Consider the following 57671-nt stretch of genomic DNA (forward strand, 5'->3'; position numbering starts at 1 on the left):
GCAGTCCCTTGCCGCCGAGCACCCTCAAGGCGGCAAGGGACTGCCGCCCTACAGTTTTTTAGCTTTATCAAATAACCATTTATATGGACTTCAAAATTCAATCCCCCTACGCCCCCATGGGCGACCAGCCGCAGGCCATTGAAGGTTTGTTGCGCCGGATCAACACCGGGGAAAAGCACAATGTACTCGTGGGGGTCACGGGGTCGGGGAAGACCTTCACCATGGCCAACGTCATCCAGCAATTGAACCGCCCGACCCTGGTCATTTCCCATAACAAAACACTCGCTGCGCAGCTCTACAGCGAATTCAAATCATTCTTCCCGGAAAATGCGGTCGAATATTTTGTCAGTTACTTCGATTACTACCAGCCCGAGGCCTACATTCCCACCAGCGACACTTACATTCAAAAGGATTCCTCCATCAATGAGATGATCGACAAGCTGCGCCATTCCGCCACCCGGTCCGTCCTCTCCAGAAGGGACGTGATCGTCGTGTCGAGCGTGTCGTGCATCTACGGCCTGGGCGCGCCCGAGGATTATCTCGACATGCGCGTGTCGCTTGAGGCGGGCATGGAGATCGATCGCGACCGGCTGCTGATGAAACTCGTCGAGATCCATTATGAGCGAAATGATCTCGATTTCCACCGGGGTGTTTTCAGGGTAAGGGGAGACCGGGTCGAGATTTTTCCGGCCTATGAAGAGGACATTGCGCTTCGGATCGAGTTTTTCGGAGACGAGATTGAACAACTTTCCGAAATCGACCCGCTCACGGGGAAGACCCTCAGGCCCTTGCACCAGACCGCCGTCTTTCCGGCCAGCCATTACGTGACCTCCAGGACCACGCTCCAGAAAGCGGTCGAAACGATCACCCTGGAACTCAAGGCCCGAGTCGACTATTTCCGGCGGGAAAACAAGCTGATCGAAGCCCAGCGCATTGAGGAGCGAACCCATTTTGATCTCGAGATGATGCTCGAACTGGGCTACTGCAACGGCATTGAAAATTATTCGAGGCACCTGACCGGAAGACAGCCGGGCGAACCGCCGCCGACCCTCCTCGATTATTTCCCAAAGGACTTCCTGGTCTTCATCGATGAAAGCCATATCGGGGTTCCCCAGGTTCGCGGCATGTACAACGGAGACCACGCCCGGAAATCCACCCTGGTGGAATACGGGTTCCGCCTGCCCTCCGCCCTCGACAACCGGCCCCTGAAATTCGAGGAGTTTTGCCTGCGGGTTCCGCAGGTGGTCTATGTTTCGGCGACGCCCGCGGACTACGAACTCGAGAAGGCGAAAGACGCCCTGGTGGAGCTTATCGTCCGGCCCACCGGCCTGATGGATCCCAGAATCCATGTCCGAAAGGCGGAGCACCAGGTGGACGATCTATTGGATGAGATTCAAAAACGGGTGCAGAAGAAAGAGCGGGTCCTCGTCACCACGCTGACCAAAAGGATGGCCGAGGATCTGACGGAATATTACGCGGACCTGGGGATCAGAATCAAGTATCTCCACTCGGATATTCACACCCTGGAACGCATGGAGATCATCCAGGACCTCAGAAAAGGGGCTTTCGATGTCCTCGTGGGCATCAACCTGCTCCGCGAGGGTCTGGACATTCCGGAGGTGTCCCTGGTGGCCATTCTCGACGCCGACAAGGAAGGATTTCTGCGCTCCGGCCGCTCCCTGATCCAGACATGCGGACGCGCGGCCCGAAATGTCGGCGGCGAGGTCATCATGTATGCCGAAAAAACCACCCAGGCCATGAAAGCGGCCATCGACGAGACCGAGAGACGCCGAAGCATCCAGGAAGAATACAACAAGGCGCATCACATCGTGCCGACCACGATCCGGAAAACCCTGTCATCGGCCTTCGACAACCTCCATGAATCCGAGGCGGTTCTCTCCCGCAAGGTATCGGAGCCGATCCACACGTTCGGGGAGGATGCCGATATTGTCAAAGTGATCCGCCGGCTTGAAAAGGAAATGAAAGATGCCGCAAAAGATCTGGCGTTTGAACGGGCCGCCGAAATCCGAGATCACATTAAAGCCCTGAAAGAACTCGCGCTGCTATAGATGAACGAGCTGATCCTGGAAAGACTGGAAGGCGTCTCCTCGGAGCCGGGCGTCTACATCATCAAGGACCGAAACGGCGCCGTTATCTATGTCGGCAAGGCCAAAAACCTGAAAAAACGGCTCGCGTCCTATTTCAGGAAACCGGTCCAGTCCGACCTGAAAACCGCGATCCTGGTCGAAAAAACGGCATCCTTCGACACGATCATCACGGGGACCGAAAATGACGCCCTGATTCTCGAATCGAACCTGATCAAACAGTATCATCCCCGCTACAACGTCATCCTCAAGGACGACAAACGATATCCATCCCTGAGACTCGACCTCGGCGAACCTTATCCCCACCTGCAGGTCGTCCGGAAGATCGCGCCGGACGGCGCCCTCTACTTCGGCCCCTATACCGCCCCCGGCGCCATGTACCAGACCCTGAAGGTGATCAACAAGCATTTCAAACTGAGAAAATGCAGAAACAGCGTGTTGACAAACCGAACCCGTCCGTGCCTCAACTATCAGATGGGCGGCTGCCTCGGCCCGTGCTGCATGGATGTCGACCCATCCGTCTATAACGAGATCGTGAGGGAGGTGGTGCTCTTTCTAAAAGGCCAGACCCATGACCTCATCCGGAAGATCCGCCAGGAGATGCTGTGCGCCGCCGAAAATCCAGACACCTATGAACTGGCCGCGGAGCTTCGGGACAAAATGGTCGCACTCCAGCGGGTCGTTGAAAAGCAGGTGGCCCTGGCAGTAGACCTCAAGGATCGCGACATCATCGGGCTTGCCGGCTCCGGGCAGTCGTCCGTCATCACGATCCTCACCGTTCGAGGAGGATATCTCACGGCGTCCCGGCATTTCCCCTTTGAGGAGACCCTCGCCGCGGACGGAGAAATGATGGAGGCGTTCATCCGGCAATACTATGAACGCGTCAGCTTTATCCCGAAGGAGATTCTGACGTCCGTCCCCATCGAAAACCAAGACCTGATCGAAACCGCGCTGAGCGCCTTGAAGGGCGCATCGGTGAAGATCCTTCACCCCCGGCGGGGTGAAAAGGTGCGCCTCATCCAGATGGCCGTTCACAACGCAGCCGATGAGATGGGGCGACTCACCTCGGCTGACGCGGCAAAGGCGAATCTGCTCCTGAGGCTGAAAAACCGGCTCAGCATGGACAGGCTGCCCGCGAGGATCGAATGCTTCGACAATTCGAACCTCCTGGGCGCCTCGCCGGTTTCAGGGATGGTCGTATTCCAGAACGGCGCGCCCAGCAGGAGGGACTATCGCAGATACATCGTCCGGACGGTCGAAAAACCCGACGATTACGCCGCCATGGCGGAAGTGCTGAAAAGAAGATACGGAAAGGGGGAGCCGTCGCGGCCTTTTCCGGACCTGCTCATGGTGGACGGCGGAAAGGGGCAGCTCAACATCGCGGCGGCGGTGATGCGGGAGCTGGGGCTTGACGGGGCGTTTCATCTGATCGGCATCGCCAAGAAGGATGAAGCGGCGGGCGAAACGCGGGACAAGATCTATCTTCCCGGCCGCGTCAACCCGGTCAACCTGGGTCAGGATGAACCGGTCTACCATCTTCTTCAGCAGATCCGGGATGAGGCGCACCGCCACGCCATCGCCTTTCACCGCAGCCGCAGGGGGAAGCGGACGCTCTCCTCCGCTCTGGACGCCGTCCCCGGAATCGGTCCCCTGCGGAGAAAAGCGCTTCTCGGCCATTTTGGCTCCATCCAAAAAGTCCGGGCAGCAACCCTGGAAGAACTCAAGGCCGTGCCCGGAATCAGTCAGCGCGTCGCCGAAGCATTGCATGAAGTGCTTCGGCGCCGATCTTGAACGCTTATTTCAGTTTGGCCAGGACCGCCTTCAGTTCCTCGACGGCGGCGGCGGATTTTTTCAGTTTGGCGGCCTCTTCAGCCGTCAGGTTGATCTCGATAATCTCCTCGATGCCGCCCTTGCCGAGTTTCACGGGCACGCCGATGAACAGGTCATGGATGCCGTATTCCCCTTGAAGATAGGCCGCACACGGCAGGATCTGCTTTTTGTCGTAGAGAATCGATTTGGTCATCTCGACCGCCGAGGATGCCGGCGCGTAGAAAGCGCTGCCGGTTTTGAGGAGCGACACGATTTCGGCGCCGCCGTTGGCGGTTCTCTTCACCAGGGCCTCGATCCTTTCCGCGGATATCAATTCGGTGATGGGAATTCCGGAGACGGTCGAGTAGCGCGGCAGGGGAACCATCGTATCACCGTGCCCGCCCAGAACGAACGCGTGGGTATTCTCGATCGACACATTCAGCTCCATGGCGATGAAGGCCCTGAAACGGGCCGAGTCGAGAACGCCGGCCATTCCGATCACGCGGTTTTTGGGGAAGCCGCTGGTCTCAAAGGCGACATGGCACATGGCGTCAAGGGGGTTGCTGACGATGATCAGGACGGCATTCGGAGAATACTTGGCCACCTGGGCCGTGACGTTCTTCAGGATGCCAGCGTTGGTGCTGATCAGATCATCCCGGCTCATCCCCGGCTTTCTCGGAATCCCCGCGGTGATAATGACCACATCCGAACCCGCGGTCGCCTCATAACCGTTGGTGCCGACAATTTTGGCATCGTGCTTTTCAATCGCCGCCGCCTGGGTCAGATCCAGCGCCTTTCCCTGGGGAACCCCTTCGACGATGTCCACCAGCACCACATCACACAGGGCTTTTTCGACCAGCCTCTGGGCTGCGGTCGCCCCGACATTGCCCGCGCCGACAACCGTGACTTTTTTTTCCATAATTTTCTCCTTGTTAATTGGTATAGTTTTTATTATAATCATCCAATATGGCAACGACCTTCGAAAATTTAAAGAATTAATTTAATAGTATTATTCAATCGTTGTCAACAAATTTATCCATTATTGACATAACATCTTAAAACAAGTTAACTATTAAATTTTCCGGGGCCGTCCCTTGGATGTTTGCAAGGGACAGGATCACCTGGCTTGATCTCGGCCCCAACGGCACTGCGGAGCATAACATGGAAATCAAAAAACAGATCAAGTCTCTCCTGAACGAAGCGTCGCTCTATGAAGTTCAGGGATTATACGACGAATCCAAGGGAAGGTACGTCGATGCAATCCACGTCATCCAACAGCATGCCGACGAGATCGATCATCACAAAGAGGTCATGAGTCATATTTCTAATAAGTTAAAGCAGGTCATCCAAAAAATAGAGCGAATGGAAAATGAATCCGTGACCTATCAGATGCCCAATATTGTCCTCGATGTCATGAAAAACAATTTCTCGTCCTCCCGGGACAAGGACCAGGCCGCCCTGGAAGGGGCACTGGCCCTCGCCGGATTCGGACAATATGAAAGCGCCCTGGAAGAATTCACCAAACTGCTCAAACCCGAGTCAACACGGCTCGAGGCATCCAAAAATATCCTTTTCTGCCACCTGGCCAAAGGCAGGGCTTCCAAAGCGGCAGACCTCTTCATCTACTGGCGGAACAGCGGGTTGATGGGTTCGGATCAGATGGTCGAACTCAGAAATTATTTCCAGAAATTGTCCGACGAGGCCGGCCTCAATCTGGAGATCCCGGGCGCAGAGGTAAAAAAATCCGCCGCGGGGCATCCGGCCGCAGCGTCATCCCTCCTGAAAAGCAGACAGATCGATGAGTTCCGATCTCTCAGCGTAAAGCTTCCAAAAGACAACCAGAAGCACCGCCTGCGGGAATTCGACATCCATTCTCAATCGGGGGACATCGTCAATCTGCTGGTTTCGAATCATGAAAAGGAACTTGCGGAGGGGTTGAAAAAAGGAACCGTTCTGGATGCGGTCCAATGCTTTTCTGCCAACGCCATGTTCAGCGGCAAGGCAACGGTGATCGACAACATCGAAATTGTATCGGGTGTGATGGCCGGCCACTTTAGTATTGATATTAAGATTCATGGCATTTAGTATAGGGCGTCGCCGTCGGTTTTTCCGGATGATGCGTTCGATATGTAAGGATGGAGGACCTTATCCCAGGCCTTCGGATACGCAGAGAGGGGTTCTGCGCCGCACCTTCCCGGACTTGCGCTTTCCGCGCCGCTGCTGCATCAGACTGGCGGACAGTGGTGGGCTTCCGCCCGGAAAGAATGCGCCGACGGCACCATCCCATCCAATAACCTATTGATGTCTCACTCGTATTTGGGGTTGCAGATGGCAAATATCAATCTGAAGGCGCGGGAGATCGAGGTCAAAATCGTATATTACGGGCCGGGCCGGGGTGGGAAAACCACCAATCTCGAATACATTTTCAAGACATTCAGGAAACAGGTGACCGGTGAGATGGTCTCCACCAAAACAGAAGGAGACCGAACCCTGTTTTTTGATTTTCTCCCCATGGGGCTGGGCAAGGTCAAAGGGTATGACATCCGCGTTCAGCTCTATACGGTGCCGGGACAGGTGAAATACGCCGCAACCCGGAAAATGGTGCTCAAGGATGCCGACGGTGTCATTTTCGTTGCGGATTCGCTTCAGGCGCGAAGAATCAAGAACATGGAGTCATTGAAGGATCTTCACCTGAACCTGAAGGATTACGGCGTCAACATCCTCAAAATCCCGCTGGTGCTGCAGTACAACAAGAGAGACCTGGCCGAGGCGGGCATCCCGCTGCTGACCACCCACCAGATGGAAATGGACATGAACCGGCAGCTCAGGGTTCCATCGTTTCCGGCCAGCGCGCTCACCGGAGACGGCGTCGGACCGACATTGAAAGCATGTCTCAAGTTGACACTCCAATCCTTGAAAACAGAGATGGGATGGTAGGGGTAGCCTCATGGAAAAAGTCGCGCTCGCGGGGAATCTTGGATTTTTGAGTCTGGGAGACATCCTTCAACTGATCGGCTCCAGCGGAGGATCGGGGGTGCTGGAAATCTCCAGCCCGTATCGTCAAGAGCCCGGGTGCATCTATTTTTCGAAGGGCAACATCATCAATGCCCACACCCCGGATGCCAAAGGCCTGGATGCCGTGTATGCATTGTTCGGCTGGCTTGACGGGGAGTATGAATTCCGCGAACAGCCCGTCTCGGTCCACAAAGTGATTACATCCAATCGGATGGAAATTATCCTGGACGGGCTCCGCCTGATCGATGACGGCAAAACTGAAATCCTGGGGCCGTCCCCGCCCGAGCGAACAGGGCCGGATCCCACAGCGCCCCCGCTGATCCGCAGGCACTTTGTCGACTACACCTATGTGGTGGATGAAGAATTCTATTCCACGGGTGAAAAGGTCACCCAGGAAAAGCGCCACGGAAACTGGATATGGGTTGTCCTGGAGGGTACGCTGGATATCATCAAGAGCACCCCCAAAGGCCCCCTGACCGTCACCCGGGTGGGGTCGGGCGCATTCATCGGCAGCGTGACATCCTTTCTGTTCCAGGAAAACACCAGAAAAGCCACGGTTGTTGCGACCACGGATGTTCAGTTGGGGGTTCTCGACGCCCAGCGCATGGCCCAGGAGTTCGCGACACTGCGCCCCGAACTCAGAAATTTTATCCTGAGCCTTGACCGGCGCCTCAATCAAGCGACAACTGCCTGCGTGGACCAATACCTGGGGATTGATAACGCCTCAAAGGTCATCCGGGACAAGCACCAGAAGCTGATCCGGGATCCCAAGGAAAGAAGACTGGCGAGAATCGAAAGGGGAAATGCCATCATCATGCGGGAAACAGCGCATGGCGGCCTGTATATCGCCAACCTTACCCCCGGAGACTATATCGGCGCCGTCCCCTTTCTGGACATCGGGCACGAACCCCATCAGGCATCGGTTTTTGCCTCCGGCAGCCTGGCCACCGTGGACATCGACCTGAAAACCCTTGGCGAGGAATATGAAGATCTCTCCCTGACCCTTAAAAATCTGATTGAAAATGTTGCCATCAACATCTCGCTCACGACAAATGTCGCTGGAAATCTTCTGAAAAGAAACCGGCAGAAATCGAGTTAGTCTGTTACCCGCGCCACAGGAACCAGCCCCGGCGGAAACCTTCGGAGGGAACCCTTTAATGACACCAAATGAAAGACGACGGCATATTCGAATCGATTCCTTCAACCTGTCCTATGTCAGCGTTGATGAAGACGGCAGCATCGTCAATCAGGGCATCGGCAGGACATTGAACGTATCGGAATCAGGGATTCTCCTCGAAACCAATTTTCAGACATCCCTGGACCAGGCCGTGTCGCTTACCATCGCATTCGAAGAAAACCTGATCGATTTAAAAGGCAGGTTCATCCATTTCAAAGAGTTCGGCGGCGGCATATTTCAGACCGGCGTCGAGTTCCAGCATATGGATAAGGATACAAAGGCAATCCTCGTTCGCTACATCCAGATGTTCGAGAGATCAGGCACCCCATCTTTTTGATACACCCTGAGCTTGTTTGATAAATCATTCAAAAGGATCTGAAATGAAAAATGCCGTCGTTGAAACCCGCTTTCCGGAAATGAATCTCCTGGCCAGAGGAAAGGTGAGGGATATATATGATCTGGAGGATTCGCTACTGATGGTGGCCACCGACCGCATCTCCGCCTACGATGTGGTGCTGCCGACCCCCGTTCCGGGAAAAGGAAAGGTGCTCACCCGGATCTCCCTGTTCTGGTTCGATATTATGAAGCCTCTTGTTGATAATCATCTGATCACCGGAGATGTCGATCAGTTTCCGAAGGTGTGCGCACCCTACAAAGACATCCTCCGGGACCGGAGCATGCTCGTCAGGAAAGCCCGGACGATTCCCATTGAATGCGTCGTTCGCGGCTATATTTCAGGATCCGGGTGGAAGAGCTATCAGGATTCCGGGACCGTCTGCGGCATTCCGCTCCCGGATGGCCTCCAGGAGTCCGATAAGCTGCCCGAGGCGATCTTCACCCCGTCCACCAAGGCGGACGTCGGCGAACATGATATCAACATTGATTTCGAGGAGACTGCAAGGCGGATCGGCCGGCCGATGGCTGAAAAAATCAAAACCCTGAGCCTTGCGATCTATCAGAAAGGGGTTGACCTGGCCGGTCAAAAAGGGATCATCATCGCCGACACCAAATTTGAATTCGGCATCGTGGACGGCAAGGTCATTCTGATCGATGAAATCCTGACCCCGGATTCCTCCCGTTTCTGGCCGAAAACGACCTATGCGCCCGGCGGCGCGCAGCAGAGTTACGACAAGCAGTACGTGAGAGACTACCTTACCGTCATCGCCTGGGACAAACGGCCGCCTGGCCCGAACCTGCCTTCCGAGGTCATCCGGAATACGCAGCAGAAGTACCTCGATGCCCTCGTCGCGCTTACGGGTAAGCCCTATGCCATTTAGTTTCCAAACGGTGCCGATTTCCGAGATCGACCGGAACGACACCACATTCCAGATTTCAACAGACCCAAATATCTCCGGGCTTGCGGCATCCATCGCCTCCGTGGGGCTCCTGACGCCCCTGATCCTGAGAAGAAGCCGCCCCCGTTATACGATCGTGAGCGGGTTCCGGCGGATCGCGGCATGCCTTTCGCTCAACCAGAGCGCCATGCCGGCGAGGGTGCTTTCCGATGACCGGTCGGACCTGGAATGCGCCGGTATGGCCGTCTCGGAAAACGCCCTCCAGCGGCCCCTCAACCTGATCGAAAGATCACGGGCCCTCCTGCTGCTGTCCCCCCGCTTCAGGAATTCCGTCGAACTCTCGGCGGCCTCGGCGACATTCGGCATGCCCGAGACCCCCGCGATGATCGATAAGCTCCTGCCCCTGTGCGGGCTGTCCGACCCCATCCAGGCCGGGATCATAGACGGGACGATATCCCTGTCGATGGCCCAGGAGCTCGGGCGGTTCGGCCCGGAAGCCCGCAGCCCCCTGGCCGATCTTCTTCTGTCGATGAAAATGAGCTTGAGCAAGCAGCGGGAGGTTCTGACCATGATCCAGGAGATCAGCCTCAAGGAGGGCACCTCCATTCAGGACCTGCTAGCGGAAACCGGCATTGCGGCGATCATCACGGATCAGGACAGTGAGCGGAATGTAAAGATCGGTCGCCTGCGCGACCTCCTCAAAAAGAGGCGCTATCCCGCCATTCATGCGGCGGAAGGAAAAACCGCCGCCCTTATCCGGTCCCTGAAGCTCAGGGAGCAGATGAAGCTTGTCCCGCCCGAAAACCTCGAGGGGACGGAATTCTCCCTCACCCTCCGATTCCATGACATCCCCGCGCTGCGATGCCTTCATCAATTCATCGGCGAGCTGCTTGACCGCCCCGAATTGGAACGATTGATCTCGAAGGATTTTTAACACCCGGGGCATCCCCCGGAAGTTCCCGAGAGGCGGCGGCAGGACGCCGCCCCGAAAAACCGACACCCTCCATATCCTTTTCCTCCCCTTTTTTAATGCCACTCCCTTGCCAAAGAGGCATCGCCACGCCCGTCGAAGGATGCGTCCGGGTTCGGCCGCTCCGCAAAGGGCCATGTTCTTCAATCGGCTTTCAACAACGCCCTTAAAAAGGGACAGGGCCTGCGACGCCTGTCCGCCCGCCCGCGGAGCGGAGCATGGCCGTGATCCGGAGGATATTGAATGCCACGGCGCACACCAACTGCAACTAATTTATAATATTTACAAAACCACCATATATAAATATTTGTTATAAAATACTAAATATACTTTTTATTGTTATAATTTATAAATTTTTCACAAAATTTTATTTTATAAATATTTTTTCTTGACTAATGTTTTTTTATAATTCATAGTCGACTCAAACAAATAAATATGATTCAGTAAATTATGGGAATACAGGAACGAAAAAAGAGGGAAAAAGAGAGACGACGGCAGCAAATCCTGGTCGCTGCAAAACGGGTCTTCTCGACAAAAGGCTTCACCAAGGCGACCATGGAAGACATCGCCAAGGAAGCGGAATTGAGCCCCGGAACGCTGTACCTCTACTTCAAAAACAAAGACGAGCTTTTCTCTTCCCTTTCCATCCGTATTCTCCAGTACCTCAACATCCGGCTTGAGCATGTCGCGAGCATCAAGAAGGAGTTGACGGTGGATCAGAAAATCGAGGCTATTAGAGAAGCGATGCACGACGTCTATAAATTTGATCCCTTGATGTTAGTCAATATGTTTCACCTGCAGTCGAGCGAAACCCTGAAGAGCCTTTCCCCCGATCTCATTGCCGAGATCAAAAACCTGTCCAAGAATTCACTGGCCATCATCGCCCACCTATTTGATGAGGAAATTCATTCCGGAGTCGTCATCGACAAACCGTCGATGGTCCTGGCGGACATCATGTGGTCAATGTTTTCAGGGATCGTGCTCTGGGAGGAAAGTAAAAAAATGATCGAAGGAGACAAAGATTTTTTAGAAAAAACCCTCGACACGGCCTTTGATATCTTTCGTCGGGGGATAAAAACAACACTGCTGAAAAAAACCTTGTGAAAGGGGGGAGAGGAGGGGCGTTACGGGAATCGAAGAAGAGAATGCCACGGACACTTCAACTGCAGGCGTCATGAAAATTTAACAGAACTCTTGGGAATTTAACAAAGGAGGCAACGAGTATGGCTGAACAACTCACCAAAGAACCCGCACAAGCGTGGATCACGACGTTTTCGGGAACAGCGATCAACCTCTGTCTCGGTATCCTGTACGCCTGGAGCATCTGGAAAACCGCTCTGGTGAATACCGACCGGGCCGGCCAAATCATGAGCGGCATGAACGAGGGATGGGTGTACCTGAACAATGCCCAGGCCTCCACCCCGTTTTCCCTCTGCGTCATCATTTTCGCGCTGCTCATGATCCCCGGCGGAAGAATTCAGGATAGAATCAGCCCGAAGTTCGGCGCGACCCTGGGCGGTCTCTGCCTGGCGGCGGGCTGCATCATCGCCGGGCTCATGAAGAGCTACACCGGGCTGATCATCGGCTTCGGCATCCTGGGAGGCATCGGCATGGGCATCGGCTATGCCGCACCGACACCCGCCGCCCTGAAATGGTTCGGCCCCCACAGACGCGGCCTGATCGCAGGACTCGTGGTCGGCGGATACGGCGGCGCGGCCCTCTACATCGGCGCCCTGGGCCAGTTGCTCATCGATAAATACGGCATCACCGGAAGCTTCGTCGGACTGGGCGTCTTTTTTGCCATCGTCGTCGTCATCGCCGGCCAGATGCTGAAAATTCCGCCCCCGGGCTACGTCCCGCCCGCAGGCCCCCAGGCCAAAGCCCTGAAAGTCGGTGAGGTTTCCAAATCGACTGCCCACAACTGGGAAGCCGGCGACATATTCAAAACCTGGCAGTTCTACGCACTGGTCGTCATGTTCATCCTGACGACCCAATCCGGCCTTCTGATCATCGCCAACGCCAACGGACTGATGCTGTCGGCCGCGAAGGAACTGCCCTTCTTCATGGCCAATGCCTGGATCCTCGTTTCTTACGGCGGCCTGGTCAACGCCTCGGGTCGTGTTGGAACAGGCTGGTACTCCGACAAGATCGGCCGCGTCAATGCCTACAGTATCAACTGCGGCATCTCGGCGCTCTGCATGTTCATGCTTCCTTACGTCATCACGTCAAAAAGCATCTTCCTGCTCTTCATCGTCGTCGGCATCGGCTACTGGCAGTACGGCGGCGGGCTTTCCCTGATGCCCGCGTTCACGGGCGATTTTTATGGTCCCAAGAACCTGGGTTTCAACTACGGCCTGGTCTTCATCGGATGGGGCCTCGGGTTCTTCATGGCACGGCTGGGCGGCACCATTGAAGACATCACCGGCAGCCTCGACTACGCCTTCTACATTTCCGGCGTGTTGTTGATCCTGGCGGTCATCCTGGCCCGCGTCACCAAGCGGCCGCAATGGTCCAAATTCCAGGGATTGGCTGGGTCGGAAGCATAGTATGGAAATCCGCGCATGCGGGCGGAACCGGTGATCTTGACAGTCTGATTTTGACAATGGGAGGTATCAAACTTTATGCACCTGGCATCTGGAGGTGATGGCTCGAATTGCAAAGTCCGATGCAATGATCACACTATTTAGGATAGGGAATGAAGTCATTTAGCATTTATAATCCCAAACACCATCAAGGAGAAAAAACATGGCCGACAAAGAAATGACCGAAGTATCAGAAGCCCAAATTGCGTCCCATTGGAAAGAAGAGGAACTGTACCCCCCGACCCCAGAATTCATCGCCCAGGCAAACATGATGGACGAGGGCATCTATGATCGGTTCGCCCTGGATAACGTGCCGGGATGCTTCAAAGAATATGCCGACCTGCTCGACTGGTACAAATACTGGGATGTCATCCTCGACACCAGCGACGCACCCTGCTACAAGTGGTTCAAGGGCGGGCTCATCAATGCAAGCTACAACTGCGTCGACCGCCACCTCGCCAAGAACCGGAACAAAACGGCGATCCACTTTGTCCCGGAACTCGAAGAGGAGCGGGTGGACCACATCACCTATCAGGAACTTTATGTGCGGGTCAACGAATTCGCGGCCCTGCTCCAGGATTACTGCGGGCTGAAAGCCGGAGACCGGGTCACGCTGCACATGCCCATGTCCGCGGAGCTGCCCATCACCATGCTGGCCCTCTGCCGCCTGGGCGTCATCCATTCCCAGGTGTTCGGCGGGTTCTCCGGCAAAGCCTGCGCCGACAGAATCGTCGACTCGGGCAGTGATTACCTGATTACCATGGACGCCTACTACCGCGGCGGCAAGATTATCGACCACAAGGAGAAAGCGGACGAAGCGGTGGCGGAAGCCACCAAACAGGGCCAGAAGGTCAAAAAGGTCCTGGTGTGGCAGAGATACCCCGGCAAATACTCCGCCGAAACCCCCATGGTCGAAGGCCGTGACGTCTTTATCAACGATCTCCTGAAAAAATATTACGGAAAGCGGATTGACCCGGTTCCGATGCCTGCGGAGGCGCCCCTGTTCCTCATGTACACCAGCGGCACCACCGGCAAGCCCAAGGGTTGCCAGCACGGCACCGGCGGATACCTGGCCTATGTCACCGCCACCTCCAAGTATGTCCAGGATATCCATCCCGAGGACGTCTACTGGTGCATGGCCGACATCGGCTGGATCACCGGCCACTCTTATATCGTCTACGGGCCGCTGGCACTGGCTGCCTCGTCCGTCATCTACGAAGGGATTCCCAACTATCCGGATGCCGGTCGGTGCTGGCGGATCGCCCAGGACCTGGGCGTCAACATCTTCCACACCGCCCCCACGGCGATCCGCGCCCTCCGAAAGATCGGTCCCGACGAGCCCGCCAAATACAACTATCAGTTCAAACACATGACCACCGTGGGCGAGCCCATCGAGCCTGAAGTCTGGAGGTGGTATTACAATGCCGTCGGCAAGGGAAAGGCCGCCATCGTCGATACCTGGTGGCAGACCGAGACCGGCGGATTCCTCTGCAGCACGCTTCCCGGACTCCGGCCCATGAAGCCCGGCAGCGCCGGCCCGGGCATGCCCGGCATCCATCCCATCATTCTGGATGAAGACGGCAACGAGGTCCCCAGCGGGGAGGGCAAGGCCGGCAACATCTGCATCCAGAATCCCTGGCCCGGCATGTTCCAGACCATCTGGGGCGACCGCGAACGGTTTGTCCGCCAGTATTTCGAAAGGTACTGCAAGGATCCCAACAGCAAAGACTGGAGAGACTGGCCCTACCTCACCGGTGATGCCGCCATCATGGCCTCGGACGGCTATGTCCGTATTCTCGGCCGCATCGACGACGTCATCAACGTTTCCGGACACCGCCTGGGCACCAAGGAGCTCGAGTCCGCCGCCCTGACCGTGGTGGAGATTGCCGAGGCCGCCGTCGTGCCGGTGAAACACGAGATCAAGGGCGTGGAGCCGGATATGTATGTGGCGCTCAAACCCGGATACACGGCCAGCGAAGAAATCGCCAAGAAGGTTCAGCAGGCCCTGGTCACCGAGATCGGCCCCATTGCCAAGTGCCGGAACGTCTGGATCGTGCCCGATATGCCCAAGACCCGGTCAGGCAAGATCATGCGCCGTATTCTCGCAGCCCTGTCCAACAACACGGATGTCGGGGACACCATGACCCTGGCAAACCCGGAAGTGGTGGATGCCATCAGGAAAATGAAATAAGCTTTTTTTATTCCGGACAAGACCTGCCGCAAATCCATGTTGCGGCAGGCATTTCCGGATGAAAAAAGGGTTGTATTTGTCCAAAACATTTGATACATATTTAATAACTTGGAGTCATACGAGGCAGGGGGGAAACCCCCTGCCTTCTTCATGCAACGGACCCATAACGCCAGCAAAACCGGTCGAATCGTGGATACGACACCCCTACCTGTCCCGTATGTGATTGGCCTCGCCCACTGGGCGATCGACGATGTGGCGGCCTTCGTCATTGCTTCGCTGATTGCCGTCATGGTCAATGCCGAAGGGCAGGCCTTCGTCGCGACGGCCATGGGGGATGTCCATTCCGACCGCAGCCGGCGCCTCCACTTCAATGCCTTTCTCCATCTCGACATCCTGGGCTCGATCGCTTTTCTGATCGCCGGATTCGGGTGGCCCAAAAAAATCGATATTGATACCACACGATTCGTCACCCCCCGCCTCTACACCATCCTGATCCGATTCGGGGGGCCGGTTGCCAACTTCCTCATGGCCGGTATTGCCGGCAGCATCGTCTGGGTGATGACCCGCTGGGGTTCCCATGACCGGGTATTCACCATGGTCGCCGTCGTCAACGTCACCATGGCCGTCTACCACCTGATCCCGATTCCGCCCCTTGCCGGATCCAGTCTGATCAGCACGTTTCTCGACGCAAACAAGGCCTCCTGGAAATTTTATACCCGCACGGGTCCTTTTTTCCTGATCGGCATTTTTCTCCTTGAGCGGTTTTCCCAATTCAAGCCCATCAGCAATTTTCTAAAACCCTGGGTCGCCCATGGGTTCAATTTCATCATCAATAACTGAAGCGGGTCTCTCATGCAGAAGATTTCTTTCTTGACCGCGAATATACTTTTGATTATTTTCACCATCAATGGTTTGACTTCGATTCGACGGCGTCATTTGGCAACGCATCAACAGCCTGAATCCATACGATATACTACTCAAGGAGGCATCTCATGGCAGTGATCACCATTTCGAGACAGTTTGGCGCGGGCGGAAAAACATTGGGTCAATTGATCGCTAACAAACTGAACTATACCCTCATCAGTGAAGAAATCGTCGAGAAGGTGGCGGAAAAAGCGAAGGTCTCCGTGGACTGGGTTCAGGACATCGAGAAAGAAGCCGGGGGAACGCTTCAAAAGTTCATGTCCGGACTCATCTCAAAATCCTATGTCGAGAGAATACTGGGAAAAGACAGGGGATACCTTGACGAAGACAAATATGTCGAAACTCTCCGTGAAGTCATCACGCAGCTTGCAAAGGACGACAACATTGTATTTGTGGGCCGGGGAGGGCAGTACATCCTTGAGAACCATCCCAGGGCCTTTCACATCCTTCTGATCGCCGAGAAGCTCGATCGCATCAACTTCATGAAGAAAAATTACAAGCTGTCCTACGGCGAGGCGACCCAGGTGGTGGAGACCATGGGAAAGCGGCGCGCCAACCTCTACAAAAAATTCGGCAAGAAAGACTTCGATCAGCCGGAACTCTACCATATCGTACTCAACATGAGCAAACTGAGCATGGAAGAGGCCTCCGATTTCGTTTACAGGATGGTCGCGGACCTGGTCTGCCACCTGGCTGAATAAAGAAGGCCGTTCTTCATTTGAACATTACCCGGCTCTATATCGACCGCGAGGTGACCGGCCTCCCGAATGTCGCCGCCATCCGGGCAAGACTCAACGTCCCCGACGTTGTCGTGGACGACGCCCGCGAGGTTTACGATGCGATCCTGGCCGATGATGATCCGATTCAAAAGGGAAAAGAGGTGCTCTACCTGAATCGGAACCGGGGTGCGTTCATCCGGAAGTGCCCCGGCACCCGCCATTATACCTGCTGCGACTATATGATCCTTCATGTGGGCACCTTCTGCACCATGGATTGTGCCTACTGCATCCTGCAGTCCTATTTTCACCCGCCGGTCCTGCAGTATTTTGTCAACCATGATGACATGAAAGGCGAGTTGGAAAGTCATTTCGAGGCAAAGGCCTTTCGACGCATCGGCACGGGCGAGTTTACGGACAGCATGATCTGGGAGCTCTGGACGGATCTTTCCGGCATGCTTGTTCCGGAATTCGCCGGCCAATCCCATTCGGTGCTGGAGCTGAAAACCAAAACCACCGCCATCGAGGCGCTGAAAGACCTCGACCATCGCCGGAAAACCATCATGGCCTGGTCCGTCAACACCGAGACGGTCATCCGCCAAAACGAACGGGGAACCGCCGCTTTGGCGGCAAGGCTGAGAGCGGCGGCGGCCTGCGAATCCTGGGGGTATCCCCTGGCCTTTCATTTTGACCCGATGGTGGTTTACGACGGCTGCGAGGCGGATTACGAGAAGGTCATCGAAGCCATCTTTCAAGCCGTATCGCCTCAAAATGTCGTCTGGATGAGCATCGGCACCTTTCGATTCATGCCGTCCCTCAAACCGATCATCCAGAAGCGCTTTCCGGAATCCCCCATCGTCTACGGAGAGTTCGTTTCCGGCATCGACGATAAAATGAGATATTTCAAGCCGCTCAGGATAGGGCTCTACCGCCGCGTCTACGAGGTCATCCGCAGCATGGCCCCAGAAGTCACGGTCTATTTCTGCATGGAGGATGACGAGGTATGGCAAAAATCCTTTGGATTCATACCGTCCGACCGGGGCGGTCTGCCTGAAATGCTGGACCGAAGCGCCGTCCGGCACTGCAACCTTGCCCCGTGATCTGACATGGCCATTGCATCCCTCTTCGCATCCCTCGGGTATTACCCCAAGGCCCACCGGGCGATCATCCGCCACCGGCTCTGGCCCTACATGATCCTGCCGGGGCTCATGAGCCTCGGATTCTTTTTCACCCTCATCGGGCTCGGAAACGCATATTTCAGCGACATCTCCGCAACCATTTACCAGAACTACTTTCCCGGTTTTCTGAAATGGGGCATTCTGCTGACGATCATGAACCTGCTCCTGTGGATCCTCCTGTTTCTCACCGGATATATCCTCTACCAGCCCGTGGTGCTGATTCTTTTTTCTCCCGTGCTGGGATTGCTGTCGGAGATGACGGAACGAAAAGTCTGCGGAAGCGCCTCCGGGGCCTTCCATTTCGGGCAGATTCTGAAAGACGTCCTGAGGGGGGTGGTGATGAGCCTGAGGAATCTGGGGCGGATGATGTTGTGGATTCTTCTGGCCTGGCTGATGATCTTCATTCCCATCGCAGGCGCCGCCGTGTCCGCCGTGCTCATCTTCCTGATCCAGGCCTACTACAACGGCTGTGCGCTTTCAGAGTACACCCTGGAGCGAAAAAACTATTCGGTCAAAGAGCGTATACGCTTCACCAGAACCCATCGGGCGCGGATCACCGGTCTCGGCATGGGGTTCATGTTCGTCCTTTTCATCCCCATCCTGGGCTGGTTTGTCGCCCCGGCCCTCGGCACCGTTGCGGCCACCCTCGCAACCCTTGCCGCCATGAATGAAAACGGAGGGCCTTCTTCCGCGGAAGAAGGCCCTCCGGCTGCATTTACAGGCTGTCCGCACGCATAGCGGGGAGGGGGATTTACTCTTTCTCCTTGTTGGCGGCCTCAATCACCTTCTCCGCAAGCTGGGCCGGGACCTCGTCGTAATGTGAAAATTCCATGGTGTACATTCCGCGCCCGCCGGTCATGGATCTCAAATCCGGCGCATAGGTCAGGAATTCGGACAGGGGAACCTGGGCCTTGATGACCTGGTTCTTTCCCTCGGTATCCATACCCATCACCCTGCCGCGCCGGCCGTTGAGGTCTCCCATGATATCCCCCATGTAGTCGTCGGGGGTCACCACGGTCACGTTCATGATCGGCTCCAGAAGCACCGGATTGGCCTGCTCGACGGCCTTCTTGAAGGCCAGGGCGCCAGCGATCTTAAAGGCCATTTCCGAGGAGTCGACCGTGTGGTAAGAGCCGTCGTCCACGGTCACCCGGAAGTCGACACACGGAAAACCCGCCAGCATCCCGCGATCGGAGGCTTCGATCACCCCTTTTTCAACAGCGGGGATATAGGTCTTGGGAATCGAACCGCCGACAATGGCATCCACGAATTCGAATCCGGAGCCGCGGGGCAGGGGCTCCATCTGAATCCAGCAGTCGCCGAACTGCCCGTGACCGCCGGTCTGCTTCTTGTGCCTGCCCTGGACCCGCACCTTCTTCTTGATGGTTTCCTTGTAGGGCACCTTTGGCAGGTTGAGGGCCACTTCCACGTTGAACTTCCGCTTCAGCTTCTCGACCACGACCTCGATGTGCACCTGGCCCCTGCCGGCCAGGAGGATCTCCTTGGTCTGGGAGTTGCGGTCCAGCTTCAGGCCCGGATCTTCCTCCATGATCTTGTTCAGGGAGCTGAAAACCTTGTCCTCGTCCCCCTTGTTTTTGGCGGAGACGGCAAAAGAGATCAGGGTGGGCAGGGCTTCGGCGCATTTGAAAAGAACCTTGTCCCCATCATCGCACAGGGTGTCGCCGGTGAAGGTTTCCTTCAGCTTGGCCACCGCCAGGATGGAGCCGGGAACAGCCTCTTTTGCCGGCTTCTGCTCTTTGCCCATGATGGTGAGGATCTGATTGAACCGCTCTTTCGTATCCTTGCTGCTGTTGTAGAAGGTCCCGTCGCTGCCCAGCTTCCCGGAAACCACCCGAAAAAGATTGAGGCGGCCGGCATAAGGATCGGCGATGGTCTTGAAGACAAACGCGGAGAACGGTGCGTCGAGGGAGGGGAGGCGCTCGACCGTCTGATCCTTGTGGGGATGCTTGCCGATTTTCGCCCCGCCATCCTCGGGGGAAGGCATGACGTTCACGATGAAATCCAGGAAGAGGTTGATGCCGATGTTGGCAAACGCGGACCCGCAAATGACGGGTGCAAACTTCCGGGAGACCGTCCCGGCGCGAAGCGCAGCCCGGATCTCCTCGTCGGAAAGGACCTCGCCTTCCAGATAGCGCTCGATGAGCTCGTCGTCCGCCTCGGCCACGTTCTCGATCATCTCTTCGCGGGCGGCCTCCGCAGCTTCCTGCATGTCGGCGGGGATATCCGCAAGGGTCATTTTCCCGTCGGCATCATATATGCACGCTTTCATGGAGATCAGGTCGACCACCCCCTTGAAATCAGCGAGTTCGCCGATGGGCAGTTGCAGGAGAATCGCTTTGGGGGTTTCAAGGTTTGAAGCGATATCCTCAATCGTCCGCTGGAAATCGGAGCGGTCCCGATCCAGCCGGTTGATAAAGATTGCGCACGGCATGTTGAAACCTTCCGCGAATGCCCATGCCTGCTCCGTCTGAACCCGGACGCCGTCAACAGCATCCACGACAAACAACGCCCCGTCGGCGGCTTCCATGCACAGCTTTGTATCGGTAAAGAAGTTCTGGTCGCCGGGCGTGTCGAGCAGGGTGATCGTGTGTTTTTTCCATGGGATCTGATGCAATCCGGTTGAGATGCTCGCGTTTCGCTTCAATTCCTCGGGCTCAAAATCCAAGGCGGTATTGCCGTCTTCCACTCGCCCGATCCGATTGGTCACGCCGGCGTCGAACAGCATTACTTCCGCCAGGGATGTCTTGCCGGCGCCGCCGTGACCCACCAGAGCGATATTTCTCAACTTTTCTACGATTTCAGCCATTTAAACTCCTCTCTGCGTTATCTTTTGAATTTATCAAAAATTCAAATTTATCCCCTAAATTATTAATTCCTATATGTTTTATATGGAAAAATCAAGATGAATTCAATGGGGAGGCCTGGTATTCCAGCAGGATGACAAACTCCTGATTGCCCTTGGGTCCGAGGACAGGGGAGGGGACCACCGTTTTCGGGATGAGGCCGATGCCGTCGAAAAAGGTGCAAAGGGTTTCAATGACCTCCCTGTGGCGCATGGCGTCCCTCACGACGCCGCCTTTTCCGACCTTCCCCTTTCCGACCTCGAACTGCGGTTTGATCAAGGCGAGAATGGCGCCATCGTCTTTGAGGAATTTGAGCACCGCGGGGACGACGATTTTCAAGGAGATGAAGGAGGTATCGATGGTGACCAGGTCGACCGGAGCGGGCAGGGCGGAGGGGTCCATGTAGCGGATATTCGTCCGTTCGAAAACCGTCACTCGGGGGTCCGCCCTCAATTTCCAGGCCAGCTGGCCGTACCCTACATCCACTGCGTAGACATGGGCCGCCCCGTGCTGGAGGAGGCAGTCCGTAAACCCGCCGGTGGACGCACCGACATCCATGCAGACCGCCCCGTCCAATGCGACATCGCATGCGTCAAGGGCCGCAGCAAGTTTCAAGCCGCCCCGGCTGACATAGGGGATGTCCTCCCCGGTCATGACGATTTGATCGGCCAGGGACACCAGCATCCCCGGTTTATCGGCCGGTTCGCCGTTGACGCGAATCCTGCCCGCCATGATCAGGGCCTGGGACCGCTGGCGGCTCTCCACCAGACACAGTTCGACGAGGCGAAGATCCAGGCGAATTCTCGTGGCGGTCATCCGGACGATTCTGAAGCGGAAAGGCCGCACACCCGCCGGCCGGCCTGAACAATGCCCCCGGCATCGATGCCATACTTTTCCCTGAGCAGGGTCTGGGGCCCATGCTCGATGAACATGTCCCCAACGCCCACGCGCTCCATGCGAAATTGATGGATGCCGACATCGTTCAGGCTTTCCAGGACGGCGCTGCCGAAACCGCCCTGGAGGACATTCTCTTCGGCCGACACCACGCGCGGGGTCTTCCTGACAAGCGTCGAAATCAGTTCGATATCCAGGGGCTTGACGAAGCGGCAGTTGACGACGCCGGCGTCGATGCCCTCCAGGGCGAGCAGGCGGCGGGCCTCCAGGGCATCCTGAACCGATCGTCCAATGGCCAGGATCAGGAGATCATCCCCCTTTTCCAGGACCTCCGCGGCCCCGATGGGAATCGGCGTGATCGCATCCTCCAAGGCGGCCCCCGTAGCCGTGCCCCGGGGGTATCGGAGGGCGGCGGGGCCGTTGTGGGCCAGGGCTGTCACCAGCATCCGCCGCAGCTCGTTTTCGTCCTTGGGCGCCATCAGCACCATGTTGGGAAGGCTCCTCAGATAGGAGAGGTCGAAGAGGCCGTGGTGGGTCGCGCCGTCCTCCCCCACGATCCCGCCGCGGTCAACGGCAAACACCACGGGAAGCGCCTCCAGGCAGACGTCATGGAGGATCTGGTCGTATGCCCGCTGGAGAAAGGTGGAATAAATCGCGACGACCGGCCGATACCCCTCCGTGGCCATCCCCGCTGCAAAGGTGACGCCGTGCTGCTCGGCGATGCCGACATCGAAAAAACGCTCGGGAAAGGCCTCGGCAAATCTGGAAAGCCCCGTGCCCTCCGGCATGGCGGCCGTCACCGCAACAATCCGCGGGTCCGCCTGGGCGAGAGCCACCATGGTCTCGCCGAACACCTCCGTATAGGAGGGTACCGACACGCCTTTCTGGATGCAGTTTCCGGTCTTGACCTCGAAACACCCGATGCCGTGGAAATAGACGGGGTTTTTTTCCGCCGGTTCGTATCCCTTGCCTTTCTTCGTGGTCACGTGCAGAAGGACCGGTTCGTTGAGTTCTTTGATGTTCGTCAGGATATCGATGAGATGATTCAGGCGGTGGCCGTTGATGGGGCCGAAATAATCGAAATTGAACGCCTCGAACAGCATCCCCGGCGTCACGAAGGTCTTGAAGGACTCCTCGGATCGCTTGGCCAGTTGGTAGATGTCATCGCCGATTTTCGGGAGGGACTTCAGGAATTCCCCGAATTCCTTGCGAAACCCCTGGAGGTATTTGGCGGAAAAGGTGCGGCTCAGAAAAGAGGAGAGGGCGCCGACGTTGTGGGAGATGGACATGTCGTTGTCGTTCAGGATAACGATCATGTTTTCATCCTTGTGGAGCGCTCCGGCCTGGTTCAGCCCCTCGTAGGCGATCCCGGCGGTCATGGATCCGTCCCCGATGACGCTGATCACCTTCGACGCTTCCTTTTTCAGCCGTTTCGCGCAGGCGATTCCCAGACCCGCGGAGATCGAGGTGCTGCTGTGCCCGGTGGTGAAGGCATCATGGGGGCTTTCACTTCGCTTGGTAAATCCGCTGATGCCCTGATATTTCCGGAGCGTCTCGAAGACTTCCCTTCGCCCGGTCAGCAGCTTGTGAGCGTAAGCCTGATGGCCCACATCCCATATGATCTTGTCTTGGGGGGTTTCGAACACGTAATGGAGGGCGATGGTCAGCTCCACCGCGCCCAGGCTGGACGCCAGGTGTCCGCCGTTCCTGGAGACGACCTCCACGATCCGTCTCCGAATCTCTTCGGCAAGAACGGAGAGTTCGGAGCGTGTCAGGCGCTTCACATCCGCAGGGGAATTGATCGTCTCAAGCACGCTCACCGCCTTGCACCGATGTCTTTCTCCGACGGTTCCTGCCGGCTGCTAACGGTCTCCGGTCGTCGCTCGCAAATCATTCCGGCATCCCGTCGAACGGCTCCTCGACAACATTCCCCTCATCATCGGCCATGAGCAGCCGGATCTTCTTTTCGGTCTCATCCAGGATCCGGGAACAATATTTGGAGAGCTTCATGCCCTCTTCGAACTTTTTCATGGCGGTATCCAGCGCCAGATCGCCCGATTCCAGCTCGCGGACGATATCCTCAAGCTGCGCCATGGCTTTTTCAAATGTTTGCTTTGTCGTCAATCTCGAACCTCTCTTCCACACGGCATCGCAAGACGCCTTTTGCGAGTCTCACGTTTACCAGTCCGCCGATGGCAACGGCATCCGCGCTGCGAACGATCTCGCCTGCGGGAACCGTCTGTGTGATGCTGTAGCCCCTCTCCAGGACGGCCATTGGGTTCAATGCCCCAAGACGGTTGCAAAGCTCCGCGCCCCGGATACGCCCCCCTTCCAAATGTCGCCGGATGGATGCGTCAAGGCCGGTGCGGAGGGTTTTCAGTGCCTGATCCAGGGAGGGCAGATGATGGATCGGGGCGCTTACGCCCAGTCGATGACGCTGCCATACCAGACGCTCCTTTTCCCGGCGCAGCTTTTCCCGGCAGCGGGCACCCAGGCGGCCGCTCAGTTCCTCCAGGCGCATCCACAAATCCCCAACCCTCCGCCTGGGATGAACAAGGCGCCGGGATGCCTCCATGAGGCGCTCCATTTTTTGCGCGACATGCCTCAGCGTCCATCGAAGCAATTTGCCGGCAAGATCCATGTTTCTTGCGACGAGTTCCGATTTGAGCGGCACGGCGATCTCTGCCGCCGCCGAAGGTGTCGGCGCCCTGAGATCGGCGGCCATGTCGGCGATGGTGAAATCGGTTTCATGTCCGACGCCGGATATGACGGGAACCTTTGAAGCGAATACCGCCCTGGCAACCGTCTCGGAGTTGAAGGCCTGAAAATCCTCAAGAGATCCGCCTCCCCGGGCCAGAATGATCGTATCGACATCCTTCTCGATCCGGTTCAGCAATGCTATCGCGCGGGCGATCTCATCCTCGGCCCCGACGCCCTGGACCTTGACGGGAACGATGTAGATCCCGACACCCGGAAAACGGCGATGGGCGACCTTGATGATATCGTGAACCACGGCGCCGGTGCCCGAGGTGACCACACCGATATTCCGGGGAAGAAACGGGATCGGCTGTTTATGAACATCGTCAAACAGGCCTTCAGCGGCAAGCCTGGCTTTCAACTGCTCGAAGGCGATCTGAAGCTCTCCCACGCCGCGGGGTTCGAGATATTCAAAGATGATCTGGTAATTGCCGCGGGGTTCATAGACGCTTAAGCGCCCCAGCCCGATGACGTTCATGCCGTCTTCGGGCATGAATTTCAGATTTCGGTTCTGCCCGCGGAACATGATGCCGCTGATCTGGGCTTTATCGTCCTTCAGGGTGAAATAGAAATGCCTGGAGGCCGGCACATGGAAATTCGAAACCTCGCCGCTGATCCAGAAAAACGGATAATGCTCCTCCAGAAGGGTTTTTATCTCAATGGTCAGTTCCGAAACCGTATAGATTTTCCGGTGCAACTCAGCCTGCATTGTGATCCCATCCGCGCGGCGTCCGATTTTCCGTGAACGTTCAAATGAAGGTATGCCTTCAGCAAGGCGCGAAATGATTAGCACACTTGGCGGCCGGATTCAATCTTTTTGGCGGAATTCCGCTCCCCCGGCGATGCTCCATTAACGTCCGATAAGGTATATTATGTAAACTTATAGAGAGCGCTTCCTCTTTGATTCAATCTCCGCGCTTCAATTTCTCAAGGTACTCCCGCATGAACGGCACCATATAGATGTGGTCGCTGGGCATTTCAGCGAGACATCCGCCCAGAAGCTGTATCTTTTCATGGAGCGTTTTGTTCCTGTCGACGATATACAGCAGCTTCCCCCGCACCATGCACAGGCCGCTTTCCACCCGGATCCCCACGTTCTTGAAACTTTTTTCCGCTACGGTGACGCCCAGTTTCTCGGCCGCGGTTTTCAAATCCTGATACAGTTGCTCCGGTTTCATGCCTGTTCATTCTCGTTGAGCGGTTCGGACCGAAGTCGCGTCGACTTCCATCCCGCAGATTACATCTTGATCATCCAGCCGCAGGCGGCGTCGGATTTCTCTTGAAAAATCGCGATCGCTTGTTATATTCATTCCCAAAAAGGGTACTCGTTACGGTTAACTCAAACAGGAGGATTCAATGCAGTATATCCAAGAAAAAGCCCTGCCGCAAGTCAGAGTCAACTCATTCATTCAGAGCGTTTACAACTGGATGGCGGTTGGTCTGGGGCTCACCGGTTTCACGGCTTTCTTCGTGGCAGGCAGCCCGGCAATGATGCAGCTCATTTTCGGCAACCGTCTGCTTTTCTTCGGCCTGATCATCGCGGAACTCGTGCTGGTCTTTACCCTCAGCGCAAGGGTCGGCAAGATGCAGGCATCCACGGCAACGGGAATCTTCGTTCTGTATGCCGTGCTCAACGGCCTGACGCTGTCGGTGATCTTTCTTGCCTACACGGCCTCGTCCATTGCGTCGACGTTCTTCATCTGCGCCGGAACATTCCTGGCATGCAGCATATACGGCATGATGACCAAACGCGATCTGACCTCCATGGGCGGGTTCTTGATGATGGGGCTGATCGGCATCATCATCGCTTCCGTGGTCAATATGTTCATGCAGAGTTCGGGCATGGCCATGATCATCAGCTACATCGGCGTCCTCGTCTTTGTCGGGCTGACGGCCTATGACACTCAGAAGCTGAAACAGATGGCCATGACGCAGCCTGACGGCCTTGATGCGGCGGTCGTGAGAAAAGGCGCCATCATCGGCGCGCTCTCTCTCTACCTCGACTTCATCAACCTCTTCCTGATGCTCCTCCGGATCTTCGGCGGCAGCCGGGATTAGGGTCAAGGCCTTCCCGTCAACCGCTGAAACAGCCGCTCATACCGATCCGCTACAGCCTCCCAGTTGTAGCGGATCCTGACGGCTTCTTGCCCCCGCCGCCCCATCGCCTCCCGCTCCCGGGGGCAGTCCATCATCCGCCGCATCTCTTCCGCCATGTCACGGGCGCAAGCAACAGTCCGGCCACCGGGGAGATCCGCGATGCAGCCCACGTCTGTTGATAAAAACGGCGTTCCCGCACCCATGGCATCCAGGATCACCAAGGGGAAGCACTCGGTGCGGGAGCCCGATGCAAACATATCCGCCGCCCGGTAGGCTGATCGGATCTCTTCCTCCGAGAGCCCCCACAGGAAGCAGACCTCTCCGGGAAGCCCCTCCCGTTTCCGCCGCCATTCTTCCTGCAGCCGCCCCATATAGCGGTTTGCGCCGCCCCCGATCATCACCAGGGTGGTGTCCCGCAGACCGGACCGGATGAAGGCGTCCAGGACCATCCGTTCATTTTTAAGCCGGGAGTAATTCCCCACGCAGAGCACCATGCGGCGGGATCGGATGCCGTGACGCGTCTTGAAGCCCGCGTCCCCGGCTCCGGGATCCTGCAGGTCCGCGCCGTTCGGGATGACGGAGTGGCTCCGATATCCCGCCCGCAGCGCCAGCTTCCGGTCGTAGAACCGGTCGCTGTCCGTCCGGCGGCTCAGAAAGACCACGTGGTCGAACGCCCGAAGCATCCGGGGCATCTCCCGCAGCACATAGGGGCGCCAGAGGAGCCAGTCGGGAAAGCGCAGGGGCCAGCCCCACCGGCTGTTGGCCGAAACCCCATGGCTCACCAAAACCTTTCGGGCCGGATTCCCGCCAAATCCCCTCACCGCAAGGTCCGTGCTCCAGGTCTGCCAGCAGTGGCAGCAGATCAGGTCCCCTGGAAAAGCCCGGACAAAATCTACATAGTTTTCGATCTCCCCGCGGTAGCGGCTTCGGGGATGGGCATTCCCCGTGACTCGGAACTGAACCACCTCGATCCCGGGAGGGATGATGCTCCTGCCGGGCCGTCCGGGATGAAATCCGGTAGCCACGCAGACCCGATGGCCCCTGCGGGTCAGCGCCTCGGCATGTTTGAACGCCACATGGGCGACGCCGTGGGCCTCGGGGAGAAACCCGAAGGTGGTGATCAGGAGATGCATGGCCCGGCCCTCACCGCTTCTCGCCCGCATATACCAGCCACGGCGCCAGCCAGGGATGCGCCGGGGGCAGGACCCGGCCCATGCGCACGGCCCCTTCCCGAATCGTTTTCTTCATCACCCTGGATAAAAATCGCTCTGAAGGCGCGTTCCAGAAGCGGAGGCGCCCGGCGTAGCCCAGGTGCCGCACCCGGTGCCTGCTCCGCTCGGCAAAGTCGACGAAGAGCCGGGGCGACATGGCGGCCGTGTTGTGCACGGACATGTCCCGGCGATCGAAGACACGGTGATACAGGTATTGAATTTTTCGAAAATTCGGAACGACCACCAGGCAGAGTCCGCCTTTTCGCAGCATCCGGTCATGGTGGTCCAGGATCTCTCCGGGGTCGTCGAAATGCTCGATCAGCCCGAAGCTGGCCACCACGTCAAACGGACGGTCGGGATGAAAGCCCCGGAGATCGCCTTTGTACAGCGTGGGGCTGCAAAACCCCGCCTCCCCGAGCACGTCGAGATAGCGATCGGCGTCCGTGCTGAAATCCACCCCGTGGGGCGAAAGGGCCACCCGGGTGCAGACAAAAGCCGACACCAGTCCGGGTGCACACCCCAGCTCGATAAACCGGCCGCCTTCATAGGCTTTGAGATATCTTTCCACCGCCGGAAACCACTCCGCCTCGCCGGGGTGCATCTCCGCACGGGAGCCGAGATGCCGCCGGCCGAAGCCCCAATACGCCGGATGGGTCAGATCACCGGTTTTGTCCGACATTCCGTCCTCCTCCTTGGCCGGGGGTCAGTTTCCGCGACACCCGCCGGGCCATCGGCAACAGGCTGCCCGACAGCAGCGACACCGCCATGGCGGAGGCGACGCCATGGCTCCCATAGGCCTCGGCCCACACCCCGCCCAGAACCATCAGCAGCAGCGCCGACGCCCCATAGCTCACGAGTTCGAAACGAAAGTCGGTAATGCTGTGGAGAAAGGTGCTCAGCCAGTGGACGGCGCCCTGAATAACAGCCCATAATCCCAGAACAACCAGGAGCGGGCGGGTCGGACGCACTTCGCCCAGGGTCCAGAGATGAATGAGCGTCTCGCCGGCTGCGATCATGACCAGGAGATACCCCGACAGCATGACGGCCGTGATGGCCAGTGCGCCCAGGAGCCAGCGGCGAAGCCAGCCGAGGTCCCCTTTTTCCCAGGCTGCGGTAAAGGCCGGCCAGAATGCCGGGAGCACCCCGGCCAGGAGAACCAGGGGCATGCTGAACAAGCGGTAGACAATGCTGAACTCGGCCACCTCGGCCATTCCGGCGCTTCGCGCCACCAGAAGATTCGGCAGGGCCGAGCACACGGCGGCGGCGCATTGAATGCCCATGAACATCACTGAGGCGGGCATCAGGGCCTTCAGCACGGCCGTCATCGTTCCGGGGTCTGCAATGAGAAGACCCGGCGTCTTGCGAAGGATCTCCACCAGAAGCACCCCCCGGTAGAGCAGCATCGGGCTCAGGCTCAGGGCAGCCAGGGCCGGAAGCCCCGCCTCCATCCGAATGCCTGCGATCAGCAGCAGGAAGCCCGTCACCGAGGCCGCCGTGCCCCAGGCCTTGGGCGTTGCGATCTCCATGCGGGCCGCATAGATATGGTCCAGCACGGCAGCGCCCAATATGGCGAAGGAAAGGCCCATGAGGAGGCAGACCAGGGGGCCGGCCTCCCGCCGGGCTTGCGGATCGGAGACGTTGAGGAGATCCGCCCAGGGAATGGCGCAGGCCCCGAAGGAGATAAACGCCCCGGCGGCGCAGAGGATCGCCCCGATCCGGAGGCCCGCGGCGCTATAGGCGCGGAAGGCCGCCGCATCCCCCCGTGCGTGCGCTCCGGCCATCCGGTTGAGGAGCGTCGGAAACAGCCCCATATCCAGAAAGCTCACGAACGAAAGCAGGGAGAGCGCCGTCATCCACAACCCGTATCGTTCCCGGCCCAGGTATCCGATGGTGAGCGGCACGCTGAAGACGGCGATGGCCATGCGGATGCCGCTCTGCGCCGCCCCCCAGAAAGATCCCGAGAAAATCGACCGTCTCAGGTTCGCCGGTGTTTTCAAGGTCTTTCCTTTGAGGGGTTCGCTTTCATGTGCCGTCAGCCCCCCATCATCCCGTTTTTCCCAGCGTCTTCGCCACCGCATCGAGAATATGACGGCAGTATCGCTCGATCTCGTCCTTCGTCGGGCCCTCGATCATGACGCGGCAAAGGGGCTGGGTCCCCGAGTACCGGACCAGGACCCTTCCCTGGTCGCCCAGCCTGCCCTCGACCTCGGCGATGGCCCCGGCAATTTCAGGGACCGTCTCGATGGGCGGTTTGGCTGCAACCTCCACGTTCATCAGAACCTGCGGGTAAACCGCCATGACCCGTGTCAGCGCAGAGAGCGGCGCGCCGGAGCCCGAGAGCACTTCGATCAGCCGCAGGGCGGTCAGGATACCGTCGCCCGTGGTATGACGGTCGAGAAAGATCATATGGCCCGAGTCCTCGCCGCCCAGGACCGCGCCCGAGCGGCGCATCTCCTGCATGACGTACCGGTCGCCCACGTCCGTTTTCCGGTGGACGATCCCCATCTCCCGGAAGGCCATCCCAAGCCCGATATTGCTCATGACCGTGCTGACCACCAGATTGTTGGGAAGCGCCCCTTTCTGCTTCAGGTACCTGCCGCAGACCGCAAGCATCTGGTCCCCGGTCACGACCTTTCCCCGTTCATCGACGGCGATCAGCCGATCGCCGTCGCCGTCAAAGGCGAGCCCGATGTTTGCGCCGCTTTCGACCACCCGTTCGGCCAGACGTTCGGTGTGCTGGGATCCGCAGCCGGCATTGATATTCCGGCCGTCCGGGTCGATGAACATCTCCGCCACGTCCGCGCCCAGCCCCCTGAAGAGCGCCGGCGCAACCCGGAACGTCGCGCCGTTGGCGCAGTCCATAACAAGCTTCATGCCGTCCAGGCGGAATCCCTCCGGAAGCGTGGACTCCAGAAACCAGAGATACCGGTCCTCCGCGTCGTCTATCGCGAAGTCGTCCCCCACGTCCTGAACCGTCTCGCACATGCCCCTCAGGCGCCCCTCATCCGCAAGAAGCGCCTCGATCTCGGCCTCGGCGTCATCCGAAAGCTTGAAGGCATCGCTTCCGAAGATCTTGATGCCGTTGTCATAAAAAGGGTTGTGGGACGCTGAAATCATGACACCCGCGTCGGCCATCTCCGAAAGCGTGAGATGCGCCACGCCCGGCGTAGGCAGCACGCCGACCCGCAGCGCCTCTCCGCCGGCCGAGCAGATGCCGGCGGCCAGGGCATGCTCCAGCATGGGGCCGGACAGGCGGGTGTCCTTTCCGATGATGATTTTCGGCCGCTTTCCGCCGGTTGAAAAAAAAACGGCCACGGCGCGTCCGACGTTGACCGCCATCTCGCATGTCATGGGGTGTCGATTGGCTATGCCCCTGATGCCATCGGTACCAAAAAGTTGACCCATATCTGCCCTTTTCCCTGAAATCCAGCGTCCACCGGAACGGATGAACGGTCTGTCGTTATCGTTCAGCATCGGAAACGATCCTTTATTTCATCGACCCCATCTCCGGGATCAGGTCCGCGGCATCCTCCGTGACGGCGGCCGCAACCCCCTCCAGCCACCGCGTCCCGGAAGCCGCCGCCTCCGGTTTCAAGGCCTTGATGACCGTGAGGTAATCCCTTCCCGACCGGTCGATCTCTTCCGCCAGTTTTGTCAGGAACCCATCCCTCAGGCGGGCGTCCCCTCCCCTGTCGCGGGCGCGGCCCATCATCTCTTCGATATCCGGCCACCGGTCGAAAAGCGCCTGTTTCTGGGCGATGAGCTGCGCGGACGCGTTTTCTCCGGCGCCCGCCCGGTAGATGTCAATCGCCGCAGGCATTTTTCGCGACAACGCGCGCAGCCGTGCCACGCGCTCATCGATGCCCCGGGCAAGCGTTTCGATCAGCCCGTCCAGCAGCGCCTGCGGGAACTCCCCCGAAACCAGCAGGGCGCGGGCATGCCGGTACCACTGCATCAGCGCCGTCAGATTGGCCACGTACGCAAGATTGTTGTTGAAAATGCGCTTGATGTTAGGATATGTCCCGGAGGAAAACGGTACGCTTCCGCCTCTCGGGGCGGCCCCGATCAGGAGCCTCCCCGGCCGCAGTTCGTCCTTCCGGTAGATGCACCCGGCGGCGATCACCGTGCCGAAAGCCAGGCGGCACGGCCCCACCAGTCCCCCCTGCCCCCCCAGAAAGATGGGCCGCTCCCGGAGCATCACGCCGCGGGGCACGTCCCCCAGAAGCGACGCCGTGGCCTTGTCCTGGTTCGGGGTGAAATTGAAGTGGATGTAGGAGCTGCCCACCTCGCTGTGATCCTGTTTCCCGGTCCCTCCAGACATGAGGCAGTCGCAGAAATTGATGAGGCTCCCCAGGGTGACAAAGGGAAAGAGGAGGGTCTGCTTGAGCCCGACGGTGTGGGCGATGCTTGCCGCCTCCTCCAGGATGGTGCCCTCCCGGACATGGGCGCCGGCGCCGGCTGCGGAACCCTTGAGAAAGACGGCACCTGAAAAATATCCCCCGGCAAGCCGGACCTCCGGCCCGATATAGCAGTCCTTCACCGTCACCGGCCCTTCCAGACCGATCACCGCCCCCCTGAGGATCAGGGTGGAACTGCCGTAGATCTTCGTGCCGGCGTAGAGGGTGACGCCGTCGCCGGAAATTCTTTCGATGTCCACCTCCGGCCCGATGTCCACACTCTCGGGGTTGGGGATGGTCACCCCTTTTTTCAGCAGAAAATCGATGTGAATCCGCTTTTCCAAAGTCATCTCAGTCTCCTTTTCCGACCCTTGCACCCGCATGCGCCCTGTTCAGATCCACCCAGATCTTATCCCATTCCACGGCCTCCATCCGCGACACAGGGAGGGCGCGATGCCTGAGGACACGGTAGTCGAGCCCGGTCCCGATGGCGATGCCATCCAGAATCCCCTTGCAGGCCTGCTCGAAAACGCCTATCGACAACCCATACCGCCGCGTGGAGAAGGCCTCCCTTGCCAGCGCGGCCGAATAGGTCATCCTGCCTTTCAGAATTTTTGTCAAGGATAGACGCGCCTGGCGATACCCCAGCAGAATCCTCGGGATGCCGTGAAATCGGCTGGTCCGGAAGGAGGACAGGAGCAGGCACTGATCCTCCGAGCGGGCATTGACCGGATCATAGGGGTGGGCATGAAACCATTTCAGGCGCCCCATCCATGTGGGATGCGGAAAATAGAACCCTCCCCATGGATGACGGCAGATATCCTCATGGCGTTCCCGGAAAGGATAGGTCCCGATGATGCGGCCGTCCGAGTCGAAAATCAGGACGCGCGCGCAGACCAGATCGACGCCGGGGTGACGGTCGAGGCAGTCGGCCTGGATCGCGAACCGCTCGGGATAGGCCACGTCATCCCCGTCCATGCGGGCAAAATAGCGGCCTCTGCCGAGGGCCACGGCCTGGTTGAGGCGGCGGGGAAGCCCCCGGTTGACGCCGTCGGACAGAATATGGATCCGCGGGTCGGGAAGGCTTCGGGCGACCGCAACGGTGTTGTCGGTCGAGCCGTCGTCGATGATCAGGAGTTCCCAGCTTTCCATGGTCTGGCCCAGGATGGACCGAATCGCTGCTGCAATCGTCTTTTCGCAATTGAACACGGGCATGCCGATACTGACCAGGGGTGCCATGGACTACTGCTCCGGGAACATCCGGCCGGGCAGGCCCGATGCGGTAAAAGTTTTTCTTCCCATAAACCGCCAGCTCATTTCAAACACCAGTCTTCTCGCGGCCCTGGGTCCGCGCTTCCTTCCCCAGACGGCCGAGCATCCGGACACCAGGGCCTGTTTCAGCCACGCCGTCGGCCGGCTCATGCGATGGGCCGCCGCAGCTTGGGAGAGCAATGTCTCAAGACGAAGGGATCCGGCTTCCCCCCCGCCCTTCCCGGAACGATTCCCCTTTGCGCGCAAGGCGAACGCAACGACGTCAGCCATCCGCTGTTCATAGGTATGGGCCTGTCGGGTTCGATGGAACCCGCGGAGCGCCATGGCATCCCGCCGATCCGGGCTCTTCAGATAATTTTGTATTTTTACGGCAAGCTCCGGAAGGGTGCGAAACACATCGATCTCCTCGCCGATTCGATACCAGCGCTCCAATCCGGGGGCGGTTTCCGTCATTAGAAATCCGCCGGCGCCGGGCACCTCGAAGGTCCTGGCCTTGATCTGGCGGCCCTGCCGGGAATTGGAGAAATTGAGGCTGATCACCGACTGCCGCATGATCTCCGGGATTTGACGGGCATCGACGGAGCCTTCCGGCCACCCGTGGCCGAAGCAGCGGACGGCGATCCCGCGCCTGCCAAGATCCCGGATCCACTGCGGCCGGTTTCCCTGGGCGGCCCCGACAAAGGTCACCGGAAACCGGCATTGGGAGGCCGGAAGCGGCGCCGCCATGGCAGATGAATTGGCCGCCCACTGGGTCAAGAGGACGTTGGGAATACCGTCCCGACGATATTTGGGAACCACTTCCGGGTAAGTGGTCGTCATGGCGTCGTAGGCCCTGCCGATGAGCCGTGAAACCTCGCGGTATTTCCATGAATCGTCGGTGGTCCAGCAAACCGTCGCGACATCCGCCGTTTTCCGGATGACTTCAAGCGTCTCGATCCAGATTTCATAGTTCATCTGCACGGCAAGAAGGATATCCGGGCGTTCCCGCAGAACCGCCTTCAGCAGGGCCAGGTTCAGCGCGGCAAAATCGGCGTGGGAGGCCCGGTTCCACGATTCGAAATGAATCACCTCATGGCCCAGGTGTTCGAGCGCCGGAATGAACGCGGCGTATTCCGTGCCGAATCCGCGCGCCGGATCGCCATACTGGTGCTTCCCGAAAACACACATGATTTTCAGCCGGGGCCGGTGAATCATTTAAGGCATCTCAAAACCGGGTCGTGCCGCCCTTCCCGCACTTTCAATGGGACTCCCTTTCCTTCCGCAGGCCTTTATACAGGGACTCGATTTTCCGGATCAACCGATCCCTGCCGTACTGGGCCTCGACATAGCGCCGGGCCGCTGTCGTCCTTTCCCGCCCGGCGGCTGCGTCCTCGGCGATCAGATAGTTCAGTCCTTCGGCGAAAACGTCCGCATCCTGCCTTCGGCACAGGACGCCCCGTTCACAAACGGCGAACCCGTTTTTTCCCCTTCCCCCCGAGGCCCCGCCCAGAAGATCGCCCACGCCGCCCGCATCGGTGGCGATCACCGGCACTGACGCGGCCATGGCTTCGATGATCGAAACCGGCGTTCCCTCGTTGTTGGACGTCAAAGCCAGGATGTCCAGATCGGCGTAGACCATGGGGATCTCCTTGATCCATCCGCAAAATTTGACGAATTCGGCAATGCCCAGCGCCCGGCACTCGGATTCCAATTCGCTCCTGAGTTCTCCATCCCCCACGACGGCAAAGGTGATCGGCCTGCCGGGGTGAGTCGCCAGCACCTGTCCGGCGGCATGCAAAAACAGCCTGTGGTTCTTGATGGGGACCAGGCGGCCGACGATGCCGATAAGGACGTCGTCCGCCGGGACGCCCATGCGTTCTCGAAAGGCCCCCCGACGCTTCCTTGCGGCCCGGAAAGGCGTCAGATCGAATCCAAGCTCGATCACTTGAATCTTTTTCGGGCTTCCGATACGGTAGGTATGCACCAGATCCCGTTTCTGGCTCGGGCTGATGGCCAGGACGGCGTCGGCGGCCCGCCCCAGGAACCGTTCGATATTCACGAACATCGCCGATCTCAGCCGATTGAAATATCCTTCGAAAACATGGCCGTGGAAGGTGTGCACCATGGCGACGTTTTGTTTTCGGAGGGCGTTGTACAGGATCACCGCAAACCGTGCGGTGAAGCCGGCCTTGGCGGTATGGGTGTGGACGATATCCGGACGCTCTCTTCCGATCAGGCGCAGGATCTGAAGGAAGGCGCGAATATCCAGAATCGGCCGGATCTCCCGTTGAAGCTCCGAAATCATGAGCGGCCTGGAATCCCCGGGGCGAAAAAGGTAGGCCATATTCCCTTCCCCCGATGAAATCCTCCCGGTGACGACCCGTGTTTCAAATTTCCGGGGATTCAGCCCGGTTGCCAAGAGGTGGACATGACTCGCCGGCCCCCCGATATTGAGCCGTGAGATAATGAGAAGCACCTTGATCTTCTTTTCGGAAGGCCTTTCGATGATTCCGCCTGGAACGCGCGGTGGTTTCGCGGGCATCGGCCTGCCGGGGCGGGCGATCTGCAGGGGCCTGTCATGGTAGATCGAGGCGACCCGGTCGATCATCGTTTCGCTGGTAAAATGACGCCTGACCCTTTCGTATCCAGCGTTTCCAAAGGCTTCCCGCAGATCGGGCCGCTCCAGCATCAGGTTGACGGCCCCGGCCAGCTTATGCGCGCTGAACGGGGGGACGACCAGCCCGGTTTTGCCGTGCTGGTTGACAAAGGAGGTCCCGCTCATGATCTCGGTGCTGACAACGGGTTTTCGGCAGGCCATGGCCTCGATCTGGACGATGCCGAAGGCCTCGCTGCGGAGAACGGACGGCAAAACAAACAGGTCGCAGGCGTGGAGGTAGGTCACCAGGTCCCGGTCCGAGCGCTCTCCCAGAAATACCACCCTTTCGCGGAGATCCGCGGCCGCCGCCTGCTCCCGAAGCGCCCTCTCGAGCGGCCCCGTCCCGATAATGAGCAGCACGGCGTTGATCTCCTTCATGGCATCGATCAGGATGCCCAGCCCCTTGTAATACCTGAACCGGCCGATAAACAGGAGGATCGGCCGCGGGAAGGCGCGACGCACGCCGAGGATGGATGCCGCGTCGGCTTTTTCAGGTGAAAATCGCGACAGATCGATCCCCAGGGGGACCACCCGGCATTTGAAACGGTATTGATTCAGCACGGCGGAAGAGTTCAGATAGGCCGGGGAGGTGGCGATGATCGTCTCCGCCTTGTCCAGAAAGCGCTCCATGAAGGGGGAATAAATCTTGCCCAGCCGCTCCTGACGGACGATATCGCTGTGATAGGTGACAATGACCCTTTTGTCCAGGCCGGTCATCAGGTATGATAATTCGGCCGTGGGGTTGGGAAAGTGAAAATGGAGGACATCCGCCTCCCTTGCGAGTTTTCTCAGCCAATGGATGAAGGTCGCATTGAGCGGCGCCGACGTGAGTCTTCCCAACTGCGGCACCCGGGTGACGCGGATCCCGTCGATCTCTTCTTCCAGCAGGCGGAATCCCGTGTTCGACACCAGGACGGAGACGTCGTATCCCCGCCGCTTCAACCCGTTGGCCAGCAGGTTGATGTGCCCTTCGATCCCCCCCCGGACCGGCGGGAAATAATCCTTGTAGACCTGCAGCACCTTCACGTGGACATCACCTCCTGGAATATCCGCTGCATCCCCCGTGCGGCCCGGCTCCAATTGAATGCGTCCGACCGTTTCCGGCCCCGCTGAACAAGGACGTTTCTCAGATCCTTGTCTGAAATCAGTCGTGCCATGGCCCGGGCGATCTGCCCTACATCGCGGGGATCCACCAGGAGCGCCGCGCCGCCGGCGATCTCTGGCATTGCGGAGACAGTTGCGGTAATGACGGGCGTCCCCGACATCATGGCCTCGAGGACGGGAAACCCGAACCCTTCATACAGGGAGGGAAAGACCAGGCCCAGGGCGTTTTTGAAAAGCAGCCCCAGTTCCCCTCTCGACACATATCCGGTAAGATGGACAAAGGGCCTCAGGGGATGCCCGTCAAGCATTCGGATGAATGACGCGTTTTTCCATCCCGACGCTCCGGTGATGACCAGGTGGATGCCCTGTTCCGCGGCCTGGATCCGTTCATAGGCCTCGAAAATTCTATCGAAATTTTTCCGAGGCTCCAGGGTCCCGACAAACAGGAAATAGGCTGCCGGTCGCTGGAAAAGCGGCGCCTCGGCGGCGTCCGGCGACGGGAAAAGGGGCACGCCTGAATGGACCGTCCGGACCCGGGCGGGTTTGACGCGATACCGGCGGAGAATCTCCTCCCGCGTCGCATGGGAAACGGCGACGATCCGGTCCGCCGACATCAGCGACAAGCCCATCAGCATCCGTTCAACAATCAGATGAGCCGGCGGCATGGTCTCCGGGAACAGCAGATGGACGACGTCGTGAATCGTCACGATTTTTTTGACGCCCGGCGGCAGCAGCAGCGGAAGATGATGCCGGGGGCCCCAGAAAAGGTCCAGCTTCAGCCGCAGCGCCGCCGCCGGTGCAGCCGACTGCATCCATGCCGTGCTCAGCAGCTTCCCGGGGCATCCGCCCTCGTGTTTCGACCAGTTGGGGTTGTTGATGTCATAATCAACATGCGTATTCGATATCAGAACGTAATGGTGGGTCCGGTCGATGGCCTGAAACTCATCGAGCAGGAACTTGAGATAAAATCCGATCCCCGTCAACTGATAGCTGAGGGGTCTGGCGTCGATTCCGATCCTCATGGCGTTGTGGGTGCTATCCCCTCCCCTGCGGCGTTTACCTGTCGAGGCGCCTGGATTTCTTCGTCGGCCGCCATGCTTCGCTTCACCCATCCGTCAATCCAGATGCCCAGCTCGCGGGTATCATCATTCTCGCCCAACACCTTGGGGATGAAGGTTCGGCTGACATTCAACTCCAGCCGGAGCCCTTCTCCCTTCAGGGATGGGTCAAGATCGACGAGGAGAGCGAAAGGCCCGCTGCGCTCGAACAAGACATCCTTCATGAGGCCCTCCGCGCCGGTGACGGTGAGACGGCACGGAAGAACATGATTGGGGACATATCCGCTAAGGAGCAGCCGATCCGCGCCCATACCCGATGCGATGGCCACCCCTGCCTTTCGGCCGATCCAGCCGTCTTCCCACCGCCCCTCCCAGAGAAGGTCAGGGGATTGGGCCGCTTCGGTCCCGTCATGGATCGGGGTTCCCGCGACCTGATACAGTTCGTATCCAAAGGTATAGTCCTTCAATCCTATGCCGGATGGATGTATCTCAATGCCTTTCCATCCAAAAGTTTGGCCGGAAACCCGTTCCATGGCGAAATCCCCACCGCCGTATCGCGTGTTGAGCAGAGTGAGAATTTCTGCGGGATCCTGGCCGCCACGGGGACTGATTCCCCGTAACACCCATCTTGACGGGCGCGCGCCTGTATCCATAAGAATGAAATCCCCTTGTTTCGGGACGAATGCGTCTCTGTCCGGAATCTTGGTGACACCGTGAAGGCGCAGCACCTCCGGCGTCAGTTCCAGGTCTTGAACAAAGCTCTTGATTCCCGTCACCTGCAGACTTTCCCGGCCATGGATATTCCGGACGAGAATATTCGCCTGGGTCACGGGCTCCTCCCAAAAAGTCCAGTCTACGGCCAAGAGTCGCTGTCCGGGCGATGCCGCGCTCATATAATCGGTGATACTATCCGTGAAGATTTTATCCTGGGCGATCTGGGCTCGGGCAATGTAGATGAAATAGGGAACGGAATAGAGCCTGGTAAGAAAGAAAATCCCCCCGAGGATAATGATGAACCGCCTGGATGATGCCAGCGGCGCCATTGAGACAAAGAGGATCCCTGCGATCGAGAAGAGTGCGGCGGGAATCAGCAGATAATATCCCATCGGCCAACGCCAGATCAGTTGGCCCCCCATATAAGCCGCTCCGGTCATGAAGAGGGCAATGCTGAAAACCGTCCTATGGATGTCGCCGTGAACCTGAGATCTCACCAAGGCACCAAAAGAGATGAACCAGGCTGCTCCGGCTGCCAGCCCCATAAGAATGACATCCGGCGTCTGGGTCAGATAATACTCCAGATTGCTCAGCACCAGGCTCATGGTTATCGGGTAGGTGGTATATTCGCTCGATGCATCGGGAGGAACCAGGAGATACGCGGTCAGCCGGACGATCCCGATCGATACGAGCGACGCTGTCAGCAGCCGGAGATATGTCCGGCAGACAGAATCGGCATCACCCGCGTTCCAGACTTTTTTCAAAAGCCACGCCGCCACGACCCCTGAAAACGCAAAAACGACGAAAACAACAGCCGTCTCCTTGAAAAGGAGAGCGACGACCGCGAGCAGCGCCCATGCCAACCATGCAACACCATCGGCGATTCCCGCCGCCCGGGAGCCCCTCCCGGTCCATCGAAAAGCCGCACAGAAGCAGCACATCAGCAACAGCAGCAGCAGCAGGATGGGGTCCGCCTTTCCCAGGGTATAAGCGTTTTCGGCGACAGGAGATGATGTCAGAACGAGGAAGGCCGCGGCAAGACCCCAACGGGGCGACTTGGACCATCCGGCGACCACCCGGAAGGCCAGCATCGCGATAATCAGAAACACCAAGGATTGAACAAGATAAAACCCCCGCAGATGAAACCCGAAAAATTGGTGAAAAATAGCATAATACAGGTTATAGGCCGGACGAAACCGCCCCGAGTCGCTGTTGGGCATCAGCAGCATCGGATCCTCGGAAATGGTCGCTCCGACCCAGAGATTCGTGGGATCATCCAGGTAGCACCAGTTGGGGAAAAAAACGGATGGCAAGATGAACACGGCCCAGATGCCCATCACCATCAGCGGATACCGGATATGCTTAGGTTCATTCATGACTTCATACCGACATCTGTTTGATGACATAGGTCGGTCTCCGTTTGGACTCAATGAACATTTTTCCGAGATATTCGCCTATCAATCCCAGGGATATCAATTGAATCCCGCCCAGCAGCAGGATGGTCATCAGCAAAGAAGCCCAACCGGGCGTAGCCAGTTTTGTAAAAAGCTTCACATAGGCGGCATACAGAAGATATGAAAACGAGATGATGGAGCAGAAAAGACCTGTAAACGTTGCAACCCGAAGGGGAAAGATGCTGAAGGAGGTAACCCCCTCGATGGCGAATGAGACCATCTTGACCAGGGAGTATTTGCTGCGCCCCGAGAACCTCGGCTGGGCCGTGTATTCGATTCCTGTCTGCCTGAAGCCAAGCCAGGATACGAGCCCTCTTATAAAAAGCCAGTTTTCCTGAAATTTCTTCAATTCATCGACCACTTTTCTATCCAGCAGGCGGAAATCGGCAGCTCCGAGAGGAATCTCGATTTCCGAGAGCCAATTGATGAGGAGATAAAACGCCTTCGATGTCGCCCGCTTGAAAAAACCAGTGCCCGGAGAGTCTCTCCGGATGGTATAAACGACATCATATCCCTCTTTCCACTTCTCTATCAGCTTACCGACCAGCTCAGGAGGATGCTGCATATCAGCGTCCATGCTGATCACACACTCCCCCATGGCATGATCCAGGCCTGCCTTGAGCGCTTTCTGATGACCGAAATTCCGGGACAACGAGATATACTTCACAAATTTTTCCGTCTTCATGATCCCTTGAATCTCGGCAAGGGTTTGATCCGTACTGCCGTCATCGACAAAAATAAGCTCAAAATCCGCCTTTCCCTCAAGGCAGGCTTTTAATTTGACGACGATCTCCTCGATATTGCCCGCCTCGTTATAAGCTGGAATTACGATCGATATCACCATGGGTATCCTCTGGATCATTTCCCGATGCCGATGTCAACCGGCATGATACGGCTATGCGCACACGATGCTGCAATCGTATTTTTCAGCATTGTTTCAATCATCTGAAGACCCAATATCTGTTGGCCGCATAATTGATAACGGTTATACCGGCCATCACAAAAACCCAGCTGACTGTTGGATTATTATTGAATACATCAACGAGAACATGAATCATATACACGCTGAGCAGCAGCATGACCGACTGTAAAATAAGAAAGAGAATAAAATTACGTACGGCCTTATCGTGGCTTTTGAATGTCCATTTTCGATTCCAATGGAAACTCCAGGCAATTCCCGCGCCATAGCTGAAACACTGGGATATTGATGCATTGTTTACAAACAACAGATAGTACGCCGCCATAAATACGATATAGGATATGACCGTATTTGAAATGCCGACAATGACGAAACGATAAAAGCTGTTATCGAAATTGTGGGCGAAATTTCTCATGACCGCGATGGCGGACCACACAGGCCGTTCTCTTGAAAATAAATCGCCAATGGCGGTGATATCCTGAGGCAATACATTATGGTTATCGATCCAATGTCATTACCCTGAACGGCGCTGCTCTCTCACAGACCCTGCATGATGAAAGGCGATGGATCAGGTTTCATCCATCAGCCGGCGGTAAACGGCCAGGGTCCGGGCCGCGCTCCGCTCCCAGGAGAATTTCCGGGATTGGCAGTCGGCCCGCTGTTTCAGGGTCTCCCGCAGACCGGCGTCGGCCGCAAGCCGCCCAAAGGCGCGGGCGATATCCGAAACATCCCATGGATCCACATACAGGGCCGCGTCTCCCGCCACCTCCGGCAGGCTGGTGTCATGGGAGGTGATGACCGCGGCCCCCAGGGTCATGGCCTCCAGCACCGGGAGGCCGAAGCCTTCGTATAGGGAAGGATAGACGAAGGCGAAACAGTTCCGGTAGAGCCAGATCAGCTCTTCGTCCGCGACATAGCCGAGGGGCATGACCTCTCCTTGCAGTCCCAGCGAATGGATGTAGGCCTCGAGATCCTCCTCCATCCATCCTTGGCCTCCGGCCAGCACCAGCGGAAAGGCGTCCTTCGCGCCGTTCCGGTATTCGGCATAGGCCGCGAGCATCCGCCGGAGGTTCTTCCGGGGCTCCAGGGTGCCGACGCTCAGCCAGAATTCACCCGGATGGAACCTTTCGGATCGGCCCGAAGGGGCCCCGGTGGCCTGATCCGGCCCGAACCGGCTGCCCAGGGGAACCACCGTGATGCGATCCGGGGGATAATGGGGGAACACCTCCAGAAAACTCTCCCGGGAAAAGGCCGAAACCGCGATGATGGCGTCCGCATGCAGGGACGCCCGGAAGACCCCGTTGAAGCAGATCCACCGGTTCTGTTCGGTGGTGAACTCCGGATGCATGAGAAAGCTGATGTCGTGCAGGGTGTAGAGCAGCCGCGCGCGGGTCAACCCCGTTGGGCAGAAGAAATTATTGGCATGGATGATATCCGGGCTGCCCAGGGCGTCTTCCTTTTCGGGGGTCATCCCCTCCCAGAAGATCCGGCCTTCATCCGGGTTCCGGCCGACGGGAATCCGCCTGACGCGGGGATGTTCGACCCTTGTCGTGGTCTTGAGGGCGTCCGGGTCCCGGAAGTCTCCGCCGAAATGGGGGTACAGGAGATAGGCGTTCTCCGGATCCGTCCGGATCAATGCCCGGATCAGGGCATCCGCCACAAACCCGCATCCGGCCTTGTTGTTCCCGGTCTGGCTGACGTCAAAACCGATTTTCATCGCCCCCCCTTGCAAGGTGTCGGCGTCCTGGCGCACGCCGGATTCATCCGAACTGGCGGACCACGTTTTTCAACGAGCCCAGCAGCCAGCCCGCCATGGTCATGAATTCCCGCGGGGAAATCTTTCTTTTCCAGTGAAAGAAGGCGTACATGGCCTGGCCTACCAGCCGCACGACGAATTCCAGGTTTTGCGAGGGGTGGGCGCGGTCGAGCCCTCTCTGATCCGCCTTTACATGAGCGTACCCGTAAATCCATTTGACCGGCACCGCCCCCAGGGTCCGCTTCAGCATGTCGTTCATCTCCCGGTGGACGGCGACCCTTGCCCCGAGCGTCTTATTGCTGTCGTACATCCGCGATCCGGCGAGAAACCGGTTCATGCGGGCGAAGGGCGTCGTCCGGCCGATGCGCAGCCAGTATTCGTAGTCCATGCAGTATTGAAGGCGGTCGTCCAGGAGCCCGACCCTTTCCGCCAGGCTTCGCCGGAAAAAAACCGACGGCTGGCAGATGAAGCAGATCTCCTTGAGCCGCTCATAATCCCAGTCCTCGGTATAGTAGGGCTCGATGATCCGGTCCTCCGCGTCGATATGATGGGCGTCTCCGTAAAGGATGTCCACGTCTGGGCGGGCCTCGAAGTATTCCAGGACGGCGGCCAGGGCCCCGTCATAGTAGACATCGTCGCTGTTGAGCCACCCGATGATCTCCCCCCGGGACCTCCGGATACCCTTGTTGACGGCGTCGGCCTGCCCCCTGTCGGGTTCGGAGGTCCACTGGACCCGATCCCCGTAACGCTTCAGGATATCGACCGTGCGGTCCCGGCTGCCCCCGTCGACGATGATGTATTCGAGCCCCGGTATCTTCTGCTTGAGCACGCTTTCGATGGTTCTTTCGATAAAGATCCCCTGTTTGTAGGAAGGGGTAACGATGCTGATGGATGGGGCCACGCGGTCACGCTCCTTTTTTACGAATGCTTCAACAATGATACGCTTTCTCCGTCCGGAGAGACGACGGAGCACCCTCGGCAGATCACCCCCAGCCTGCGATTATCCGGCCCCATGCCGCACAGGGCGGGCTGGAACACGGGTGAAACGATGAGGGAGACTTCTCCCCGGCGGGCGGGCAGCGGCAAGGAAAGCACCCGCTCCTCCCCCCTGGCCAGACGCTCCCGCCGGACCCGCTTTCCGTTTTCGATCACCGATACAAGGCGCCTTCCGCCGGGCAGCTCCACCGGTGCCTCCAGGAGAATTTCCAGACGACGGCCGTCGGGCCCCGGGCCGTAGGTGATGGACACCTCCTCCGCCGTCCATCCGTCCTCGAACATCCCGGCCACGCCGTCTGCAAGCCCTGCGGGGCAGCCCAGGGCCTCCCGGAAGACCTCCAGGTATCCCCGGATCATCCTTTCGGACCGGTATTGCTGGGCCCGCAGTCTTCCCCGGCCTGCCAGGTCCGCCGCCAGGGACGGGTCTCCGGTAATCCGCGCCATGGCCGCCACCATCTCCCCGGGCTTCCTGGGATCAAAGAAGAGGGCCGCATCCCCCGCGACCTCGGGAAGGCTCGTGACATTGCTGCACAGCACCGGCTTCCCCAGGGACATGGCCTCGACCACGGGGATCCCGAAGCCTTCATACAGGGACGGAAAGATCAGAAACCGGCTTCCCTGCCAGACAACGTCCAGCTCCTCCTGGGGCAGAAACCCCAGAAAGTGAACGTGCTCCCGGATCCCCATCCCTGCCGCGGCCTGTTTGAGAAGACGCTCCTCATCCACCAAAGCCCCGGTGAAGGCGAGGTCCGGGGCCAGGTCCGGATGCCGGTGCCGAAACATGCCGTAGGCCGTCAGCAGCATCCGGTGGTTTTTGTGGGGCCAGAAATTGGCGGGATAGAACATATAGGGCCGCTGATGAATCCCCAGCCTTTGCAGCACGGCCTGTCGGGTCTCCGGCGGGATGTCCGCACCCAGGCGCGACTGGATGCAGTTGTAGACGACATGGGTCTTTTCCGGGTCCGCGTTCAGGTGGCGGAGGACCGAATCCCGAACATTTTCGGAGATGCAGACGATCCGGCCGGCCTTGGCACGCACGTCCGCCATGAAAAGGTTCCGGGTCTCGATCTCTTTCTCCGGGAAGAACTGGGGATAATCCTTGTGCTGCATGTCGTGGATCACCGATACGGTCGGGATCCCCGGCTCGATATGGGTGGGCGCCGTAAACGGACAGAAGAGCAGGTCCACGCCGCGGGACGTGAGGGAACGCCTTCGGGCGAAGGTCCCCCGGGGAACCTTCCGCCTCACGATGGCCGCAAGTTTCCGGAGCACCCTGCCCGTTCGCCCGTGAAAGCGGTCCAGAAATGCGGACCGCGACGGCGATTTATCCAGGATCAGGAGACGCGTCATGGTCGGCGCCTCCAGACCGGCCAGTTCGTCGTGGTTCCACGAGGCCGTCAGGAGCAGAAACCGGTGATCCCCAGCCTCGCGCTGAAACGCCCGCAGGAGTTCCAGGGTCAGGATCTTGACGCCCCCGTTCTCGCCGCCGGGCATCATGGGGGTCACATCGACTGCAATCAGCGCCATGGTCGTCCGATTTTCCTACGCCTCGGGGGTGTCCGCGGGCTGGGGGGAGATCATGCCGAGCTTTCTCAGGACCCGGACGGGCATCCGGGTCGCCAGGTGGTCGTAGCGCCGGCCGAGGGCCTCGATCTGCCGCGCCTGGTCCTGGATGACCTCAAAGCGTGCGGCCCGGTCCGCCTCGCTCTCCGCAAGCAGGGCGCCCAGCTCCTCGATCTGGATCCTCCGGGCGTCGCGATCCGCCTCGCTCTCCGCGAGCTGCTTCCCGATCGACTCGACCTGCGCAAGGCGGGCGTCGCGGTCCGCCTCGCTCTCCTTCAATTGGGCGATGAGGCCCGTGATCTCCTCATCCCGCGTATGGATAACCCGGTGAAGCGCTTCCAGTTTTTCCTCCAGACCCGTCAGATACCCTTTTCGCTCTGCCGCGACGGCGGCCATCTCCGCCAGCGGATCGGCGCCCGCGGTCCGCTCGGGAAAGCCGTAGTCACTGTCGGAGAAGAGGCTCAGGGGGATCAGGTTTTCCGTGTGCAGAAATTCAAGCGCCCGCTGGAAATCCTTCGAGAAAAGGCCCGTGGCGCGATCCTCCCGGGTCAGCCCCTGGAGGGTGATGATGATGTAGTAGAGGACGCCGGGCGTGGCCGGGAGCCCCGTATGGCCGGCGATGACCCTTGCAATCTCGGCGCACCGCTCCATGCCGCCGGAAAGGGATTTGGTCTCCCGGTACTCCCGGGAGGCCGCGACCGGGTGATCCACCGGGGCCGCGGGATACGCCTTGGCCAGGCGGATCCAGAGATCGTAGTCCATGCAGTATTTCAGCCCCTCGTCCAGAAGGCCCACGGAGAAAAGCGGGTCCCGCCGGATAAAAACCGTGGGCTGCAGGATGTAATCAAACCCGTAGACCAGGGCCGCAACGTCGAAGACGGGCTTGTGGGGCCAGAAGTTGCCGATAAGTCCGCCCTCCCGGTCCACCCGGATGCCGGTGCCAAAGAAGAAGCCCGGCAGTTTACCGTCTGCGGACAGCTCGCGGTGCTTTTCCGCCACCGCCTCAAAGGCCCCCGGAAGGTAATAATCGTCGGAGTTCATCCACGCCACCAGCTCACCTGTGGCCCGGCGGAACCCCTTGTTGACGGCGTGGCTCTGGCCGTTGTCCGGGGCGCTCTCCCAGAAGGCCAGATGCTTCTCATACCGCTGGATGATCTCGATGCTCCCGTCCGTCGAGCCGCCGTCCATGATCATGTATTCCAGGTTCGGGTATCCCTGGTCCAGGACGCTTTCGATCGCCTGGACAAGGAACCCTGCCTGGTTATAGGACGGGGTGATGATGGAAATCCTGGGGGATGCGTCAGGGTGATGTTTCATCGTGTGCAGAACCATTCTGGATTAAAGGTTTCGGCGGAAGATCGATGCCGCCCACAAGGTTGCCCGCTTGAAAAAGCGCCGGCTTTCCAGGCGCTGGATGACCCGGTCCCGGTGGACGATGGTCTGCCGCCGCATGTCGGCGATGGTCTCAAGCTGGGCGATGGCCGCATCTTTCTGGCGGATGAGGTCTTCCATCAGCGCGCGGTTTCGATCCGTTTCCTGCGCGATGCGGCCCCAAGCCTCTTCCCGGGCCGACAGGACCGCGGCCGTCTCCCTTCGGTCGGCGTCGTGCCGGCGCCTCTCCTCGTCGCAAGCCCGGCGCAGGGCCGCAAGTTCCCGGACCGTTTCCTGGTGGATCCGGGCCAACGTCTCGTGGGCTTCCGAAAGCGTTTCGTATTCCCGGCTGAGGCGCGGCCAGTCCCGAAAGGTATTGACGACCTCCAGCCAGTCCACCCCGGTTTCGTGGACGAAGCGCTGGAAAGGCTCAAGAAGCGCTTCGGGATAGAAAACGATCACGTCGTTTGCGACCATCATCCGGTGCACGGGGCTCAGTTCCAGGAGGGCCTTCACGATATCGTGGAAATCGGGCCACTGCCCGTAATCATGGGGCCTGCCGGGCGTGCAGAGAAACAGCCTTGCGTCGTCGATGAGGACGACGCTTTCGGGATGGATGCGGCCGATGGCCCGGATCTCCCCCAGCAGCGGGCATTGGGAGCGGGCGCCCTCCGCCTTCTGTTCATCGTCGCTGCACCAGTGGGCGTCCAGCCAGAACATGGCGGGGGTTTCATCGACATCCCGCGCGAGGCCGCCGATCAGGGCCGCCGAATCCCCCTTCAGGAGGACGACATCGGGGTCATCCCGGAACCTTTTCACGGCGTCCTGATAGTATTCATCGGACAGCTCGATGGAGACGGTCCTGGCGAAATAGGGCCGGACCGCGGCCACCGTATCCCCCTTGAGGGTGCCGGTCTCGATGAAGGTTTCTATGGGCAGAAACCGCTTGAAGAACCGGATCAGATCGACATCGATGGAAAAGCTCACCGCACCCATGCTTACCGCCCCCCCTCCACCACCAATGCTTCGAGGGCCGCCTGGACCGATTCGGGCCGGAATTCCCGAACCCGAGCGGGGCTGCCGAAACAGACGGCGTAGCGGGGCACGTCCCGGGTGACGAGGGAGCCCGCGCCCACGGCCGCACCCCTGCCGATGGTCACCCCCGGCAGCACCACGCTGTGAGCACCCAGCATGACGTCGTCCTCGATGACGACCTTGCCCTTGACCATGCTCTTCCACATCTCCTCCTCCCGGAAGTCATGTCCCAGGGAGGTGATGGCCACGTGGCTGCCGATCATGCACCGGGACCCGATCTCGATATAGGCCCCGCACCACATGTGCACAAACGGCGCGATGGAGGTGTTGTCCCCGATGGTGAGGGCCTCCGGCGTGTGAATGACCACCGGAGGGTAGAGCATGAGGTTCTCGCCGCAGCCGCCCAGGGACGCGATGAGCTGTTCGGTCCTCGCAGCGTCCAGCCGGCGGAGGAAGCGCCGGTAAACGGCCCTTTTCATGCGATTCAGAAGAAACATGGTGCGGCCCTCTCCATCACCCCTGCCTGACGGCCGCCATGGCCTTCAGGCGACGATCCAGATCGTGGATCGATGTCAGTCTTTCATGATTTTCGCGGGAAAGCCGCCGGAGGAGCGTGACCATCTCTTCGGCCATGGCAAGGAACTCGCCGGGGACCTCCCGAATCAGATGGACGCAGGAGAGATCATTTTCATAGCCCAGCCCGCGCATCAGCTCCCCGTGAAACCGCTCGAACAGAAACCGCTCGGCAAGCCCCCATTCCGGGTCCGCCGCAAAACGGGTTTCGGCGCGGTTGAAGAAGTCGGGCTCCACCTCCCGGAGCCGTCCGATGGGGTTTTCCCACGGCGCGATCTCCCCCGTGAACCGGATGAAGCAGGCGATGCGGGCCAGCACCTCCTCCGACACGTTCACCAGTTCCTCGAATCTCAGCACCAGCCGCTCCGGGGCGCTCCGGTCGTTCCAGACCCGGTAGTGGGTCGTCCAGTCGCCGCAGACATCGTCGCCGATGATGAGGCTTGCGATGGATTTGTCGATGCCGTTGTAGTCCCGGTGAAACTTCCGGTAGCTCGTCACCGAGAGCCTCCCGTCCCGCACGACGTAGATGAACGGCTGTTCGTCCCTCGGGGGCAGGTGGGTCTTCACCAGGGAGAGCTCAGGCGATGCCAGTGCCTTTCCGTAGAAATCCTCCCAGGCCTCCTGCTTTTCCACGTGGCCGATCATGTCGGGGTTGTCCCTGAACTCGCCGGGCCTGTCGATGGGGACATCCTCGTGGGAGCAGAGCCCGAAGCAGCGCCGAAGAACGGTCCGCAGGAGGGTGTTGCCGGACCGGGGGTAGGAGGCCAGCCAGACGATCATGGCATTTCCTTTACATTCATGAACCGCCCCTCGCTCGGGATGCCGAACATCCCGAAAAAGGGCGCGACCTGGTTTTCATAATCCCATGTGATCCCGATGGGCCCCAGCCAGGGGGTGGCGTCGATCTCGACCCCTTTGTTACGAGAGCCGATCCGCTGGCCGAGCTTGACGGCAAAGGTGTACAGCCCGGCCTCGATCATGGCGGTGGCCTGCATCTCGAAAACGGTCATCTCCCCCGGGGCGAGCCGGGGAATCTCCATGCCCAGGGTGTAAGACCCGCCGGAAAAAATGATCTGGTCATACCGGTTCTTCATGACCACCGTGACGTGGAACTCTTCTTCGGCGAACACCTGGTAGAGGACCCGGATGCGCAGCTTCTCGCCGATCCGGGCGGCCAGGGTCATCTCGTTTTCGCTGTTCAGCACGGAAACCGCGAGGATCCGGGCCTTTCCGTCTCCGGTCCCGGCTGACGTTTCCGGTGCGCCGTCCCGGACCCATACGGCATTCTCCTTGAAGGCAAGGACATCGTCGTCCGGAGCGGAACGCTCCGCCGCGGGCGCCGCCTTCTCTCCAGCCGCCGGCTCCGGCCGGTGGTCCTCCTGGATGAACCGCTGGATGGCCTGCTGGCTCTGGCCCAGGCACTTCATCCGGCCGTGCTTCAGGTAGAGAACACGGCCGCAGAAGTCCCGCACGAGGGTGAGATCGTGGGAGACAAAGAGAATGGTGACGCCCTGCTCCCGGAGGGCTTTCATGCGGCGCATGCACTTCTGCTGGAAGAAAATGTCCCCGACGGAGAGGGCCTCATCGATGATGAGGATGTCCGGATCCACGGCCACCTGAACCGAAAAGGCCAGTCGCACGAGCATGCCCGTCGAATAGGTCTTGACCGGGCGGTTGATGAAGTCGCCGATGTCGGCAAACTCCAGGATCTTCGGGTACTTCTCGTCGGTCTCTTCCCTCGAAAGCCCCAGGATGGCGGCGTTCAGGTATACATTCTCCCGGCCGGTGAATTCCGTATTGAACCCGGCGCCCAGCTCCAGAAGCGCTGAGATACGTCCGTTCACTGAAAGCTCGCCCTCCGTCGGCTGGAGGGTGCCGCAGATCATCTGGAGGAGCGTCGATTTTCCCGAGCCGTTGGCCCCGATGATGCCGAAGGTTTCCCCCCGGCCGATGTCGAAGGAGACATCCCGGAGGGCCCAGAACTCGCGGAAGTATTGCCTCCGGGACCGGAAGATCGACTGCTTCAGCCGGTCCATGGGCTCGCTGTAAAGATGGTAGCACTTGCCGAGGGCTTCGGTCCGGATGGCGATATCAGCAGCCATGACCCGCCCTTGATCCCGGCAGTCTTCTATACCACATCGGCAAATCCTTTGCGCGTCTTCATGAACCACAGGAACCCCAGAATCAGCGTCGCCAGAGAGAATGCAAACCCGCCGGCCCACACCCCCCAGTCCGGCGTCATTCCCCACAGGACCACCTTCCGGGCGTCCTCCACGAAAACGGCCATGGGGTTGATTCTGCACACGAACCGGAATCTCTCGGGCACGGCCTGGATCGGATAGAAGATCGGCGACAGGAAAAAGAGCATGGTCGTCAGGATGCTGATGGTCGCGCCGACATCGCGGACAAATACCCCCATGGACGCCAGAAAAAAGCCGCACCCGAGGGAGAGGCAGACCACCGGCAGCCACACCAGCGGAAGGAGCAGCACCGTCCAGTGGAGAAAATGGTTGAAGACCAGAAGCCCCAGGAGCAGCACCGCCAGGCTGAAGAGGGCGTTGACAAAGGCCCCGAGGAAGCCCACCACCGGCAGGATCTCCAGGGGAAAGACCACCTTCTTGACGAAATTGACGTTGTTCAGGATGGCCGTCGGCGCATGGTTGACGGTCTCCGAGAACATATTGAAGGTGATGAGCCCCATGAACAGGGCCATGGCGAAGGCCACCTTCCCCTCGTCCGGCTGAACGCCCCACTTGGATTTGAATATGGCGGAAAACACGAAGGTATAGATGGCCAGCATGACGAGGGGATGAACAAAGGACCACCCCAGCCCTACAATAGACCCCTTGTAGCGGCCGATCACCGCCCGCCACGTGAGCTGGCGGATCAGGTCTCGATACTGCCAGATGTGGGAGATAATCATAAGTGGGTTTAAAAATCTGCTGTAACGGCCGTCATGGGTCGCCATGGATTTGCTGCCTTCCGGTCTGATGCTTTAACGCTTGCTATCGGCCGTGTGATCCACTATAGTACGGGGCTTTCCAGCAAGCCCGAAGTGATATGCGCTATATATGAAATCAGGAGGAAAGTCATGCGAAAAAAAACCCCGATCATCCTTCTTGCCGTGTTTTCCATCCTGGCGGTCCATTCCGGTCCGGGGTGGGCCGCCGGCGAGGCGGCGAAATCAATCACGCTCCTCTATAGCGGGGACATGAACGGCAACATCCGGCCGGTCAACGAATGAGCGGGCAAAAGTTCGGGCGGTCTTGCCCGAAGAGCCCATGTGATTGAAACCCTGCGGAAAACCTCCGGGCCGGTCCTGCTCCTGGACTGCGGCGGCGTATTCGGCTACACCCCAAGGGATGCGGAGAAAAAGGCGAACGCCGCCCTGGAATCCATGACCCTCATGGGATACCACGGGATGAACCTCGGCGGGTCAGATTTCACGCTGGGGACGGAATACCTGAGAAAGGCGCCCGCAGGCACCTCTTTTCCCTTTATCTCCACCAACGCCGCCGTATCGGGTGTGGCCATTCCCCGGCTCAAACGGTATGAAATCATCCCGGTCGGCGGGGTGAAGGTGGCGGTCCTGGGCATCCTGCCCGTCAACGCCCTCAAGTGGGCCGAACCCTTTGAGAATCTATCCGACGTCGCCATCGCAGACCCGGAGGCTGCCCTCAAGGCGATCCTGCCCGAAATCGAAAAAGAGAAGGCCGACATCACCATCCTGCTCTCCCAGCTCGATTTTGAGCCGACGCAGGCGCTCCTGGACAAATTCCCCTGGATAAACGCAGCAGTCTCCTGCGGCATGAAAAGCGGATGCGATGACGATCACGGGGGCCCAGAGTTTCATGCCGCGGACAGCTCCGTCCGCATGGAGCCGGCCGTGAAAGGTCCCGGGGGCGCGCCAATCGAAAAAACCGCGGCGGACACCCCAGAAAAGCGGGAGGCCGGGGTCCTCTATATCGGATCCAAGGGAAAGCATCTGGGAGTGCTCCCCATGACCGTCGCACCCCGGGGCCGCGTCACGATGGGAAAGGAAACCCGAATCGAGTTGGATGACGACACCCGCGACGATGCCAAAATCTTCGATATCGTCAACCAGGTCTACTACGTCAAGCCCGGCGGCAAAAACCCGCAGGAAGATGCCAAAACCCACCAGGAACTCATGGAGGGGTTGAAAAAGTCGCCCGAGGAGTTCATGGATCAATACCGGAAGACCCACAAGGACGCCGTTCAAATTCCTGCGGGGATCTTTCAACAGAAGGGCAGCGCCGGCGCTGCGCCGGAAAAAGGAAAAACGCCATGAAAAATCACTGGATCCCCCGAGGCCTGATGACCGCCTGCGCGGTTGCTTTTCTGTTGACCATGGCCTGCGATCTCAAGAAACCCGAGGAGCGGGTGCGCGAAAGCGCCCAAACTATGATGCAGGCCAAGGTCGACGGCAAATGGGACCAGGTATACGACCTGTATGATGCGGACTACCGGAAAACCATCACCCGGGAGGATTTCATCAAACGGCCGAGAAACACGACCTACAAGGGGTTTGCCATTGAGAGCGTGGAGGTCCTGCCCTCGGGAACGGAGGCCGTAGTCCGCATGACTGAAACCGTATCCGTCCAGACCTTCGAGTTCAAAAGCCCGGTGATCCCCCAGCGCTGGATCAAGGCGGACGACGGCAAATGGTATCAGCGCGTCGAGGAATCCCAGAACCCCTTCAGCCGGATGTTCCAAAACCAGACAGCCCCGGCAGAAGCCCAACCGAAGTCGCTGACGACACCTCCCGCGAAATGACGAAGGGCGCCCGATGGGCGCCCCCCGATCCATCCTGCCGACAATAAGCCGGTTCAGAACACCGATCGGCTCGTAACGATGATGCTGCCCGAACCCGGGGCCCCGCCCCGGACCAGTTGCGCCCCCGGGGGCAGGTCTTCGAGGCGTATATCCGCCCCGCCCATATTGCCGCCCGAGAGCTGCCGGGTGGTGGGCACCCCGTTCTCGAGTTTGCCGTAGAGGTAAAACCCGCAGATGCGCCCATCCGCCGCCGGGTCGACGCGGAACTTGACAAACGCGATTTCGTTGCTGAACTCCCCGAAAAACCCCGCCGCCGTCAGGATCTCGTAGGCGCCGGGGTCGAGCGAAAGCGGCCGCACCTGATGGGAGATCAATCCGCCGTCCCGGCCGTAGGGCTCGACCCACACGGTGAGGGGAACACCGGAGGCATTACCCACGCACGCGCCCGTCCACCAGGCCCCGCCGTTGGTCCCGGCGTTGTGGGGCAGGATCAGCTCCGCGGTATTATCCGCGTCGTCGATGAGCGGGAAGGATGCCTCCTCGCCGCCGCCCGGGGTGCCGTAGGAATACCAGCCGACAAAGGGCAGATCCCCCGTCACGCCGATCATGGACTGATGCAGGGGGTGGCCCGGAAACCTTGCGAAGTGGGACTGAATATCGATGAGCCGCTTCTCCCTCGGCCCCAGCACCACCTCCATATCCTCGGCCGCGTCCTGGCCCGCCTTTTTCATGTGGAACCGGACCCGGTTTTCCGCGTCATTGGGGTTGATGAGCGCCACCGTCAGGATCCAGCTGCCCGACGCCGGCGGAATATGGGGGACGACCTTGGCGCTTCCCGCAACCGACTCCATGGGCATCACCTCTGCCTTCCCGGCGGCGCTCACGTATTGAAACCCGCTCATGAGGGCCCCGGCGCTGCTCGTGACATCCACCCAGTCGGTGTTGGACATGCTGTATTGAAACGGTTCTTTGCCGGGCTGAATGTTGTATTTCCGGCCCGCGGGGATCGTGGCGGCGGCCTGTTTGAGGAAGGCCCCACCCGGGCTGTAGAGCTTCATGGTGACGCCGGTATTCCCCCCGGATTCGCTCAAGATCTGGGAAAAAATCTTTTCGCCGGTCCCGGATGTCGTGACGGCCCCCGGCAGGATCAGGCGGCCGCTCCGGGGCGGGTTTGTGTTGAAGCTCGCCATGGCAAGCCCGGCTTTGTCGCCGAAGAGATTGACGAAATTGAGGAAGCCGTCGCTTTTCAGAATCAGTCGGTCGATCCTGCTGAATTCATGCCGCCGCCACGGCAGTTGATCCAGCAGAAACACCCGCTTTTCGCCGGGGGCCAGGGTGACCGGCCCGAACCCCGTGTGAATCGGGGCGCCGTCACTGCCGTACGAGGTGAGGAAAACGTTTGATACGGGCATTCCTGTGGGATTGGTGACGGCAAACCCCGACCACATGAAGCTGGGGATGTAGGGGACGGTCTGCTGGAAGGTCTTGTCGATGTCCAGCGTCAGCACATACAGGTTGGGGTCGCGGTAGCTGTCCTGGCCAAAAGTCAGAATATAAGGCGGCGTGCCCGAGGAGAGGGTCAGCTCAACCGGCGCCGAGTCGGCATATTTGTAGGCGCTGATCCGATAGCTGCCCATGTCGGCGCCCTGGGCGTCCCTCACGGAGACGAGCATGTCCGAAGCGCTGCCGGAGAGCCGTTTGAGCGAGAGGGACACGGTGTCGCCCGCCCCGCAGTCGATCCGGTAAGCGTCCTCGTTCATGAGCACCAGGTTGTAAGTGCCGGGCGCCACGGGCGCGGGCTCGGGTCCGCCGGTCTCCAGGAAATCGTCCGCCGACCGGGCGATTTGAACGGCCCGGTTGTAATCGAGATAGGGGGTGGCGGAGGCCGCATCCAGCACAAACCACATCCCCTGGGGATGATCTGCGATGCTGGCGCCCGTCCACTGACCTCCAGAAATGCTCCCGTCGCCGGTGATCCCGAGGGTGTAGGTGTAGGTTTTTCGCCGGACCTGGGTGCCCATATAGTCGGGCGCCACCATGTCGTCGGCGTAGTGGATCGTGACGGCGACCGCCTCTCCGCCCGATTTGACGCTGCTCGTCATGTCGAAGCGGAAGACGGGATAGGACCAGAGCTCGCCGGTGGGGTCGAGATCGGCCACGAACGCCCTGCCCTGATCCTGGATGTAATTGAGGAGCCAGTAATGAAACGAAGCGGGACTTGCGCCGTTCTCGTATTCATAAGCATTGTCCGTATTGGCTGCGGTCAGGATGCCCTTCTTGTCGCCCACCCGAAAGTGGATGTTGTTTTCGGAGGAGGGGAAAAAATCGATATCCTCGAATGTGGCGGACATGGCCCAGTTCCAGCAGAGACCGAACCAGGAGAGGGCGCTGGTGTCGTAGTATTTGGCTGCATACCATTGGGTCGACAGGCCGGGGAATACGCCTTGGATGAGCTGGTCGTATTTTTCCAGGGGGGCCGGATGACCCCGGTAATCCTTGCCGGTCGCCAGTCCGCCGTGGATGGACGGCCACCAGTAGCCCGACCAGGGAAGGGCGTCCGTCTCGTAGGTTTCAGCCGATGATCGGGAAACGCCCCACAGGGAGAGGCCCAGGAAAACGATGGTCAGGGGTAGAAGGGTCTTAAAGGGTTTCATACATCCTCACATGAAGCAAAGGTCTCTGGGTCATTCCACGCGCCGGGAACGCTTGAACGGGGTTTCCTCGTAGATCCACCAGGAATCCCCATCGCGCCACAACTGCCGGACGACTGCCGTTTTGCTGTCGTCTTCGACCGTCACCATCCGCAGAAGCAGGGGCTCCGGCGGGTTGCTCGGGCCTTTGTTTTCTGGAAGGGCCGATGCCGATGGCGCAGCCGTTTTCGCTCCGTCGGGGCCGGAACCCTCCGTGAGCCATCCATTTTTCAGCGCCGTTTCCCGTGATACGGCCTCAAAAAAAACCCGGTAGCGTCTGACGAAGACGCGGCCCCCCGCGGTCCGCTTTTCATCGTAAAATTTCTCGGTTTCTGCCTGATGCACCGGCAGCACGTTGACGGGCGCGGGGTAGCCCGGCAGGATGAAAAGTCCGTTTTCGCTCGACCGCTCCTGATTCCCCTGCCGCTCCGTAAGGGTGATCGTGCCGGGCGCCCCGTCCTCATGGATCGTCACCGTGCAGAAGGGGTGATCGGCGCCGGCGGGATAAACGGCCAGGGTCACCAACTGTTTCTCCTTCCCGGTCCGGATCTCCCAGGTTTTACGGCCCGGGGCATGCGAGACGGATGCCGCCGTGTATTCCGTGTCGATCATCACCTGCCGGTCGGGCTGATATGGAAACGAAAACGCGCTGGAAACCAGAATCCATGATGCGATCAACGGAAAGAGAATGTAAAAGAAGACACTCAAGTCCTGGTTGCGCTTCTGGTGAAGAAAGATATGTTTTAAACCATCCATCTTTAAATATCTCGTTCGGTTGCCTTTAAAATGCATGAGGGGCCGAAATGGCCCCTCGATGTTCTTTTTATCGCTGGTCGGCGGGAGGCCTCGCACTTAAATGGCTGCGGTGCCTTACCCGCCTTCCCTTGTGCTTTTTGGCCGATTACTCGTGGCCGTTTACCCTGGGCAGGTAGCCCATGGACTCACCCGTCGGGGATCCGGCGATGAAACCGAAACCGTCGGCGGTGAATGTGGTCGACGCCTGAATGTAGCATAGCGCGTCACCAGGTGTACCGGTGCCCGCGGTCTGGGTCCAGGTGATGTCCGGGTTCACGATGGAGTCGTCCAGACGGGTCGCCCAGATGGTGTGGGCCTTGACCGGGGTGGCAACAACGCCCGTGAAGGCGTCGCCGTCGCTCTCATACATGTACAGGGTCACGTTGCCGTCGGTGCCGCTGATGTTGGTGATGGCGTAGGCTGACCAGAAGTATGAGCCGTTGGCCGGGGTGAAGTAGGGATAGAGCAGGGTCGTGGCACGGGTTTCGGGCGCGCAGCCGAAGGTGCCGATCTCGATTTCCTCGTCGAGGATGGTGCCGCAAGGATACTGCTCCACGAGCAACCGGACGGAGACGACGTCGCCTTCCTTCACGATGCCGGTGTCATAACGGAAGGACGGAAGCCCCAGTCTCAGGTAGTTCTGACCGCCGGCAAGGGTGATCCCCAGGTTGCTGGCGATGGTGGTGGCCTTCACGACCTTGTTTGCGCAGTCCACGGTGCAGCCGCTGCCGCCCGGGAGAACATCCGTGCTCTGGGTGCA

Annotated in this window: 50 protein-coding genes (1 of these 50 running past the window's edge); 19 read left to right on the forward strand and 31 right to left on the reverse strand. The window is 59.0% G+C overall.

What is annotated here, in order from left to right:
• Window positions 1–83 precede the first annotated feature (83 nt).
• Window positions 84–2069: an excinuclease ABC subunit UvrB gene (gene uvrB / locus ACEW8N_RS08835; protein ID WP_373499447.1), complete on the forward strand. Its 1986-nt coding sequence runs from the start codon at window positions 84–86 to the stop codon at window positions 2067–2069.
• Window positions 2070–3896: an excinuclease ABC subunit UvrC gene (gene uvrC / locus ACEW8N_RS08840; protein ID WP_373499448.1), complete on the forward strand. Its 1827-nt coding sequence runs from the start codon at window positions 2070–2072 to the stop codon at window positions 3894–3896.
• A gap of 4 nt (window positions 3897–3900) precedes the next feature.
• Here uvrC and mdh read toward each other — a convergent pair whose 3' ends face one another.
• Complete coding sequence (mdh, locus tag ACEW8N_RS08845; RefSeq protein ID WP_373499449.1) at window positions 3901–4833, reverse strand: malate dehydrogenase; 933 nt, start codon at window positions 4831–4833, stop codon at window positions 3901–3903.
• A 242-nt stretch (window positions 4834–5075) separates the two neighbouring features.
• Between mdh and ACEW8N_RS08850 the strand changes: the two genes are divergently transcribed.
• The 13 genes from ACEW8N_RS08850 (at window position 5076) to ACEW8N_RS08910 (ending at window position 18700) form a co-directional block, all read left to right on the forward strand.
• Entirely contained in the window at window positions 5076–5999 is a 924-nt protein-coding gene (locus ACEW8N_RS08850; RefSeq protein WP_373499450.1) for a hypothetical protein, read from the forward strand.
• 243 nt (window positions 6000–6242) lie between these two features.
• Window positions 6243–6851 (forward strand): ATP/GTP-binding protein, encoded by a 609-nt coding sequence (locus ACEW8N_RS08855; protein WP_373499451.1) that lies wholly within the window; start codon window positions 6243–6245, stop codon window positions 6849–6851.
• 10 nt (window positions 6852–6861) lie between these two features.
• Window positions 6862–8028 (forward strand): cyclic nucleotide-binding domain-containing protein, encoded by a 1167-nt coding sequence (locus ACEW8N_RS08860; protein WP_373499452.1) that lies wholly within the window; start codon window positions 6862–6864, stop codon window positions 8026–8028.
• Window positions 8029–8086: 58 nt separating this feature from the next.
• Entirely contained in the window at window positions 8087–8443 is a 357-nt protein-coding gene (locus ACEW8N_RS08865) for a PilZ domain-containing protein (protein ID WP_373499453.1), read from the forward strand.
• Window positions 8444–8486: 43 nt separating this feature from the next.
• Complete coding sequence (locus tag ACEW8N_RS08870) at window positions 8487–9383, forward strand: phosphoribosylaminoimidazolesuccinocarboxamide synthase (RefSeq protein ID WP_373499454.1); 897 nt, start codon at window positions 8487–8489, stop codon at window positions 9381–9383.
• The gene (locus ACEW8N_RS08875) at window positions 9373–10335 is read left to right on the forward strand and encodes a ParB/RepB/Spo0J family partition protein (RefSeq protein WP_373499455.1); all 963 of its coding nucleotides are present in this window, start codon (window positions 9373–9375) and stop codon (window positions 10333–10335) included. The genes ACEW8N_RS08870 and ACEW8N_RS08875 overlap by 11 nt, the downstream gene beginning before the upstream one ends.
• Window positions 10336–10821: 486 nt before the next feature.
• Window positions 10822–11475, forward strand: a complete 654-nt coding sequence (locus tag ACEW8N_RS08880) for a TetR/AcrR family transcriptional regulator (RefSeq protein WP_373499456.1) — start codon at window positions 10822–10824, stop codon at window positions 11473–11475.
• Between the two features lie 119 nt (window positions 11476–11594).
• A complete protein-coding gene (locus ACEW8N_RS08885) occupies window positions 11595–12917 on the forward strand; it encodes an OFA family MFS transporter (protein ID WP_373499457.1) in 1323 nt (440 codons plus the stop codon).
• Window positions 12918–13116: 199 nt separating this feature from the next.
• On the forward strand, window positions 13117–15144 hold the full coding sequence (gene acs / locus ACEW8N_RS08890) for an acetate--CoA ligase (protein ID WP_373499458.1): 2028 nt from the start codon (window positions 13117–13119) through the stop codon (window positions 15142–15144).
• Window positions 15145–15333: 189 nt separating this feature from the next.
• Window positions 15334–15984, forward strand: coding sequence for a site-2 protease family protein (locus tag ACEW8N_RS08895; protein WP_373499459.1), 651 nt, complete (start codon window positions 15334–15336; stop codon window positions 15982–15984).
• 152 nt (window positions 15985–16136) lie between these two features.
• Window positions 16137–16769 (forward strand): AAA family ATPase, encoded by a 633-nt coding sequence (locus tag ACEW8N_RS08900; protein ID WP_373499460.1) that lies wholly within the window; start codon window positions 16137–16139, stop codon window positions 16767–16769.
• 17 nt (window positions 16770–16786) lie between these two features.
• Complete coding sequence (locus ACEW8N_RS08905) at window positions 16787–17884, forward strand: radical SAM protein (protein WP_373499461.1); 1098 nt, start codon at window positions 16787–16789, stop codon at window positions 17882–17884.
• A gap of 6 nt (window positions 17885–17890) precedes the next feature.
• The gene (locus ACEW8N_RS08910; RefSeq protein WP_373499462.1) at window positions 17891–18700 is read left to right on the forward strand and encodes an EI24 domain-containing protein; all 810 of its coding nucleotides are present in this window, start codon (window positions 17891–17893) and stop codon (window positions 18698–18700) included.
• A 13-nt stretch (window positions 18701–18713) separates the two neighbouring features.
• Here the strand turns inward: ACEW8N_RS08910 and fusA are convergent, their stop codons facing one another.
• From fusA to ACEW8N_RS08940, 6 genes are all read right to left on the reverse strand, one after another.
• Window positions 18714–20789, reverse strand: coding sequence for an elongation factor G (gene fusA, locus ACEW8N_RS08915; RefSeq protein WP_373499463.1), 2076 nt, complete (start codon window positions 20787–20789; stop codon window positions 18714–18716).
• Between the two features lie 91 nt (window positions 20790–20880).
• Window positions 20881–21642, reverse strand: a complete 762-nt coding sequence (locus ACEW8N_RS08920; protein ID WP_373499464.1) for a TlyA family RNA methyltransferase — start codon at window positions 21640–21642, stop codon at window positions 20881–20883.
• Window positions 21639–23540, reverse strand: a complete 1902-nt coding sequence (gene dxs, locus ACEW8N_RS08925) for a 1-deoxy-D-xylulose-5-phosphate synthase (RefSeq protein WP_373499465.1) — start codon at window positions 23538–23540, stop codon at window positions 21639–21641. Before dxs ends, ACEW8N_RS08920 begins: the two co-directional genes overlap by 4 nt.
• Before the next feature lie 70 nt (window positions 23541–23610).
• The gene (gene xseB, locus ACEW8N_RS08930; RefSeq protein WP_373499466.1) at window positions 23611–23844 is read right to left on the reverse strand and encodes an exodeoxyribonuclease VII small subunit; all 234 of its coding nucleotides are present in this window, start codon (window positions 23842–23844) and stop codon (window positions 23611–23613) included.
• On the reverse strand, window positions 23822–25186 hold the full coding sequence (gene xseA / locus ACEW8N_RS08935; protein WP_373499467.1) for an exodeoxyribonuclease VII large subunit: 1365 nt from the start codon (window positions 25184–25186) through the stop codon (window positions 23822–23824). The genes xseB and xseA overlap by 23 nt, the downstream gene beginning before the upstream one ends.
• A gap of 196 nt (window positions 25187–25382) precedes the next feature.
• Window positions 25383–25655: a hypothetical protein gene (locus ACEW8N_RS08940; RefSeq protein WP_373499468.1), complete on the reverse strand. Its 273-nt coding sequence runs from the start codon at window positions 25653–25655 to the stop codon at window positions 25383–25385.
• A gap of 178 nt (window positions 25656–25833) precedes the next feature.
• Here ACEW8N_RS08940 and ACEW8N_RS08945 point away from each other — a divergent pair, with 178 nt between their 5' ends.
• A complete protein-coding gene (locus tag ACEW8N_RS08945; protein ID WP_373499469.1) occupies window positions 25834–26535 on the forward strand; it encodes a Bax inhibitor-1/YccA family protein in 702 nt (233 codons plus the stop codon).
• Window positions 26536–26537: 2 nt separating this feature from the next.
• Here the strand turns inward: ACEW8N_RS08945 and ACEW8N_RS08950 are convergent, their stop codons facing one another.
• From ACEW8N_RS08950 to ACEW8N_RS09050, 21 genes are all read right to left on the reverse strand, one after another.
• Window positions 26538–27707, reverse strand: a complete 1170-nt coding sequence (locus ACEW8N_RS08950) for a glycosyltransferase family 4 protein (protein ID WP_373499470.1) — start codon at window positions 27705–27707, stop codon at window positions 26538–26540.
• Between the two features lie 10 nt (window positions 27708–27717).
• The gene (locus tag ACEW8N_RS08955) at window positions 27718–28464 is read right to left on the reverse strand and encodes a class I SAM-dependent methyltransferase (protein ID WP_373499471.1); all 747 of its coding nucleotides are present in this window, start codon (window positions 28462–28464) and stop codon (window positions 27718–27720) included.
• The gene (locus ACEW8N_RS08960) at window positions 28445–29782 is read right to left on the reverse strand and encodes a lipopolysaccharide biosynthesis protein (RefSeq protein ID WP_373499472.1); all 1338 of its coding nucleotides are present in this window, start codon (window positions 29780–29782) and stop codon (window positions 28445–28447) included. The genes ACEW8N_RS08955 and ACEW8N_RS08960 overlap by 20 nt, the downstream gene beginning before the upstream one ends.
• Window positions 29783–29828: 46 nt before the next feature.
• Complete coding sequence (glmM, locus tag ACEW8N_RS08965; RefSeq protein ID WP_373499473.1) at window positions 29829–31190, reverse strand: phosphoglucosamine mutase; 1362 nt, start codon at window positions 31188–31190, stop codon at window positions 29829–29831.
• An 82-nt stretch (window positions 31191–31272) separates the two neighbouring features.
• On the reverse strand, window positions 31273–32532 hold the full coding sequence (locus tag ACEW8N_RS08970; protein ID WP_373499474.1) for a protein GlmU: 1260 nt from the start codon (window positions 32530–32532) through the stop codon (window positions 31273–31275).
• A 1-nt stretch (window position 32533) separates the two neighbouring features.
• A complete protein-coding gene (locus tag ACEW8N_RS08975) occupies window positions 32534–33421 on the reverse strand; it encodes a glycosyltransferase family 2 protein (protein ID WP_373499475.1) in 888 nt (295 codons plus the stop codon).
• A 3-nt stretch (window positions 33422–33424) separates the two neighbouring features.
• Window positions 33425–34648, reverse strand: a complete 1224-nt coding sequence (locus ACEW8N_RS08980) for a glycosyltransferase (protein ID WP_373499476.1) — start codon at window positions 34646–34648, stop codon at window positions 33425–33427.
• Between the two features lie 43 nt (window positions 34649–34691).
• Window positions 34692–37115, reverse strand: a complete 2424-nt coding sequence (locus tag ACEW8N_RS08985; RefSeq protein WP_373499477.1) for a glycosyltransferase — start codon at window positions 37113–37115, stop codon at window positions 34692–34694.
• Entirely contained in the window at window positions 37112–38215 is a 1104-nt protein-coding gene (locus ACEW8N_RS08990) for a glycosyltransferase family 4 protein (RefSeq protein WP_373499478.1), read from the reverse strand. Before ACEW8N_RS08990 ends, ACEW8N_RS08985 begins: the two co-directional genes overlap by 4 nt.
• The gene (locus tag ACEW8N_RS08995; protein ID WP_373499479.1) at window positions 38212–40341 is read right to left on the reverse strand and encodes a hypothetical protein; all 2130 of its coding nucleotides are present in this window, start codon (window positions 40339–40341) and stop codon (window positions 38212–38214) included. Before ACEW8N_RS08995 ends, ACEW8N_RS08990 begins: the two co-directional genes overlap by 4 nt.
• A 4-nt stretch (window positions 40342–40345) precedes the next feature.
• Entirely contained in the window at window positions 40346–41263 is a 918-nt protein-coding gene (locus tag ACEW8N_RS09000) for a glycosyltransferase family 2 protein (protein WP_373499480.1), read from the reverse strand.
• Window positions 41264–41360: 97 nt separating this feature from the next.
• Window positions 41361–41774 (reverse strand): GtrA family protein, encoded by a 414-nt coding sequence (locus ACEW8N_RS09005; protein WP_373499481.1) that lies wholly within the window; start codon window positions 41772–41774, stop codon window positions 41361–41363.
• 132 nt (window positions 41775–41906) lie between these two features.
• Window positions 41907–43055, reverse strand: a complete 1149-nt coding sequence (locus ACEW8N_RS09010) for a glycosyltransferase family 4 protein (RefSeq protein ID WP_373499482.1) — start codon at window positions 43053–43055, stop codon at window positions 41907–41909.
• 43 nt (window positions 43056–43098) lie between these two features.
• Window positions 43099–43995, reverse strand: a complete 897-nt coding sequence (locus ACEW8N_RS09015) for a glycosyltransferase family 2 protein (RefSeq protein ID WP_373499483.1) — start codon at window positions 43993–43995, stop codon at window positions 43099–43101.
• A 17-nt stretch (window positions 43996–44012) separates the two neighbouring features.
• Window positions 44013–45617 (reverse strand): glycosyltransferase family 4 protein, encoded by a 1605-nt coding sequence (locus ACEW8N_RS09020; RefSeq protein WP_373499484.1) that lies wholly within the window; start codon window positions 45615–45617, stop codon window positions 44013–44015.
• A gap of 15 nt (window positions 45618–45632) precedes the next feature.
• Window positions 45633–46970, reverse strand: a complete 1338-nt coding sequence (locus tag ACEW8N_RS09025; protein WP_373499485.1) for a glycosyltransferase — start codon at window positions 46968–46970, stop codon at window positions 45633–45635.
• A 21-nt stretch (window positions 46971–46991) separates the two neighbouring features.
• Window positions 46992–48020 carry a hypothetical protein gene (locus ACEW8N_RS09030; RefSeq protein WP_373499486.1) on the reverse strand — a complete coding sequence of 343 codons (1029 nt, stop codon included), beginning with the start codon at window positions 48018–48020 and terminating at the stop codon, window positions 46992–46994.
• A gap of 2 nt (window positions 48021–48022) precedes the next feature.
• Window positions 48023–48556 (reverse strand): DapH/DapD/GlmU-related protein, encoded by a 534-nt coding sequence (locus tag ACEW8N_RS09035; protein WP_373499487.1) that lies wholly within the window; start codon window positions 48554–48556, stop codon window positions 48023–48025.
• A gap of 16 nt (window positions 48557–48572) precedes the next feature.
• Window positions 48573–49412 (reverse strand): sulfotransferase domain-containing protein, encoded by an 840-nt coding sequence (locus ACEW8N_RS09040; protein WP_373499488.1) that lies wholly within the window; start codon window positions 49410–49412, stop codon window positions 48573–48575.
• Window positions 49409–50734, reverse strand: coding sequence for an ABC transporter ATP-binding protein (locus ACEW8N_RS09045; protein ID WP_373499489.1), 1326 nt, complete (start codon window positions 50732–50734; stop codon window positions 49409–49411). Before ACEW8N_RS09045 ends, ACEW8N_RS09040 begins: the two co-directional genes overlap by 4 nt.
• A gap of 26 nt (window positions 50735–50760) precedes the next feature.
• A complete protein-coding gene (locus ACEW8N_RS09050) occupies window positions 50761–51600 on the reverse strand; it encodes an ABC transporter permease (RefSeq protein WP_373499490.1) in 840 nt (279 codons plus the stop codon).
• Between the two features lie 123 nt (window positions 51601–51723).
• Here ACEW8N_RS09050 and ACEW8N_RS09055 point away from each other — a divergent pair, with 123 nt between their 5' ends.
• Genes ACEW8N_RS09055 through ACEW8N_RS09065 form a run of 3 tightly spaced genes read left to right on the forward strand, consistent with a single transcriptional unit; the run spans window position 51724 to window position 53426 of the window.
• Window positions 51724–51876: a hypothetical protein gene (locus tag ACEW8N_RS09055; protein ID WP_373499491.1), complete on the forward strand. Its 153-nt coding sequence runs from the start codon at window positions 51724–51726 to the stop codon at window positions 51874–51876.
• Between the two features lie 39 nt (window positions 51877–51915).
• Entirely contained in the window at window positions 51916–52941 is a 1026-nt protein-coding gene (locus ACEW8N_RS09060) for a hypothetical protein (RefSeq protein ID WP_373499492.1), read from the forward strand.
• The gene (locus ACEW8N_RS09065) at window positions 52938–53426 is read left to right on the forward strand and encodes a hypothetical protein (RefSeq protein ID WP_373499493.1); all 489 of its coding nucleotides are present in this window, start codon (window positions 52938–52940) and stop codon (window positions 53424–53426) included. Before ACEW8N_RS09060 ends, ACEW8N_RS09065 begins: the two co-directional genes overlap by 4 nt.
• 53 nt (window positions 53427–53479) lie before the next feature.
• Here ACEW8N_RS09065 and ACEW8N_RS09070 read toward each other — a convergent pair whose 3' ends face one another.
• From ACEW8N_RS09070 to ACEW8N_RS09080, 3 genes are all read right to left on the reverse strand, one after another.
• Entirely contained in the window at window positions 53480–56080 is a 2601-nt protein-coding gene (locus tag ACEW8N_RS09070) for a hypothetical protein (RefSeq protein ID WP_373499494.1), read from the reverse strand.
• Between the two features lie 30 nt (window positions 56081–56110).
• Window positions 56111–56872 carry a hypothetical protein gene (locus ACEW8N_RS09075; RefSeq protein ID WP_373499495.1) on the reverse strand — a complete coding sequence of 254 codons (762 nt, stop codon included), beginning with the start codon at window positions 56870–56872 and terminating at the stop codon, window positions 56111–56113.
• Between the two features lie 145 nt (window positions 56873–57017).
• Window positions 57018–57671, reverse strand: partial view of a hypothetical protein gene (locus tag ACEW8N_RS09080; RefSeq protein ID WP_373499496.1) — the end only. Its footprint extends 1161 nt past the window's final position; the window shows 654 of its 1815 coding nt (coding positions 1162–1815); the start codon falls outside the window, past its right edge; the stop codon is at window positions 57018–57020.

The organism is Desulfococcus sp., from assembly GCF_041737845.1.
Taxonomy (GTDB): domain Bacteria; phylum Desulfobacterota; class Desulfobacteria; order Desulfobacterales; family Desulfococcaceae; genus Desulfococcus.

What these genes read in the sequence shown, in the direction of transcription:
- uvrB (WP_373499447.1), top strand. Translation starts at nt 84, where the DNA reads ATGGACTTCAAAATTCAATCCCCCTACGCCCCCATGGGCGACCAGCCG.
- uvrC (WP_373499448.1), top strand. Translation starts at nt 2,070, where the DNA reads ATGAACGAGCTGATCCTGGAAAGACTGGAAGGCGTCTCCTCGGAGCCG.
- mdh (WP_373499449.1), bottom strand. Translation starts at nt 4,833, where the DNA reads ATGGAAAAAAAAGTCACGGTTGTCGGCGCGGGCAATGTCGGGGCGACC.
- ACEW8N_RS08850 (WP_373499450.1), top strand. Translation starts at nt 5,076, where the DNA reads ATGGAAATCAAAAAACAGATCAAGTCTCTCCTGAACGAAGCGTCGCTC.
- ACEW8N_RS08855 (WP_373499451.1), top strand. Translation starts at nt 6,243, where the DNA reads ATGGCAAATATCAATCTGAAGGCGCGGGAGATCGAGGTCAAAATCGTA.
- ACEW8N_RS08860 (WP_373499452.1), top strand. Translation starts at nt 6,862, where the DNA reads ATGGAAAAAGTCGCGCTCGCGGGGAATCTTGGATTTTTGAGTCTGGGA.
- ACEW8N_RS08865 (WP_373499453.1), top strand. Translation starts at nt 8,087, where the DNA reads ATGACACCAAATGAAAGACGACGGCATATTCGAATCGATTCCTTCAAC.
- ACEW8N_RS08870 (WP_373499454.1), top strand. Translation starts at nt 8,487, where the DNA reads ATGAAAAATGCCGTCGTTGAAACCCGCTTTCCGGAAATGAATCTCCTG.
- ACEW8N_RS08875 (WP_373499455.1), top strand. Translation starts at nt 9,373, where the DNA reads ATGCCATTTAGTTTCCAAACGGTGCCGATTTCCGAGATCGACCGGAAC.
- ACEW8N_RS08880 (WP_373499456.1), top strand. Translation starts at nt 10,822, where the DNA reads ATGGGAATACAGGAACGAAAAAAGAGGGAAAAAGAGAGACGACGGCAG.
- ACEW8N_RS08885 (WP_373499457.1), top strand. Translation starts at nt 11,595, where the DNA reads ATGGCTGAACAACTCACCAAAGAACCCGCACAAGCGTGGATCACGACG.
- acs (WP_373499458.1), top strand. Translation starts at nt 13,117, where the DNA reads ATGGCCGACAAAGAAATGACCGAAGTATCAGAAGCCCAAATTGCGTCC.
- ACEW8N_RS08900 (WP_373499460.1), top strand. Translation starts at nt 16,137, where the DNA reads ATGGCAGTGATCACCATTTCGAGACAGTTTGGCGCGGGCGGAAAAACA.
- ACEW8N_RS08910 (WP_373499462.1), top strand. Translation starts at nt 17,891, where the DNA reads ATGGCCATTGCATCCCTCTTCGCATCCCTCGGGTATTACCCCAAGGCC.
- fusA (WP_373499463.1), bottom strand. Translation starts at nt 20,789, where the DNA reads ATGGCTGAAATCGTAGAAAAGTTGAGAAATATCGCTCTGGTGGGTCAC.
- ACEW8N_RS08920 (WP_373499464.1), bottom strand. Translation starts at nt 21,642, where the DNA reads ATGACCGCCACGAGAATTCGCCTGGATCTTCGCCTCGTCGAACTGTGT.
- xseA (WP_373499467.1), bottom strand. Translation starts at nt 25,186, where the DNA reads ATGCAGGCTGAGTTGCACCGGAAAATCTATACGGTTTCGGAACTGACC.
- ACEW8N_RS08940 (WP_373499468.1), bottom strand. Translation starts at nt 25,655, where the DNA reads ATGAAACCGGAGCAACTGTATCAGGATTTGAAAACCGCGGCCGAGAAA.
- ACEW8N_RS08945 (WP_373499469.1), top strand. Translation starts at nt 25,834, where the DNA reads ATGCAGTATATCCAAGAAAAAGCCCTGCCGCAAGTCAGAGTCAACTCA.
- ACEW8N_RS08950 (WP_373499470.1), bottom strand. Translation starts at nt 27,707, where the DNA reads ATGCATCTCCTGATCACCACCTTCGGGTTTCTCCCCGAGGCCCACGGC.
- ACEW8N_RS08955 (WP_373499471.1), bottom strand. Translation starts at nt 28,464, where the DNA reads ATGTCGGACAAAACCGGTGATCTGACCCATCCGGCGTATTGGGGCTTC.
- glmM (WP_373499473.1), bottom strand. Translation starts at nt 31,190, where the DNA reads ATGGGTCAACTTTTTGGTACCGATGGCATCAGGGGCATAGCCAATCGA.
- ACEW8N_RS08970 (WP_373499474.1), bottom strand. Translation starts at nt 32,532, where the DNA reads ATGACTTTGGAAAAGCGGATTCACATCGATTTTCTGCTGAAAAAAGGG.
- ACEW8N_RS08975 (WP_373499475.1), bottom strand. Translation starts at nt 33,421, where the DNA reads ATGGCACCCCTGGTCAGTATCGGCATGCCCGTGTTCAATTGCGAAAAG.
- ACEW8N_RS08980 (WP_373499476.1), bottom strand. Translation starts at nt 34,648, where the DNA reads ATGATTCACCGGCCCCGGCTGAAAATCATGTGTGTTTTCGGGAAGCAC.
- ACEW8N_RS08990 (WP_373499478.1), bottom strand. Translation starts at nt 38,215, where the DNA reads ATGAGGATCGGAATCGACGCCAGACCCCTCAGCTATCAGTTGACGGGG.
- ACEW8N_RS08995 (WP_373499479.1), bottom strand. Translation starts at nt 40,341, where the DNA reads ATGAATGAACCTAAGCATATCCGGTATCCGCTGATGGTGATGGGCATC.
- ACEW8N_RS09000 (WP_373499480.1), bottom strand. Translation starts at nt 41,263, where the DNA reads ATGGTGATATCGATCGTAATTCCAGCTTATAACGAGGCGGGCAATATC.
- ACEW8N_RS09010 (WP_373499482.1), bottom strand. Translation starts at nt 43,055, where the DNA reads ATGAAAATCGGTTTTGACGTCAGCCAGACCGGGAACAACAAGGCCGGA.
- ACEW8N_RS09020 (WP_373499484.1), bottom strand. Translation starts at nt 45,617, where the DNA reads ATGGCGCTGATTGCAGTCGATGTGACCCCCATGATGCCCGGCGGCGAG.
- ACEW8N_RS09025 (WP_373499485.1), bottom strand. Translation starts at nt 46,970, where the DNA reads ATGAAACATCACCCTGACGCATCCCCCAGGATTTCCATCATCACCCCG.
- ACEW8N_RS09030 (WP_373499486.1), bottom strand. Translation starts at nt 48,020, where the DNA reads ATGGGTGCGGTGAGCTTTTCCATCGATGTCGATCTGATCCGGTTCTTC.
- ACEW8N_RS09035 (WP_373499487.1), bottom strand. Translation starts at nt 48,556, where the DNA reads ATGTTTCTTCTGAATCGCATGAAAAGGGCCGTTTACCGGCGCTTCCTC.
- ACEW8N_RS09040 (WP_373499488.1), bottom strand. Translation starts at nt 49,412, where the DNA reads ATGATCGTCTGGCTGGCCTCCTACCCCCGGTCCGGCAACACCCTCCTG.
- ACEW8N_RS09045 (WP_373499489.1), bottom strand. Translation starts at nt 50,734, where the DNA reads ATGGCTGCTGATATCGCCATCCGGACCGAAGCCCTCGGCAAGTGCTAC.
- ACEW8N_RS09050 (WP_373499490.1), bottom strand. Translation starts at nt 51,600, where the DNA reads ATGGCGACCCATGACGGCCGTTACAGCAGATTTTTAAACCCACTTATG.
- ACEW8N_RS09055 (WP_373499491.1), top strand. Translation starts at nt 51,724, where the DNA reads ATGCGAAAAAAAACCCCGATCATCCTTCTTGCCGTGTTTTCCATCCTG.
- ACEW8N_RS09065 (WP_373499493.1), top strand. Translation starts at nt 52,938, where the DNA reads ATGAAAAATCACTGGATCCCCCGAGGCCTGATGACCGCCTGCGCGGTT.
- ACEW8N_RS09070 (WP_373499494.1), bottom strand. Translation starts at nt 56,080, where the DNA reads ATGAAACCCTTTAAGACCCTTCTACCCCTGACCATCGTTTTCCTGGGC.
- ACEW8N_RS09075 (WP_373499495.1), bottom strand. Translation starts at nt 56,872, where the DNA reads ATGGATGGTTTAAAACATATCTTTCTTCACCAGAAGCGCAACCAGGAC.